At 75.2% G+C, this 57210-nt stretch carries 50 protein-coding genes, 1 pseudogene and 1 riboswitch (2 of these 52 running past the window's edge); of the genes and pseudogenes, 35 read left to right on the top strand and 16 right to left on the bottom strand.

What is annotated here, in order from left to right; translation table 11 throughout:
- Positions 1 to 146: the final stretch of an SPFH domain-containing protein gene (locus AB0J00_RS06875; protein WP_357742110.1), read on the top strand. Its footprint begins 868 nt before the window's first position; 146 of the gene's 1014 nt are visible here — the last part of the coding sequence; its start codon lies beyond the left edge, outside the window; its stop codon occupies positions 144 to 146.
- Entirely contained in the window at positions 143 to 1021 is an 879-nt protein-coding gene (locus AB0J00_RS06870) for a hypothetical protein (RefSeq protein ID WP_357742107.1), read from the top strand. Before AB0J00_RS06875 ends, AB0J00_RS06870 begins: the two co-directional genes overlap by 4 nt.
- On the opposite strand, the gene AB0J00_RS06865 is transcribed toward AB0J00_RS06870, so the two are convergent.
- Positions 1014 to 1598 (bottom strand): class I SAM-dependent methyltransferase, encoded by a 585-nt coding sequence (locus AB0J00_RS06865; protein WP_357742105.1) that lies wholly within the window; start codon positions 1596 to 1598, stop codon positions 1014 to 1016. The two genes, AB0J00_RS06870 and AB0J00_RS06865, sit on opposite strands and share 8 nt — an antisense overlap.
- A gap of 30 nt (positions 1599 to 1628) precedes the next feature.
- Between AB0J00_RS06865 and AB0J00_RS06860 the strand changes: the two genes are divergently transcribed.
- Together AB0J00_RS06860 and AB0J00_RS06855 are read left to right on the top strand one after the other, a co-directional pair.
- The gene (locus AB0J00_RS06860; RefSeq protein WP_357742102.1) at positions 1629 to 2963 is read left to right on the top strand and encodes a DNA polymerase IV; all 1335 of its coding nucleotides are present in this window, start codon (positions 1629 to 1631) and stop codon (positions 2961 to 2963) included.
- 61 nt (positions 2964 to 3024) lie between these two features.
- Positions 3025 to 3975 carry a tetratricopeptide repeat protein gene (locus AB0J00_RS06855; RefSeq protein ID WP_357742099.1) on the top strand — a complete coding sequence of 317 codons (951 nt, stop codon included), beginning with the start codon at positions 3025 to 3027 and terminating at the stop codon, positions 3973 to 3975.
- 5 nt (positions 3976 to 3980) lie between these two features.
- On the opposite strand, the gene AB0J00_RS06850 is transcribed toward AB0J00_RS06855, so the two are convergent.
- From AB0J00_RS06850 to thiM, 4 genes are all read right to left on the bottom strand, one after another.
- Complete coding sequence (locus AB0J00_RS06850; RefSeq protein ID WP_357742096.1) at positions 3981 to 4652, bottom strand: TenA family transcriptional regulator; 672 nt, start codon at positions 4650 to 4652, stop codon at positions 3981 to 3983.
- Positions 4649 to 5473, bottom strand: a complete 825-nt coding sequence (thiD, locus tag AB0J00_RS06845) for a bifunctional hydroxymethylpyrimidine kinase/phosphomethylpyrimidine kinase (RefSeq protein ID WP_357742093.1) — start codon at positions 5471 to 5473, stop codon at positions 4649 to 4651. The genes AB0J00_RS06850 and thiD overlap by 4 nt, the downstream gene beginning before the upstream one ends.
- Positions 5470 to 6114: a thiamine phosphate synthase gene (gene thiE / locus AB0J00_RS06840; RefSeq protein WP_357742090.1), complete on the bottom strand. Its 645-nt coding sequence runs from the start codon at positions 6112 to 6114 to the stop codon at positions 5470 to 5472. Before thiE ends, thiD begins: the two co-directional genes overlap by 4 nt.
- Positions 6114 to 6911 (bottom strand): hydroxyethylthiazole kinase, encoded by a 798-nt coding sequence (gene thiM, locus AB0J00_RS06835; RefSeq protein ID WP_357742087.1) that lies wholly within the window; start codon positions 6909 to 6911, stop codon positions 6114 to 6116. The genes thiE and thiM overlap by 1 nt, the downstream gene beginning before the upstream one ends.
- Positions 6894 to 6987: riboswitch (TPP riboswitch) on the bottom strand. Its footprint overlaps the gene before it by 18 nt.
- Positions 6988 to 7078: 91 nt before the next feature.
- Here thiM and AB0J00_RS06830 point away from each other — a divergent pair.
- The 4 genes from AB0J00_RS06830 (at position 7079) to AB0J00_RS06815 (ending at position 11043) form a co-directional block, all read left to right on the top strand.
- Positions 7079 to 7699, top strand: coding sequence for a hypothetical protein (locus AB0J00_RS06830; RefSeq protein WP_357742084.1), 621 nt, complete (start codon positions 7079 to 7081; stop codon positions 7697 to 7699).
- Positions 7696 to 9087 (top strand): LamG-like jellyroll fold domain-containing protein, encoded by a 1392-nt coding sequence (locus AB0J00_RS06825; RefSeq protein ID WP_357742081.1) that lies wholly within the window; start codon positions 7696 to 7698, stop codon positions 9085 to 9087. Before AB0J00_RS06830 ends, AB0J00_RS06825 begins: the two co-directional genes overlap by 4 nt.
- Positions 9088 to 9163: 76 nt before the next feature.
- Entirely contained in the window at positions 9164 to 10555 is a 1392-nt protein-coding gene (locus AB0J00_RS06820; protein ID WP_357742078.1) for a DUF222 domain-containing protein, read from the top strand.
- Between the two features lie 23 nt (positions 10556 to 10578).
- The gene (locus AB0J00_RS06815; protein ID WP_357742076.1) at positions 10579 to 11043 is read left to right on the top strand and encodes a GNAT family N-acetyltransferase; all 465 of its coding nucleotides are present in this window, start codon (positions 10579 to 10581) and stop codon (positions 11041 to 11043) included.
- Here the strand turns inward: AB0J00_RS06815 and AB0J00_RS06810 are convergent.
- Positions 11040 to 11909 (bottom strand): helix-turn-helix transcriptional regulator, encoded by an 870-nt coding sequence (locus tag AB0J00_RS06810; RefSeq protein ID WP_357742073.1) that lies wholly within the window; start codon positions 11907 to 11909, stop codon positions 11040 to 11042. The two genes, AB0J00_RS06815 and AB0J00_RS06810, sit on opposite strands and share 4 nt — an antisense overlap.
- Positions 11910 to 12013: 104 nt before the next feature.
- Between AB0J00_RS06810 and AB0J00_RS06805 the strand changes: the two genes are divergently transcribed.
- Positions 12014 to 12883 (top strand): aldo/keto reductase family oxidoreductase, encoded by an 870-nt coding sequence (locus AB0J00_RS06805; protein WP_357742070.1) that lies wholly within the window; start codon positions 12014 to 12016, stop codon positions 12881 to 12883.
- Positions 12884 to 12919: 36 nt separating this feature from the next.
- Here AB0J00_RS06805 and AB0J00_RS06800 read toward each other — a convergent pair whose 3' ends face one another.
- Positions 12920 to 14707, bottom strand: coding sequence for a DEAD/DEAH box helicase family protein (locus AB0J00_RS06800; RefSeq protein WP_357742068.1), 1788 nt, complete (start codon positions 14705 to 14707; stop codon positions 12920 to 12922).
- Between the two features lie 89 nt (positions 14708 to 14796).
- On the opposite strand from AB0J00_RS06800, the gene AB0J00_RS06795 reads away from it, so the two are divergent.
- From AB0J00_RS06795 to AB0J00_RS06775, 5 genes are all read left to right on the top strand, one after another.
- Positions 14797 to 15657, top strand: a complete 861-nt coding sequence (locus AB0J00_RS06795) for an alpha/beta fold hydrolase (RefSeq protein WP_357742065.1) — start codon at positions 14797 to 14799, stop codon at positions 15655 to 15657.
- Positions 15654 to 17372 carry a 5,6-dimethylbenzimidazole synthase gene (bluB, locus tag AB0J00_RS06790; protein ID WP_357742062.1) on the top strand — a complete coding sequence of 573 codons (1719 nt, stop codon included), beginning with the start codon at positions 15654 to 15656 and terminating at the stop codon, positions 17370 to 17372. Before AB0J00_RS06795 ends, bluB begins: the two co-directional genes overlap by 4 nt.
- A gap of 97 nt (positions 17373 to 17469) precedes the next feature.
- Positions 17470 to 18306 (top strand): DUF4253 domain-containing protein, encoded by an 837-nt coding sequence (locus AB0J00_RS06785; RefSeq protein WP_357742059.1) that lies wholly within the window; start codon positions 17470 to 17472, stop codon positions 18304 to 18306.
- A 57-nt stretch (positions 18307 to 18363) separates the two neighbouring features.
- Positions 18364 to 19284: an AraC family transcriptional regulator gene (locus tag AB0J00_RS06780; protein WP_357742056.1), complete on the top strand. Its 921-nt coding sequence runs from the start codon at positions 18364 to 18366 to the stop codon at positions 19282 to 19284.
- A complete protein-coding gene (locus AB0J00_RS06775) occupies positions 19281 to 19688 on the top strand; it encodes a VOC family protein (RefSeq protein ID WP_357742054.1) in 408 nt (135 codons plus the stop codon). The genes AB0J00_RS06780 and AB0J00_RS06775 overlap by 4 nt, the downstream gene beginning before the upstream one ends.
- Here the strand turns inward: AB0J00_RS06775 and AB0J00_RS06770 are convergent.
- Entirely contained in the window at positions 19681 to 22956 is a 3276-nt protein-coding gene (locus tag AB0J00_RS06770; protein WP_357742051.1) for a DEAD/DEAH box helicase, read from the bottom strand. The genes AB0J00_RS06775 and AB0J00_RS06770 overlap by 8 nt on opposite strands.
- Positions 22957 to 23055: 99 nt before the next feature.
- Here AB0J00_RS06770 and pgm point away from each other — a divergent pair, with 99 nt between their 5' ends.
- On the top strand, positions 23056 to 24690 hold the full coding sequence (gene pgm, locus AB0J00_RS06765) for a phosphoglucomutase (alpha-D-glucose-1,6-bisphosphate-dependent) (RefSeq protein ID WP_357742048.1): 1635 nt from the start codon (positions 23056 to 23058) through the stop codon (positions 24688 to 24690).
- A 56-nt stretch (positions 24691 to 24746) separates the two neighbouring features.
- On the opposite strand, the gene glpK (AB0J00_RS06760) is transcribed toward pgm, so the two are convergent.
- The 4 genes from glpK (AB0J00_RS06760) to AB0J00_RS06745 all read right to left on the bottom strand — a co-directional run bounded on the left by glpK (AB0J00_RS06760) (position 24747) and on the right by AB0J00_RS06745 (position 29523).
- Positions 24747 to 26267: a glycerol kinase GlpK gene (glpK, locus tag AB0J00_RS06760; protein WP_357742045.1), complete on the bottom strand. Its 1521-nt coding sequence runs from the start codon at positions 26265 to 26267 to the stop codon at positions 24747 to 24749.
- A 95-nt stretch (positions 26268 to 26362) separates the two neighbouring features.
- Entirely contained in the window at positions 26363 to 27181 is an 819-nt protein-coding gene (locus tag AB0J00_RS06755) for an MIP/aquaporin family protein (protein ID WP_357742042.1), read from the bottom strand.
- Positions 27182 to 27239: 58 nt separating this feature from the next.
- A complete protein-coding gene (glpK, locus tag AB0J00_RS06750) occupies positions 27240 to 28748 on the bottom strand; it encodes a glycerol kinase GlpK (RefSeq protein ID WP_357742039.1) in 1509 nt (502 codons plus the stop codon).
- The gene (locus AB0J00_RS06745) at positions 28741 to 29523 is read right to left on the bottom strand and encodes an IclR family transcriptional regulator (RefSeq protein ID WP_357742036.1); all 783 of its coding nucleotides are present in this window, start codon (positions 29521 to 29523) and stop codon (positions 28741 to 28743) included. The genes glpK (AB0J00_RS06750) and AB0J00_RS06745 overlap by 8 nt, the downstream gene beginning before the upstream one ends.
- A 111-nt stretch (positions 29524 to 29634) precedes the next feature.
- On the opposite strand from AB0J00_RS06745, the gene AB0J00_RS06740 reads away from it, so the two are divergent.
- From AB0J00_RS06740 to AB0J00_RS06730, 3 genes are read left to right on the top strand one after another with little or no spacing between them, the layout of a single operon-like run.
- The gene (locus tag AB0J00_RS06740) at positions 29635 to 31362 is read left to right on the top strand and encodes a glycerol-3-phosphate dehydrogenase/oxidase (RefSeq protein ID WP_357742033.1); all 1728 of its coding nucleotides are present in this window, start codon (positions 29635 to 29637) and stop codon (positions 31360 to 31362) included.
- Positions 31363 to 31415: 53 nt separating this feature from the next.
- The gene (locus AB0J00_RS06735; protein WP_357742030.1) at positions 31416 to 32363 is read left to right on the top strand and encodes a hydroxymethylglutaryl-CoA lyase; all 948 of its coding nucleotides are present in this window, start codon (positions 31416 to 31418) and stop codon (positions 32361 to 32363) included.
- A complete protein-coding gene (locus tag AB0J00_RS06730) occupies positions 32353 to 32874 on the top strand; it encodes a flavin reductase family protein (protein WP_357742027.1) in 522 nt (173 codons plus the stop codon). Before AB0J00_RS06735 ends, AB0J00_RS06730 begins: the two co-directional genes overlap by 11 nt.
- 14 nt (positions 32875 to 32888) lie before the next feature.
- Here the strand turns inward: AB0J00_RS06730 and AB0J00_RS06725 are convergent, their stop codons facing one another.
- On the bottom strand, positions 32889 to 35177 hold the full coding sequence (locus AB0J00_RS06725; protein WP_357742024.1) for a SpoIIE family protein phosphatase: 2289 nt from the start codon (positions 35175 to 35177) through the stop codon (positions 32889 to 32891).
- A gap of 212 nt (positions 35178 to 35389) precedes the next feature.
- Here AB0J00_RS06725 and AB0J00_RS06720 point away from each other — a divergent pair, with 212 nt between their 5' ends.
- Entirely contained in the window at positions 35390 to 36214 is an 825-nt protein-coding gene (locus AB0J00_RS06720; protein ID WP_357742021.1) for a hypothetical protein, read from the top strand.
- Here the strand turns inward: AB0J00_RS06720 and AB0J00_RS06715 are convergent.
- From AB0J00_RS06715 to AB0J00_RS06705, 3 genes are read right to left on the bottom strand one after another with little or no spacing between them, the layout of a single operon-like run.
- Entirely contained in the window at positions 36145 to 36651 is a 507-nt protein-coding gene (locus AB0J00_RS06715; RefSeq protein ID WP_357742018.1) for a hypothetical protein, read from the bottom strand. The two genes, AB0J00_RS06720 and AB0J00_RS06715, sit on opposite strands and share 70 nt — an antisense overlap.
- Positions 36644 to 37009, bottom strand: coding sequence for a hypothetical protein (locus AB0J00_RS06710; RefSeq protein WP_357742016.1), 366 nt, complete (start codon positions 37007 to 37009; stop codon positions 36644 to 36646). The genes AB0J00_RS06715 and AB0J00_RS06710 overlap by 8 nt, the downstream gene beginning before the upstream one ends.
- Before the next feature lie 21 nt (positions 37010 to 37030).
- Complete coding sequence (locus AB0J00_RS06705; RefSeq protein WP_357742013.1) at positions 37031 to 38023, bottom strand: aldo/keto reductase; 993 nt, start codon at positions 38021 to 38023, stop codon at positions 37031 to 37033.
- An 80-nt stretch (positions 38024 to 38103) separates the two neighbouring features.
- Here AB0J00_RS06705 and ngg point away from each other — a divergent pair, with 80 nt between their 5' ends.
- From ngg to AB0J00_RS06625, 16 genes and pseudogenes are all read left to right on the top strand, one after another.
- Positions 38104 to 39858 carry an N-acetylglutaminylglutamine synthetase gene (ngg, locus tag AB0J00_RS06700; protein ID WP_357742010.1) on the top strand — a complete coding sequence of 585 codons (1755 nt, stop codon included), beginning with the start codon at positions 38104 to 38106 and terminating at the stop codon, positions 39856 to 39858.
- 53 nt (positions 39859 to 39911) lie between these two features.
- Complete coding sequence (crcB, locus tag AB0J00_RS06695) at positions 39912 to 40286, top strand: fluoride efflux transporter CrcB (RefSeq protein WP_357742007.1); 375 nt, start codon at positions 39912 to 39914, stop codon at positions 40284 to 40286.
- Positions 40283 to 40639, top strand: a complete 357-nt coding sequence (crcB, locus tag AB0J00_RS06690; RefSeq protein WP_357742004.1) for a fluoride efflux transporter CrcB — start codon at positions 40283 to 40285, stop codon at positions 40637 to 40639. Before crcB (AB0J00_RS06695) ends, crcB (AB0J00_RS06690) begins: the two co-directional genes overlap by 4 nt.
- A gap of 46 nt (positions 40640 to 40685) precedes the next feature.
- Positions 40686 to 42077: a trehalose-6-phosphate synthase gene (locus AB0J00_RS06685; RefSeq protein ID WP_357742001.1), complete on the top strand. Its 1392-nt coding sequence runs from the start codon at positions 40686 to 40688 to the stop codon at positions 42075 to 42077.
- Positions 42074 to 42817 carry a trehalose-phosphatase gene (otsB, locus tag AB0J00_RS06680; protein ID WP_357741998.1) on the top strand — a complete coding sequence of 248 codons (744 nt, stop codon included), beginning with the start codon at positions 42074 to 42076 and terminating at the stop codon, positions 42815 to 42817. The genes AB0J00_RS06685 and otsB overlap by 4 nt, the downstream gene beginning before the upstream one ends.
- A 360-nt stretch (positions 42818 to 43177) precedes the next feature.
- Complete coding sequence (locus AB0J00_RS06675) at positions 43178 to 45613, top strand: chemotaxis protein CheA (RefSeq protein ID WP_357741995.1); 2436 nt, start codon at positions 43178 to 43180, stop codon at positions 45611 to 45613.
- Positions 45614 to 45615: 2 nt separating this feature from the next.
- Complete coding sequence (locus AB0J00_RS06670) at positions 45616 to 46062, top strand: chemotaxis protein CheW (protein ID WP_357741992.1); 447 nt, start codon at positions 45616 to 45618, stop codon at positions 46060 to 46062.
- A gap of 104 nt (positions 46063 to 46166) precedes the next feature.
- Positions 46167 to 47771 (top strand): methyl-accepting chemotaxis protein, encoded by a 1605-nt coding sequence (locus AB0J00_RS06665; RefSeq protein WP_357741989.1) that lies wholly within the window; start codon positions 46167 to 46169, stop codon positions 47769 to 47771.
- Positions 47772 to 48072: 301 nt separating this feature from the next.
- Positions 48073 to 48426: pseudogene (locus AB0J00_RS06660) on the top strand (methyl-accepting chemotaxis protein); the annotation flags it as partial.
- A gap of 142 nt (positions 48427 to 48568) precedes the next feature.
- A complete protein-coding gene (locus AB0J00_RS06655) occupies positions 48569 to 50182 on the top strand; it encodes a methyl-accepting chemotaxis protein (protein WP_357741986.1) in 1614 nt (537 codons plus the stop codon).
- Positions 50183 to 50453: 271 nt separating this feature from the next.
- Positions 50454 to 52055 carry a methyl-accepting chemotaxis protein gene (locus tag AB0J00_RS06650; RefSeq protein WP_357741983.1) on the top strand — a complete coding sequence of 534 codons (1602 nt, stop codon included), beginning with the start codon at positions 50454 to 50456 and terminating at the stop codon, positions 52053 to 52055.
- A gap of 50 nt (positions 52056 to 52105) precedes the next feature.
- A complete protein-coding gene (locus AB0J00_RS06645; protein ID WP_357741980.1) occupies positions 52106 to 53737 on the top strand; it encodes a methyl-accepting chemotaxis protein in 1632 nt (543 codons plus the stop codon).
- A 147-nt stretch (positions 53738 to 53884) separates the two neighbouring features.
- Positions 53885 to 54799 (top strand): hypothetical protein, encoded by a 915-nt coding sequence (locus tag AB0J00_RS06640; protein WP_357741977.1) that lies wholly within the window; start codon positions 53885 to 53887, stop codon positions 54797 to 54799.
- Positions 54800 to 54952: 153 nt separating this feature from the next.
- Complete coding sequence (locus tag AB0J00_RS06635) at positions 54953 to 56086, top strand: chemotaxis response regulator protein-glutamate methylesterase (RefSeq protein ID WP_357741974.1); 1134 nt, start codon at positions 54953 to 54955, stop codon at positions 56084 to 56086.
- Positions 56083 to 56907: a CheR family methyltransferase gene (locus AB0J00_RS06630; protein ID WP_357741971.1), complete on the top strand. Its 825-nt coding sequence runs from the start codon at positions 56083 to 56085 to the stop codon at positions 56905 to 56907. The genes AB0J00_RS06635 and AB0J00_RS06630 overlap by 4 nt, the downstream gene beginning before the upstream one ends.
- 2 nt (positions 56908 to 56909) lie before the next feature.
- Positions 56910 to 57210: the 5' portion of a response regulator gene (locus AB0J00_RS06625; RefSeq protein ID WP_357741968.1), read on the top strand. 83 nt of this gene lie beyond the right edge of the window; only the first 301 of its 384 coding nucleotides appear in the window; its start codon is at positions 56910 to 56912; its stop codon lies off the right edge, out of view.

Genomic DNA, 57210 nt, shown 5'->3' with positions numbered 1-57210 from the left:
GGGTGGCGCCGGAGGTGCTCGTCGCGCTGGCGGCGAAGGACCTGGCGGCGAACCTGCCGAAGATCGACAGCCTGGTGCTCACCCCGGACCTGCTCGCGCCGGTGCTCGCGAAGCTCGGGGCGGGCCGGGTCGGGCTCGGTCAGTGACCCTCGCCCCCCGGGTGGTCGTGGTCAGCCGGGCGACGGAGCTGCAGGAGCTCGTCGCCCGGCACGGCACCCGCGGCCAGGCGGAGTTCTTCCTGCGCACCCGCGGCCGGGACCTCGCCGAGGTCGCCGACCGGGACGCCGCCCAGACCCGGGCCCTGCAGCAGGCGGTCGCCGGCATCCCGCTGGACTGGCGCCGCGGCGCGGTGGAGCGGGCCGACCTCCCCCGGTTCCTGTTCGCCCCGGACGACGTCGTCCTGGTGGTCGGCCAGGACGGGCTGGTGGCCAACGTGGCCAAGTACCTGGACGGCCAGCCGGTGATCGGCGTCGACCCCGAGCCCGGCCGCAACCCCGGCGTGCTGGTCCGGCACTCCCCCGGCGAGGTGGCCGCGCTGCTGCGGGACCGGCCGTCGCCCACCGCGCGCACGATGGTCGAGGCCCGCACCGACGACGGCCAGTCGCTGCTGGCGCTCAACGAGGTCTACCTCGGGTCGGCCAGCCACCAGACCGCGCGCTGGCGGCTCGCGGCGCCGGGCGGGCCGGCCGAGCGGCAGGCGTCGTCCGGGCTGATCGTCGCCACCGGCACCGGGGCGACCGGCTGGTGCCGGTCGGTGTGGCTGGAGCGGGGCAGCGCCCTGCCGCTGCCCGGGCCGGCGGACGCCACGCTGGCCTGGTTCGTCCGCGAGGCCTGGCCGTCGCCGGTCACCGGCACCGCGTGCACCGAGGGCCTGCTGGCGGCCGGTGAGCGGGTGGAGCTGACCGTCGAGTCCGACCGCCTGGTGGCCTTCGGCGACGGGCTGGAGAGCGACCACCTCGACCTGTCGTGGGGGCAGCGGGTGACCGTCGGGGCGGCCGCCCGCCGCCTCCAGCTCATCTGAGCACGGCGACCAGGAAGTCCGAGCCGGGCGTGAACGGCCGCACGTCCCAGGTCGACAGCAGCACCTCGCTGCCGAACCCGGCAGCGCGCGCGTCGGTCAGGAACTCCTCGAACGGGTAGCCGCGCCCCGCGCCGAAGCCGAACACCGCGACCCCGTCGTCCGCCAGGTGCCGGCGCAGCCGGCGGAGCACCTCGCCCCGGGTGCTGACGGCGAGGAACGCCATCACGTTGCCGGCGCAGACGATGCCGTCGAACCGGTCGGGCAGGTCGAGCTCGGCGAGGTCGCCCACCAGCCAGCGCGGGCCGGGGTGGTCGGCCTGCGCGGCGGCGATGAGCACCGGGTCGCCGTCCACCCCGACGACGTCGTGCCCTCCGGCGTGCAGCAGCGCACCCACCCGGCCGGGACCGCAGCCGGCGTCCAGCACCCGGCCGCCGCGCGGCAGCAGCGCGTCGACCAGCCGGGCCTCCCCGCCCAGGTCGAAGCCCTCGGCGGCGAGCTTGCGGAACCGCTCGACGTAGCCGGCGGAGTGGTCGGGGTTCTCCTGCGTGATGCGCGCCCACTGGCTCTGTTCCGTCACCCCGCCATCATCCCGGGGCATCATCGGGGTGTGCGGCGTGAACCCAGCATCCTGCACCTGGACCTGGATGCCTTCTTCGCCGCCGTCGAGCAGCGGGACAAGCCGTCGCTGCGCGGGAAACCGGTCGTCGTCGGCGGCACCGGCGGGCGGGGCGTGGTCTCCACCGCCTCCTACGAGGCGCGGGCCTACGGCGCGCGCAGCGCGATGTCCACCGCGGAGGCCCGCCGGCGGTGCCCGCCGGGCACGGCCTTCCTCGGCCCCCGGTTCGCCGCCTACAAGCGGACGTCGGAGCTGGTCATGGCGCTGCTGCGCGAGCTGTCACCGCTGGTCGAGCCGGTGTCGATCGACGAGGCGTACGTCGACCTGGCCGCCGGCGGGCACGACCTGTCCGTCGACGGCGTGACGAAGCTCGCCGAGGAGCTCAAGGCCCGCATCGCCGAGGCCACCGGCGGGGTCACCGGCTCGGTCGGCGTGGGCACGTCGAAGTCGCTGGCCAAGATCGGCTCGGAGCTGGACAAGCCGGACGGGCTGACCGTCGTCCCGGCCGGGTCGGAGCTCGACGTGCTGCACCCGCTGCCGGTGCGCAGCCTGGGCGGGGTGGGCCCGGCGACCGCCGAGCGGCTGGCCCGCATCCAGGTGAAGACCGTCGGCGACCTGCACCGGCTGTCGCTGGTCGACCTCACCACGCTGGTCGGGCAGGCGCACGGCACCGGGCTGTACCGGCTGGCCCGCGCGGACGACGACCGCCCGGTGGTCGCCGACCGGGAGGCGAAGTCGGTGAGCGCCGAGGAGACCTTCGCCGTCGACCTCACCGACCCCGCGCGGCTGGGCGCGGAGATCGACGGGCTGGCCTCCCGGGTGGGCAGCCGGCTGCAGCGGTCGGGGACCTCCGGGCGCACGGTGACCCTCAAGGTCCGCCGGTTCGACTACTCGACGCTCACCCGCTCGCAGACGCTCGCGCACGCCATCGACGAGCCCCGGCAGATCGCCGAGGTGGCCCACCGGCTGCTGGCCGGCGTCGACCGCACCGGCGGGCTGCGGCTGTTGGGCGTCGGCGTCTCCGGGCTGTCGCCGTACGCGCAGGGAGACCTGTTCGCCGAGCCGGAGCCCGTGGTCGACGCGGCCGCCGTCGCCGAGGAGGAGGTGGCCGCGGTGGAGCCGGTGCGGCCGGCGGGAGCCACCTGGTACCCCGGGCAGGACGTCGTCCACGCCGAGCGCGGGCCCGGGTGGGTGTGGGGCAGCGGGCTGGGCCGGGTGACCGTGCGGTTCGAGGGGCCGCTCACCCCGCCGGGCCCGGTGCGCACGCTGGCCGCCGACGACCCCGGGCTGCGCCCGGCCGACCCGCCGGACTGGCTTCTCCCCTGAAGGGGGCGTGCCCCCCTTCCGGAGGGCGTGCGCGGCCGCCGGGGCGGGCAGACTGCTGCCCGTGCCCCGAGACGACGACGCCCCTGAGCTGGGTCCTGACGTCGCCGCCCTGATCGACCGCGGCTGCGACCTCGCCGAGCTCGGCGACCACGAGCAGGCGGTCGTCTGGTTCCGGCGTGCCGCCGCGCACGGGGACCCGGTCGCGCTGTTCGACCTGGGCAACAGCCTCTCGTCGCTGGGCCGCTGGGAGGAGGCCGTCGCCGCCTACGAGCGGGCGGCCGGGGCCGGTGAGGACGACGCCTGGCTCAACCTGGCCGTGGCGCTCCGGCAGCTCGGCCGCTGGACCGACGCCGAGGTCGCGGCCCGCCGGGCGCTGGACGCGGGCGACCGGGGCGGCTGGTACGAGCTGGGCCAGGTGCTGGAGGCGCAGGGCCGGGCGGACGACGCGGAGGCCGAGTTCCGCGCGGCGGCCGGCGCGGGTGATGCGGCCGCGGCGCTGCAGCTGGCGCACAGCGTGCGCGAGTCCGGGCGGCAGCTGGAGGCCTGGCACTGGGTGCAGGTGGCCGCGGACGCCGGGGACGAGGTCGCCGCGGCGACGCTCGCCACCTGGCGGTGGAACGCCACCCACGACCCGGCGCTGGAGCAGCGGCTGCGCGACGGCGCCGAGGTGTACGAGCACGCCCGCACCAGCCTGGCCGACCTGCTCTGCGACACCGGCCGGGTGGCCGAGGCGCGCACCCTGCTGGAGGAGGGCGCGCTGCGCGGGGAGGTGGCCAGCTGGTTGCCGCTGGGCAACCTGTACCGCGACGAGCTGTCCGACGACGTCGCCGCGGCCGCCGCCTACCGGGCCGGCATCGAGGGCGGCGACCTGCACTCCCACCACAACCTCGGCGTCCTGCTGCTGGACGCCGGCGACGTGGACGGCGCGATCGAGCACTTCTCGGTGGCCGCGGCCGGCGGCGACGAGATGGCCGCCCGGGTGCTGCGCGAGGTGCTCGCCGAGGACGACTGAGCGGCTCAGCCCAGCGGCAGCCGCCAGGTCTCCTGCTCGTGCGCCGACCGCCAGAACTCGAGCTCGTAGCGGGTGGCGGTGGCGAACGCGCGGTGCATCGCCGGCACGTCCGCCGGGGACCGCTCGGCGGCGGCGTCGACCAGCGCGCGGGCGCGGCGGGCCGACTCCTGGAAGGCCGGGTCGTCGTAGGTGGCCACCCAGCGGGCGTACGGGTGGTCCGGGGCGCTGCGGGCGGTCGCGGCCAGCCGCACCCCCGTGTCGGCGTAGACCCAGTAGCAGGGCAGCACCGCGGCCGCGGCGACCGCGTAGGGCGCCGTCGCCGCCGCCGCGACCAGGTAGGACACGTAGCCCAGGCAGGACGGCGAGTGCAGCAGCTCCTCGCTCGCCGGCGCGAGCAGCGGCGAGCCGAGCAGGTCCGCGTGCAGCGCCAGCTCGACGGTGCGGGTGACCGCCGCGGACTCCGCCCAGAACGCGGCGGCGTCCGGGTCGGGGGCGCGGGCGGCCAGCAGCGCCAGCGCCTGCGCGTACCCGGCCAGGTAGAGCGCGTCCTGCTCCAGGTAGTGCCGGAAGGCCGCGGGGGCGAGCGTGCCCTCGCCCAGCTCGGTGAGGAACGCCAGCTCCTCGATCGCGGCGCGCAGCCCGGCGGTCGCCGTCCAGGCCTCCTCGGTGAAGGTCACGCGGACCACCAGCCGGCGAAGTGGTGCACCGGGCCGTGCCCGTGCCCGACGCCGAGCGCCGCGCCGGACTCGAGCGCGGCCTGCAGGAAGTCCCGCGCCCGCTCGACCAGCGGCACCCAGTCGACCGGGTTTCCCGTGGAACGTTCCCGGGCGGCGAGCGCCGCGAGCGCCGAGGAGAGCGTGCAGCCGGTGCCGTGCGTGGCGGTCGTCGCGACCCGCGGCCGGCGGGTGGTGGTCACCCCGGCCGCGGTGACCAGCACGTCGACGCTCTCGTCGCCGCCCAGGTGGCCGCCCTTGAGCAGCACCGCGGCGGGGCCGAGCGCCCGCAGCGCCTCGGCCTGCCCGGCCAGCTCGTCGAAGCCGGTCGCCGGCGCGGTGTCCAGCAGCGCCGCGGCCTCGGGCACGTTGGGGGTGATCAGGTCGCTGACCGGCAGCAGCTCGTCGCGGACGGCGGCGATCGCCTCCTCGCTGATCAGCCGGTCGCCGCTGGTGGCCACCATCACCGGGTCGGCGACCACCGGCCCGGCCGGCCGGTCGGTGAGCAGCCGGGCGACCTCGCGGACCACCTCGGCGGTGCCGAGCATGCCGAGCTTGGTGGCGTGCACCGTCACGTCGGCGAGCAGGGTGTGCACCTGCAGGGCGACGAAGTCCGCCGGCACCCCGTGCACGCCGGTGACGCCCTGGGTGTTCTGCGCGGTGAGCGCGGTGAGGACCGCGGTGCCGTAGGTGCCCAGCGCGCTGAAGGTCTTGAGGTCCGCCTGCACACCGGCGCCGCCGCTGGGGTCGCTCCCGGCGATGGTCAGCGCGACGGCCGCACTCACCGGCCGATCGCCTTCCGCAGCAGCCGCGCGGACTCCGCCGGGTCGGCGGCCGCGCAGATGTCGCTGACCACGCAGATCCCGTCGACCCCGGCCGCGGCCACCTCGCCCGCGGTGTCGGCGTGGATGCCGCCGATCGCGACCGTCCGCAGCCCGGCCGCGCGGGCGGCGTCGGCGACGGCCCGCACCCCGGCCGGTCCGAGGGCGGCGCCGGCGTCGGGCTTGGTCGGGGTGGCCCAGACCGGGCCGATGCCGACGAGGTCGACCGTGCCGGCGGGCAGCGCGGTGACGGTCGCCAGCTCGTCGGGTGTGCCTGCGGAGACGCCGATCAGCGCGTCCGGGCCGAGCAGCCGGCGCACCTCGCCGGCGGGCAGGTCGTCCTGGCCCACGTGCACCCCGTCGGCGCCGGCGACCAGCGCGACGTCCACGGCGTCGTTGACGAACAGCGCGACGGTCGGCGGCAACACGTCCTGCACCGCTCGGGTGAGGGCCAGCAGGTCGCGGCGGGAGGCGGTCTTGTCGCGCACCTGGACGGCGGTGACCCCGCCGGCGACCGCGGCGGCGACGACCTCCGGCACCGACCGGGGAGCGGCCAGCGCGGTGTCGGTGACCAGGTAGAGCGTCGGGTCGAACGGCCGGCGCATCAGGACACCTGCGCCCCGGCCAGCGCGGCGGCGTCCACCGCGTCGAGCGCGTCGAGCCAGTGGACGGCGAACGTGCCGGGCCCCTCCGCGCGGGCCGCGGCGCGCTCGGCGGCGACCGCGACGTGGGCGTGCGCGGCCACCGTGCCGGTGAGCGGGTCGCCGGTGGCGGCGACGTAGGCGGCGACCAGCGAGCCGAGCGCGCAGCCGGCGCCGGTGGTGCGGGTGAGCAGCGCGGATCCGCCGCCGACCCGGACGGTGCGGGTCCCGTCGGTGACGACGTCGACCGGGCCGCTGACCGCGACCACGCCGCCGGTGCGGCGGGCGAGCTCGGCGGCGGCGTCCAGCGCGTCCTCGGGGGTGGCCGTGCTGTCGACGCCGCGGCCGCCCGTGCCGGCCCCCGCGGTGGCCAGCACCTCCGAGGCGTTGCCCCGCACGACGGTGGGCCGCAGCCCGACCAGCTCGGCGGCGAGCCCGGTGCGGAAGGTCAGCCCGCCGACGGCGACCGGGTCGAGCACCCACGGGGTGCCGACCTCCCCGGCGACCCGGGCGGCGGCCCGCATCGCCTCGGCGGTCGGCCGGGTGACCGTGCCGACGTTGACCAGCACCGCGGAGGCGACGGCGGCGAACTCGGCGGCCTCGTCCGGGTCGACCACCATCGCGGGGGCGGCGCCCACGGCGAGCAGCGCGTTGGCGGTCAGCGTCTGCACCACCGTGTTGGTGAGGCAGTGCACGAGCGGCGTGCTCCGGAGCAGTGCCGTCCGGGCTGCGGACAGAGAAGTGGCGTCCACCGGTGACATCCCTTCGCCAGTGCGAACTGGAGCAGGTTCGACGGGTGTGATCTCAGTCCCGGGTGGGACACCCCGTGCCGGGGCCGACCGTAACACCGCCACTTCTGGTCACCCTGCGGAGTGATCCGGTCACTCGACGGCTTCATCCAGTCGGGTCGACGCCCGAAGCTCGGAGCATGCGGAGACGACTGCGAGCAGCGACCCGGCGGGTTCCCCCGCGGGCTGCCCGCGTCGGCTCCGCCACGGCCGGCGGCCTCGCGCTGCTCGCGGCCGCGGGACTGGTCTGGCACTCGGCCTACGCCGGGTTCAGCGACGCCTCCGCCGCACGCAACCTGCCCACGGTGACCACCGGCACGATCACGCTGACCGACGACGACGCCGGCGGCAGCCTGTTCACCGTCACCGGCATCAAGCCGGGGGCCTCCGGCAGCCGGTGCATCCAGGTGACCGCGACGGGCTCCGCGCCGGTCGACGTCCGGCCGTACGTCAGCAACGTGACGACCACCAACGGCCTGGCCACCTACCTCTCGGTCACGCTCACCGCCGGAGCCGGCGGCAGCTTCAAGAACTGCAACGGCTTCACCGCGCTCCCCGGGGACGCCGGCGCCGTGTGGACCGCCCCGCTGAGCGCCGCCCCGCGCTCCTGGACGGCGGGGAAGCCGGGCTGGACGACGTCCGGCGCCGGTGCGGAGACCCGCAGCTACCGCGTCGACTGGTCGCTGCCGGCCAGCACGCCGTCGACCGCCCAGGGCGGCTCGGCCGGCGTCACCCTCGTCTGGGAGGCACGGACCCGGTGAGCACCTCCCCGTGGCGGCAGAGCTGGGCCGCCTTCCTCGTCTCCACCACCGCCCGCGCGGCCCTCGGCGTGCTCGCGCTGCTGGTGCTCGCCTCCACCGTCCCCGCGCTGCTGGGCTGGCAGGCCACCGTGGTGATGTCCGGCTCGATGGAGCCGAGCATCTCCCCCGGCGACGTCACCGTCGTCCGGCCGGTCGACAGCGCCGACCTGCACCGCGGCCAGGTGCTGCTCGTCGACGACCCCGACTCCCCCGGCCGGCTGCGGCTGCACCGGCTGGTCGCGGTCGAGGACGGCGGGCTGCAGCTGCGCGGCGACGCCAACGCGGCCGCGGACACCGCCCTCGTGGACCCCTCCGCGGTGCACGGGGTCGGCACGCTGCGGCTGCCCGGCCTGGGCCTGCCGGTGCTGTGGGCGCAGCAGGGCCGGGCGCTGCCGGTGGCCGGCACGGCCGTCGCGCTGGCCGGGCTGGTCGCCGCGGCGCTGCTGTACCGGCGGTCGCCGTCCGCGCCGTCCGGTCCGTCGTCCTCCGGGCCCTCCGGGTCGTCCGGACGGCGGTGGCGGCTGCGCGGCGGGTCCCGGCGCCGGTGGGTCGGCGCCGGCGCTGCGCTGCTCCTGCTGGCGGCCGTCCCGGGCGCCGCGCAGGCCACCTTCACCGCGAGCACCTCCGCCGCGGCGAACACGTTCTCGGCGTTCCGCTACTTCACCTGCGCCGGGGCGGCGTCCACCGCCGACGCCTACTTCCCGATGCAGGAGACCTCCGGCAGCACCGCGGCCAACAGCGGCCCCTACCCCTGGGTGGTCGGCACCTACAGCTCGGTGCGGCTCGGCCAGGTCGGGCCGAACTGCGGCAACGGGGTGAACAAGGCGGTCGCGTTCGACGGCAGCAGCAGCCTGCTCTACACGACGACCTCGCTCACCGACCCCGAGTCGTTCACGATCCAGCTCTGGTTCAGCACGAAGACGAGGACCGGCGGGAAGCTGTGCGGGTTCGGCAACGGCACGTACGGCTCGGCGTCGACCCAGTTCGACCGGCACGTCTACATGACCGACACCGGCAAGCTGGTGTTCGGCGTCTACCCCGGGCAGCCGGCCACCGTGACGTCGCCGAAGAGCTACAACGACGGCGCGTGGCACCTGATGACCGCGACGTTCTCCCCCGGCACCGGCATGCGGCTGTACGTGGACGGCGGCCAGGTCGCCGCTGACCCGTCGGTGACCCAGGCCGAGCAGTACACCGGCTACTGGCGGGTCGGGTACGACACCATCGGCCCGACCTGGCCGAGCGCGCCCACCAGCGAGCACTTCGCCGGCTCCATCGCGCACGCCAGCCTGGCCCAGTACGTGCTCACGCCGGCGCAGATCGCCGACCAGTACGTCGCGCTGAACTGACCGTCGGGCGTTCCCGCGGGAACGCCCGAGGTCGCTGACCTGCGGTTCTGTCAGACCCCCCGGGCAACATCGGTCCATGGGTGCCGCTGTCCTGACTCTCCCCTCCCCGACCGCCCCGACCCCGCCGGAGCGGTCCCTCGCCGACCTGGAGCGGGAGATCACCTCCGGTGCCGTGCGGCTGGCCGCGGCCACGGCCGCCTGGCTCGCGCTGGTGGCGGAGTTCGACCGGCGGGAGGGCTGGGGCGGGGTCGGGGTCCGCTCCTGCGCCCACTGGCTGGCCTGGCGGTGCGGCCTGGCGCCCGGTCCGGCCCGCGAGCACGTGCGGGTCGCCCGCGCGCTCGGCGCGCTGCCGCTGACCGCGGCGGCGTTCGCGGCCGGCCGGTTGTCGTACTCCAAGGTGCGGGCGCTGACCCGGGTCGCGGAGCCCGGCACGGAGGCGGAGCTCGTCGAGCTGGCGGGGCACCTGACCGCCGGCCAGCTCGAGCGGGTCGTGCGCGCCTGGCGACGGACGGAGGTGCAGGACGCGCAGGACGCCGCGGACGAGGCCGAGCGCATCGCGGCCAAGCGGACGTGCGAGTGGTGGTGGGACGCCGACGGCATGCTCTCCGTCCGGCTGCGGCTGGACGCCGAGCAGGGTGCGGCCTTCGTGACCGCCGTCGATTCGCGGGTCGAGCGCGACACCCGCCGGGACCGCGCGGCGGCGAAGCGCGCCGCCGCCCACGCAGCCGATCACGACGGCTGCGCCGGGGGTGAGGCGTTCCCGCGGGAACGCCTCACCGCCCGCCGCTGCGCCGCGCTCGCCGACCTGGTGGTGGACGGCGCCCCGGTCGGCCGGCGGGCCGGCGACCCGCCCCGCCGGGAGGTGGTCGTGCACGTCGACCACCAGGTGCTCACCGACGACGCCGCGGCCGGCCGGGCCCACCTGGCGGGCGGTCCCGCGCTCCGGCCGGCCCAGGTGCGCCGGATGATGTGCGAGGCCGCGCTGACCGTCGTCGTCACCGAGGGCGGGGAACCGCTGGCCCTGGGCCGGCGCCGCCGGCTCGCCAGCGCGGCCCAGCGCCGGGCGCTGCTGGCGCGGGACGGCGGCTGCGCCCGGCCCGGCTGCACGGAGACCAGGATCGAGCGGCTGCACGCCCACCACCTGCGCCGATGGGCGTTCGGTGGGCCCACCGACGTGTCGAACATGGTGCTGCTCTGCGACGCCGACCACGGGCTGGTGCACGACCTGGACCTCACGCTGTCCCGACGGGACGGCGGGCTGGTCGCGCGGACGCCGGAGGGCGCGCGCACCTGGGGGCCTGCCGACCCGGCGTGGGCCGTGGGCGCCGGCGGCGTCCCACCGCTGCTGCCGGCGAGCGCAGGCCGGCTGCCCGACGAGCTGCCCAGCGACGGGGAGCGGATGGAGCTCGGGCACGTGGTGTGGGCCCTGCTGACCCACCGGGACGCGGTCCGCCGGCGGGCCGCCTGACCGCCGCCTGCGACGATGCCCGGGTGAGCACCGAGCCCGTCCTGCGGGAGGCCCGCTTCGCCGAGCTGACGCCCGCCGAGCTGTACGGCATCCTCCGGCTGCGCGTCGACGTCTTCGTCGTCGAGCAGGCCTGCCCGTACCCCGAGCTGGACGGCCGGGACGCCGAGCCGACGACCACCCACCTCTGGGTCGCCGACGACGGCCCGGACGGCGACGGCCGGGTGCTCGCCACGATCCGGGTGCTGCACAACGGCGAGGACCGCGCGATCGGCCGGGTCGCCACCGCTGCCGACGCCCGCAGCCGGGGCCTGTCCGCCCGGCTGGTCCAGCGCGGGATCGAGCTGTGCGAGGGCCGCACCATCGACATCGGCGCCCAGGCGTACCTGGAGCGCTGGTACGAGCGCTTCGGCTTCCGCCGGTCCGGCCCGGACTACGACGAGGACGGCATCCTGCACCTGCCCATGCGGCTGCCCGGCCCGACGAACTAGGCCCGGGCGTCGCCGGCGGGCCGCGCCGCCGGGGCGGGCGCGGTCGCCGGGGCCGGTGCGGCGACCAGCGACCCGAGCAGGGCGAGCTTCTCCTCGTCCCCGGACCCCGGCACCGCGTGGTGGACGCACAGCAGCTGCCCGTCGGTGCCGCTCACCGCCAGCTTCTCGCAGGAGAGCGTCAGCGTGCCGAGCACCGGGTGGGCGAGCCGCAGCGCCGTCCCGACCGGCACCTTCACGTCGTGCCGGGCCCACAGCTGCCGGAACCGCTCGCTGCCCAGCGACAGCTCACCGACCAGGTCGACCACGCGGGGGTCGTCGGCGTCGGTGCCGATGCGCTCGCGGAAACCGGCGACCAGCCGGGCGGTGCCGGCCTCCCAGTCGGGGAACAGCCCCCGCTCGGCCGGGTCGAGGAAGACGTCGCGCAGCCGGTTGCGGCCGACCGCGAAGCGCGGCGACAGCGCCCGGGCCAGCTCGTTGGACGCCAGCACGTCGAACCACCGGCCCTCGACGAACGCGGGCAGCCCCAGCGACCCGAGCAGCTGCAGCACGCCCTCCGGCACCACCTCCCGGCGCGGGGCCCGGCGGCGCCGGCGCGGCTGCGGTGCGATGAGCCCGAGCAGGTAGGCGGTCGCCGTGTCGTCGAGCTGCAGCACCCGCGCCACCGCCTCGAGCACCTGCCCCGACGGGTTGCGGTCGCGGCCCTGCTCCAGCCGGAGGTAGTAGTCGGCGCTGATCCCGGCCAGCAGCGCGACCTCCTCGCGGCGCAGCCCGGGGGTGCGGCGGACGCCGTCCACCCGCAGTCCGACGTCCGCGGGACGCACCAGCTCGCGGCGGGCGCGCAGGAAGTCGCCCAACTGGTTCTCCACAACCGGGAACGGTAGGCCCGGTCGCGGGCGGCGTGCCTGGTCCTGCCACCCCCAGGACCGGCAGGGCTCTCGCTGTGCACGCCCGCGGGGCCGACGGTGGGGTCATGACCACGACCGCGCTCCCCGGCGGGACGCTCCCCCTCGCCGACGACCTCGTCCTCACCCGCACCGGTTACGGCGCCATGCAGCTCGCCGGCCCGCACGTCTTCGGCCCACCCCGCGACCGCGCCGAGGCGATCGCCGTCCTGCGCACCGTCGTCGAGCTGGGCATCACCCACATCGACACCGCGGACTTCTACGGCCCGCACGTCACCAACCAGCTCATCCGCGAGGCGCTGCACCCCTACCCGGCCGAGCTGCGGATCGTCACCAAGGTCGGGGCGGTCCGCGACGGCGAGGGCAACTGGCTCATGCGCCGCTCCCCCGACGAGCTGCGCCGGCAGGTGCACGACAACCTGCGCAACCTCGGCGTCGAGGTCCTCGACGTGGTCAACCTGCGGGTGGGTGCCGTCGACGGCCCGGACGGCGAGCCGGTCGGCGAGCAGTTCGCCGCCTTGGCGGAGCTGCAGCAGCAGGGGCTCATCCGGCACCTGGGGCTGAGCACCGTGACGCTCGAGCAGGTCACCGAGGCGCAGGCCATCGCGCCGGTGGTGTGCGTGCAGAACATGTACAACGTCGCGCACCGGGAGGACGACGCCCTGGTCGACGAGCTCGCCCGGCAGGGCATCGCCTACGTGCCCTACTTCCCGCTCGGCGGGTTCACCCCGCTGCAGTCCGACGCGCTCAACGCGGTCGCCCGCCGGCTGGGGGCCACGCCGCTGGCGGTCGCGCTCGCCTGGCTGCTGCAGCGGTCGCCGAACGTGCTGCTCATCCCCGGGACGTCGTCGGTCGCCCACCTGCGGGAGAACGTCGCCGGCGCGGGCCTGGAGCTGCCCGCCGATGCGGTGGCCGAGCTGGGCGCCATCGCGGGGTGAGGGTCGTCGAGCGGCGGCGGTCCGGTCGGCGGCGGCTCAGTCGGACCCGGTCAACGAGGCGGCCGGCAGCCAGTCGGCGTCCAGCAGCTCCGCGATCTGCTGCAGCGCGGCGGTGTCGCCGCCGGCCGTGGAGCCGGTGACCGCCAGCCGCTCGACCATCACCCGGGCGACGTCCTCCTCGACCGTCTCCGCCGCGAACGCCACCCGCCACGGCGAGACCTGGTGGTCGCGGTGGGTGCGGCCGGTGACCTGGCGGGCGGCGATGCCGGAGAACCGCGGCTGGTGGAACAGCCCGACGCGCGGGGTGGTCGAGGCGGTGCCGCCGCCGGGCAGCAGCTCGCCGGCGTGCAGGCTGATCGAGGCGGTCACGGTGAACACGCACACCGGCGCCTCGCCGCGCTGGAACCGCAACCGCTCGGCCTCGACGTCGAAGCGGTCCCGGCCGTAGATCCCGGCCACCCCGATGCCGCTGTCCAGCAGCGCCTCGCGGATCGGGTCGGCTGCGGTCTCGACGAACTCCACCGAGACGGCCACCTGCCGGTCGGCCTCCACCTGGGCCTTCACCCAGTCGACGGTCGCCGCCGCGCGGATCAGCCCGGCCTTCTGCCGGAACCGCAGCAGCGCCGCGCGGCCCCGGGCGGTCTCCCGCTTGCGCCGCGCCAGCTGCATCTCGGCGCGGAACTCCGACCACTCCGCCTCGTACTGCGCGCGCTCGGCCGGGGTCAGCTCGACCGCCGTCCCGGTGACGCTGACCGGCCCCCACGGCGCCGGGCGGTGCAGGGTGGCCGGCGGATCGGTGTCGGCGAGCCAGGAGCGCAGCCGGGCGAGGTCCGCGCGGCGCTCGTCGGCGTCCTCGGTCCACGTCCAGCCGTACCGGCCGCGTTCCACGTGGAACCCGTGCGCGGCCAGCCGGGGAGGCAGGTCGGACCACTCGCGCAGCGGCTCGCCGTGCAGCGTCGCGAAGTGCGGCGCCAGGTAGGGCAGCTCCAGCGGGGTGTGCGCGGGGGTGGCGGTGGCCAGCAGCACGTACGGCGCGTCCTTGACCCGGCCGGCACCGGAGACGGCCTTCCAGTGCTTCCAGCGCTGGGTCGTGGTGTGCCGGACCATGTGCGCCTCGTCGGCGACCACCACGTCGAACCGGGTGCCGGTGGCCTTCAGCAGCCCGGCGACCTTGCCCAGCCGGTCCCAGGTGGTCACGCACCAGCGCAGACCCAGGTCCCCGTCCGCGGAGCCGCCGAACGCGGCGATCGACCGGGCCCAGTGCGGCACGGTGATCGCCGCCGGCCGGTCGGCGACCACCAGCACCGTCTGCACCGGCCGCAGGTCCGCGATCTGCCGGACGGCGAGGACGGCGGTGCCGGTCTTGCCCACGCCCGGGTCGTCGCCGAGCAGGAACATCCGGCCGCCGGCGGCGGCGTGCGCGGCGATGGCCCGGGCGCCGGTCAGCTGCTCGTCGCGCGGGGTCATCGGCCGGGCCGGCGGCAGCGGGCGGGAGCTCGCGTTCAGCTGGTCCTCGGCGAACCGCTCGAACGTGTACGGCCCGGGGTCGTAGGCGGCCAGCGCCGGCGGCAGCGCAGCGCCGACGTACACGTGCGACGACAGCCCGGCGTGCCAGGTCGCGCCCGGCGCGGGTGCCCGGAACGGCACGGCCAGCACCCACACCCGCTCCCCCGGCCCGGCGGTGGGCAGCCCGGCCGCGGCCGCGGTCGCCCGGGGCGCCGCCGTCCGGGAGGCGGCCTTCCGGGGCGCGGCCTTCCGCGCCGTCGCCGTCCGGGAGGTGGACGACGAGCGGGTCGTGGTGGCACGCCGTCGGCGTCCGGGCACGGGTACTCCTGGGGTCGGCGGGCCGGTCCCGAGCACGGTAGGCGTGGCCACCGACGAACTCCGGCAGCGACATCTGATGGGATCGGGGCATGACCGCTCCCGACCGGCTGGCCGCACGCACCGTGGGCGACGCCGGGCCGCGGGTGGTCTTCGTGCACGGACTCTTCGGCCAGGGCCGCAACTGGTCGACGACCGCCAGGGCGCTGGCCGCCGACGGCCACCGGGTGACCCTGCTGGACCTGCCCAACCACGGGCACTCGCCCTGGACCGACCGGGTCGACTACGTGGACATGGCCGAGCTGGTCGCCGCCGAGCTCGCGTCGTTCGGTGAGCCCGTGACCCTGGTCGGGCACTCGATGGGCGGCAAGGTCGCCATGCAGCTGGCGCTGCGATCCCCGGCCCTGCTGCGCGCGCTGGTCGTCGTCGACATCTCCCCGTCGGAGTACCCGGAGACCGGCGGCCGCACCGAGGACCCCGACGAGGAGGCCTCCCCGTTCGCCGCCTACATCGCCGCCATGAAGGCCATCGACCTCGGCTCGCTGGGCAGCCGCGAGGAGGCGGACGCCGCGCTGCGCACCGTCGTCCCGAGCACCAGCGTGCGGTCGTTCCTGCTGCAGTCCCTCGTCCGGGACGGGGTTCCGGGGCGGGTCGGGTCGGGTGGCGGAGCGGGGTGGCGCTGGCGGCTCAACCTCGACGTGCTCGGGCAGGAGCTCGCCGAGCTGCGCGGCTTCCCGGCACCGCCGCCCGGCGCGCAGTTCGGCGGCCCGGTGCTGTGGATCGCCGGCGCGAACTCGCACTACGTGCTCGACGAGGACCGGCCGCGGATGGCCGAGCTGTTCCCGCTGGTCCGGCTGGTGCGGGTGAAGAACGCCGGGCACTGGGTGCACTCGGAGCAGCCCGAGGTCTTCCTGGAGACGCTGCGACGGTTCCTGCGGCAGGTGGAGACGTGAGCACCTACCCGCGGCCGGTGCCGCTGATCGGCGACCCGACCGCCGCGAGCGAGCGGGCCGCCGACCCGGCCGGCTGGGCCTTCGACCCGGCCGAGCGGGACGCCTTCTACCGGGTGGTGGCCGCGCGCCGCGACGTCCGCCGCTACCGCCCCGACCCGGTGCCCGCCGACGTCCTGGGCCGGGTGCTCACCGCCGCGCACGCCGCGCCCAGCGTCGGGCACAGCCAGCCGTGGCGCTTCGTCGTCGTCACCGACCCCGGCGTCCGCGACCGCGCCGCCGTGCTCACCGACCGCGAGCGGCTGCGGCAGGCCGCGCAGCTCGAGCCGGACGCCGCCCGCCGGCTGCTGGACCTGAAGCTCGAGGGCGTGCGGGACGCGCCGCTGGGCGTCGTCGTCTGCTGCGACCGGCGGACGCCGGCGGCCGGGGTGCTCGGCCGGGCCACCTTCCCGGACGCCGACCTGTGGAGCTGCGCCGCCGCCATCCAGAACCTGTGGCTGGCCGCCCGCGCCGAGGGCCTGGGCATGGGCTGGGTGACCCTGTTCCGCCCCGCGGACCTCGCCGAGCTGCTCGGCCTGCCGGACGGCGTGGTCACCCTCGGCTGGCTGTGCCTGGGCTGGCCCGACGAGCGCCCGCCGTCCCCCGGCCTGGAACGGGCCGGCTGGTCGCGGCGGCTGCCGCTGGCCGACGTGGTCGCCACCGACCACTGGCCGGGCTCGGCTCCCCCGCCCTCGGCGCTGCGCGGACCGGACCAGCCGGACGTCGTCGCGGCCCGGGACGGCGGCGACCGGCTGCTCACCCCGCCCGGCTCGCTGGGTGTGCTGGACGCCGCCGTCGACCGCGCGGCGGCGCTGGGCCGGGGCGACGCCACCGGCGGGGTGCTGGTGCTCGCCGCCGCCGACCACCCGGTGGTCGCGCACGGCGTCTCCGCCTTCGACCCGCGGACCACCCGCGACGTCACGACCGCCGCGGTCGCCGGGAGCGCGGTCGGCGTCACGACCGCGCGCGGCGCGGGGCTGGACGTGGTGGTCGTCGACGCCGGGGTGGCCGGCGGGCCGGTGCCCGGTGCGGTGACCGCCCGGCCGGCCGGGCCGCAGGGCGACCTGGTGCACGCCGCGGCACTGACCGCCGCGGATGCGGCGGCGCTGGTCGCCGCCGGCCGGGAGCTGGGGGCGGCCGCAGCCGGCGCCGGGGTGGTCGCGCTCGGCGAGGTCGGCGTCGGCAACACCACGGTGGCCGCGGCGCTGGCGTGCGCGATGTTGCACGTGGAACCGGCCGCGGTGGTGGGGCTGGGCTCGGGTGCGGACTCGGCGATGCTCGCCCGCAAGAACGAGGTGGTGAACGCGGCGCTGGCCCGCGCCGGCGGGGTCGAGGACCCGCTGACGGCGCTCGCCGAGCTGGGCGGCCCGGAGCTCGCGGTGCTGACCGGGGTGACATTGGGCGCGGCCGAGCAGCGGGCGGTGGTCGTCGTCGACGGGTTCGCAGCGTCCCTGGCCGCGCTGGTCGCCGTGCAGCTGGAGCCCGCCGTCCAGGCGTGCCTGGTGGCCGGGCAGCGCAGCCGCGAGCGCGGCCACGACCTGGTGCTGCAGGCGCTGGGCTGCGAGCCGCTGCTGGACCTGCGGCTGCGCGCCGGTGAGGGCGTCGGCGCCGTGCTCGCCGCCAGCCTGCTGCTGCAGGGTCTCGCCGTACGCCGGACGGCGGCCCGCGTCGACCGCTGAGCTGGACCTGTGGACGGCGTCCCCCGCTGTGGACGACGGCCCACCCGCTCGTCCCGCTCGCTGCTTCCCTCGGGTCCCCCCCCCGAGAGGAACAGTCATGACCTGGTTGATCGACGGCCCCGCGTTCCCCGACCTGACCCTGCGCACCCCGGTGCGCGCTCCGGCGCCGGGCACCCAGCAGGCGCTGGACCTGCTGCCCGGCGTACCGGAGCTCACCGAGGTGCGCGCCCGCTGCGGTGAGGACGGCCTGGAGGACACCGCCCGCGCCTGGACGAGCACCGCACCGCTGCACGACCCGGAGGGCACCTGGCGGAGGTGCGCGCAGGCCTTCGACCGGACCGGCCTGTGGCCGCTGCTCGCCGGCCGGCTCGACGAGCACCCCTACGCCGACGGCGAGCCGATGCCGCCGACGGTGCCGGACGATGCGGCGGCCGTGCTGGGGCAGGCCTGGTGGGGCTGCCAGCTGGTCCGCCCCGACGGCACCCGGCTGCCGCACCCACCGTGGCCGGGGCTCGCGCCGGGCCGCGGCGCGCCCGACGACAGCGGGGTGCTGCTGTCCGCCGAGCACCCTCTGCCGCTGTTCGGCGGCCTGCTGCTGGTGCCCGCCGTGCGCCCGGCCGACGCGGTGGCCCAGCTCGGCTGGTCCGGGGCGTGCAACTGGTCGCTGACCGGCGCAGCGATCGCCGGGGTGCTGCGGTCGTGGGAGGACCGCTTCGGCGCGTACCTGGTGGGCATCGGGTGGGCGACCCTCGAGCTGGTCGTCACCCGGCCTCCGGTCACCGCCCGGCAGTGCGACCTGCTGGCGCACGAGCACTTCGCCTTCTGCCCGGACAACTTCCACCCGCAGACCGGGCCCGATGACCGGCCGATCAGCCACGACGAGTACGCCGCGGGTCTGCGCGCTGCACCCCGCTGGCACTTCTGGTGGGACTGACCCCGCCGGCCGGTGGTGGTCTGGACGTCACCGGCCGGCCGCGCCACGCTGGCCCCCGTGCTGCCGGAGACGGAGTCGCGGTCGGAAAGGGTGGCGGAGTCGGTGCTGCACCACCCGCCGGCCGCGCTGCGGCCGTACGTCGCCGAGGCGGTGGGCTACCGGTACGAGGGGCTCACCCCGACGCTGCACCGCGGCCTCCCCTCCCCGCACCTGACCCTGGTGCTCCCCCTCGACGAGCCGCTGGTGATGGCCGCCCACGCCGATCGGCGGCAAGCACCGGGCGCCTACGACTCCCTGGTGGGCGGACTCCACACCCGGCCGGCGCTGATCGCCACCGGCACGCGCCAGTGCGGCATCCAGCTGTCGCTCACCCCGGCCGGCGCGCGGGCGCTGCTGGGCGTTCCCGCGGGAACGCTCGGCTCCCTCGACGTCCCGCTGGCGGACCTGCTCGGGACGACGTCCACCGAGCTGCTCGAGCGGGTGCGCACCGCCGTCGGCTGGCCGGCCCGCTTCGTCGCGCTGGACCACGTGCTGCTGCGGCTCGTGGACCCCGGTCGTTGCGCGGTCGTCCCGGAGCTCGCCGAGGCCTGGCGGCTGACCACGACCGGCGCCGGCCGGCTCCGGGTCGAGGACGTCGCCGGCCGGGTCGGCTGGTCGGACCGGCACCTGCGCGCCCGCTTCACCGCAGAGTTCGGGCTCACGCCGAAGGCGGCCGCCCGGGTGGCCCGGTTCACCGCCGCCCGGCGCCGGCTGGCCGCAGCGGTCACCCGCGGCGGCGCGCCCGACCTGGCCGGCCTCGCCGCCGCGCACGGCTACACCGACCAGTCGCACCTCAGCCGCGAGTGGCTGGCGCTGGCCGGCCTGCCGCCCCGCCGCTGGCTGGCCGCCGAGCACCAGCTGCTCCGCCCGGACGCCGACGCGCTGCTCCGATTCGTCCAAGACGGCGGGCCCCCGGCCGCGCCAGGATCACCGGCATGACGATCCCGCAGCCCACCGTCTGGCCCGCCTTCCGCGCCCGGGACGCGCACGCCCTGATCCGCTTCCTCGTCGACGTGCTCGGCTTCACCGAGACGCTGGTCGTCCCGGACGGCGACCGGGTGGCGCACGCCGAGCTGGCCTGGCCACCCGGTGGCGGCGTGATGCTGGGCTCCGCCCGCGACGTCGCCGACGACCCGTGGCCGGCCCGGCCCGGCTCGGCCGCCACGTACCTGGTCACCGACGACGTCGACGCCGTCCACGCGCGGGTGGTCGCCGCCGGCGCGGAGGTGCTGCAGGAGCTGCACGACGCCGGGCACGGCCGGGAGTTCACCGTCCGCGACCCGGAGGGCAACCTGTGGAGCGTCGGCACCTACCGGGGCGAGCCGCGCCCCGGCGCTAGCTGAACAGGCCCCGCACGTCGTCGGCGGTCAGCGCTCCGGAGGTGAGCGCGCCGTCGTCGACGACGCGGGAGAACAGCGCCCGCTTCCGGGCCTTGAGCTCCATCACCTTCTCCTCGATCGTGCCGACCGCCACCATCCGGTAGACCATCACCGTCTTGTCCTGGCCGATCCGGTGCGCCCGGTCGACGGCCTGCGCCTCGGCGGCCGGGTTCCACCACGGGTCGAGCACGAAGACGTAGTCGGCCTCGGTGAGGGTCAGCCCGAAGCCGCCGGCCTTGAGGCTGATCAGGAACACCGGAGCGCTGCCGGTGCGGAACTCCTGGATCCGGGCGTCGCGGTCCCGGGTGCGGCCGTCGAGGTACACCCAGTCGATGCCCTCGGCGGTCAGCCGGTCGCGGATGCTGCCCAGGAACCGGGTGAACTGGCTGAAGACCAGCACCCGGTGCCCCTCGGCGACCACCTCGCGCAGGTGCTCCAGGAACGCCTCGGCCTTGCTGGACGGCACGTCGGCGTAGGCGGGGTCGACCAGCGCCGGGTCCAGGCTCAGCTGCCGCAGCAGGGTCAGCGACCGGAAGATCGTCATCCGGTTCTTCGACATGTCCTCGACCAGGCCGAGGACCTTGGCCCGTTCGCGCTGCAGGTGCGTCTGGTACAGCTTCTCGTGCCGCTCCTCGAGCACCACCTCGAGCACCTGCTCCTGCTTCGGCGGCAGATCGGCGGCGACCATCTCCTTGGTCCGGCGCCGCACCAGCGGGCGGATCCGCCGGCGCAGCAGCGCGAGCTTCTCCGCGTCGCCGTCCCGCTCGATCGGGATGCGGTAGGCCTCGGTGAACCGGTTCGGGTCGGGGAACAGCCCCGGCGCGACGATCGACATCAGCGCCCACAGGTCCATCACGCTGTTCTCCAGCGGTGTGCCGGTCAGCGCCAGCTTCACCGGTGCGTCCAGCCGCCGGGCGCACTGGTAGGTCGTCGACTGGTGGTTCTTCACGAACTGCGCCTCGTCGAGCACCAGCGCCCGCCACGGCAGCACCGACCACGAGTCGCCGTCGATCCGGAACAGCGCGTACGAGGTGAGGACAACGTGCGCGCCGGCCACCCGCTCGGCCAGCGGCGTGCCCGCCCGCCGCTCGGTCTCGTCGATCGTCGCGACCCGCAGCCCGGGCGCGAACCGGGCGGCCTCCCGCGCCCAGGTCGGCACCACGCTGGTCGGGGCGACCACCAGCACCGGGGTGCCGTCCAGCTCCCCGGCCTCATGCGCCCGGGCCAGCAGGGCGAGCGTCTGCAGCGTCTTGCCCAGCCCCATGTCGTCGGCCAGCACCCCGCCGAGCGAGTGGTCCCACAGGAACGACAGCCAGCCGAAGCCGTCGAGCTGGTAGGGCCGCAGCTCCGCGGCCAGCCCGGCCGGCGCCGGCGGCGGGTCGGCCTGCTCGAGCTCCAGCAGGCCGCGCACCTCGCGGGTCCAGCGCTCGCTCTGCGCCTCCACCACGCCCAGGCCGAGCAGCTGCTCCCAGAGCCCGATCTGGTACCGGCTGACCTGCGCGGTGCCGTCGCCGGGCACCTCGCGCAGCTCCCGGGCCTCCTCGATCAGCAGCCGCAGCTGCTCGAACTCGGGGCGCTGCAGGGAGAACCAGGTGCCGCTGACCAGCGCCAGCCGGGTGCGCCCGGCGACCAGCGCCTGGAACAGCGTGGCGAACGGGACGTGCTGGCCGTCGAGGGTCACCGTGACGCCCAGGTCGAACCAGTCGGACTCCCCGGTGTCCCGGGCGGTGAAGCTGATCTGCGGCGCCGACGTGCTCTGCCGGTACGCCGTCGGGGTGCCCTCGACCGTGACGTCGACGCCCTGGTCGGCGCGCAGCCCGGGCAGCACCTCCGTGGTGAACTCCATCGCCTCGACGCCGGCCAGCTCCACGTGCCGGGCCAGCCGGCGCTCCGTCGTCCACAGCTCGGGCAGCCCGCCCACGGGGCCGGGGAGCGCCTCGACCAGCTCCTCCTCGGCCGCGGGCTCGCGGCCGTCGCCGGGCGCGGACGGCGCCCCCAGCGGGAACGACCGGTCGGGGCCGTACCGCACCGCCCAGGTGAGGGTGACCGTCGCGTCGCCGGGGAAGCGCACCGTGGCGTGCAGCCGGGGCGGCGCCACCTCGGGCAGCTCGACCGAGCCGTCGACGGAGACGACGGGCACCGCCTGGCGCAGACCGGGGAACCAGTCGCGGCGGAACCGCTCGACGTCCGCGGCCGGGATGGCGATCCGGCCACCGCGGGCCACCAGCCCGGCCAGCGCCGGGGGCACCGGGCGGTCCAGCCGGGCCAGCACCAGCCCGGGACCGCCAGGGCCGGAGGGCTCGACGGTCACCCCGTGCGGCGGCACCCCGAGGAACGACAGCGCCGCGGGGTCGACCGGGCGGCCGTCGACCCGCAGCACCGCGGTCAGCTCGGCGTCCCCGCCGCTGCGCCGCAGGTCGACCGCGACGTCGGCGTCCGCACCGGCGAGCAGCACCGGGCGGTGCGGCCGGTCAGCGGTCATCAGCTGCACGCCGTCGGCGACCGCCTCGGCCAGCAGCCGCCACAGCCCGGGGCCGAACTCGTGCAGGTACACGTCGACCGGGGCGTACGAGTAGTACTGGTTCCGCGCCGCCGAGTGGGTCGCGTGCAGCGCGCGCAGCGCGGCCAGGTGCGCGGGGTCCCAGCCGGCGCGGACGCTGTCGTACTGCAGCTGCCGCCACGAGACGCCGGTGCGGACCCACTGCCCGCGCTTGCCGGGGGTGACCGGCCGCAGCCGGACCAGCTGCTGGCGGGTGCCCGGCGCCCCGATCGACGTGCGCCCCCGGCCCGGACCGGGGTCGACCAGCTCGAACTGCAGCCCCAGCGGCACGGTGGTGGCCGCCCGCTGCTCCGCCGTGGCGGCGACGAGCTCCTCGAGCTCCTGCTCCCAGGTGCGGGTGGGCGCAGCCGGCCGGGGCGGGCCGCCGGGCGCCGCCTCGATCGCGCTGCGCATCGACAGCAGGACGGCGACCGCGTGCTCGCAGTCGTCGCCCACCGGGCACGTGCACGCCCCGGCCCAGCCGATCCGGCCGCCGTCGGTGCGCACCACCGTGGTGCGGAACGGCACCGGGGCGTCGCCCTGCACCAGACCGGTCAGCCGGTGCGCGTCCTCGGCGACCCGCACGTCGAGCACGCTGCGGGCGAGGTACGGCTGGGCCCGCTCCAGCACCTCCGGCCCGACCGCGTCGGCCAGCGCCTCGTCGGTGACCATCTCCCGCCAGTCCCCGAGCACCCGACCAGGCTACGGCGACCCACCGACGGTCCTGCCCGGCTCCGCCGCGCGGGTGAGCCCGGGTCGCGCGGCGCGGCCCGGCGGCGCGAAGATCAGCGCATGAGCGACGCCCGCGCCGGACAGCCCGCCCAGCCGAGTGACCTGGTCGACCTCCCGCACCTGGTCACCGCCTACTACTCGGTGCAGCCCGATCCGGCGGACCCGGCGCAGCAGGTCGTGTTCGGGACGTCGGGCCACCGCGGCTCCGCGCTGGACGGCGCCTTCAACGAGCCGCACATCCTGGCCACGACCCAGGCCATCGTCGAGTACCGCACCCAGCAGGGCTACGACGGCCCGCTGTTCGTCGGCCGCGACACGCACGGCCTGTCCGAGCCGGCCTGGGTGAGCGCCCTGGAGGTGCTCGCCGCGGGCGGCGTCACCGTGCTGGTCGACTCCCGCGACGGCTACACGCCCACGCCCGCGGTCAGCCACGCGATCCTCACCGCCAACCGCGGGAGGACGACCGGGCTCGCCGACGGCATCGTCGTCACCCCGTCGCACAACCCGCCCCGCGACGGCGGCTTCAAGTACAACCCGCCGTCGGGTGGCCCGGCCGACACCGACGCCACCGGCTGGATCGCCCGGCGCGCCAACGAGCTGCTGGCCAACGGCCTGGACGGCGTCAAGCGCATCCCGTTCGCCCGCGCCCGCGCGGCCGCGCAGCCCTACGACTTCCTCGGCACCTACGTCGACGACCTGCCGAACGTCATCGACCTGGCCGCCGTCCGGGACGCCGGGGTGCGGATCGGTGCCGACCCGCTGGGCGGCGCGAGCGTCGCCTACTGGGGCGAGATCGGGGAGCGCCACGGGCTGGACCTCACCGTGGTCAACCCGCTGGTCGACGCCACCTGGCGGTTCATGACGCTGGACTGGGACGGCAAGATCCGGATGGACTGCTCGTCGCCGTCGGCGATGGCCTCGCTGATCGGCAAGCGCGACCAGTTCCAGATCGCCACCGGCAACGACGCGGACGCCGACCGGCACGGCATCGTCACCCCCGACGGCGGGCTGATGAACCCCAACCACTTCCTCGCCGTCGCGATCTCGTACCTGTTCGGCCACCGGCCGGAGTGGGGTGCGGGCACGGCGGTCGGCAAGACGCTGGTGTCGTCGTCCCTCATCGACCGGGTGGTCGCCGACATGGGCCGGACGCTGGTCGAGGTGCCGGTCGGTTTCAAGTGGTTCGTGCCCGGCCTGCTCGACGGCTCGGTCGGGTTCGGCGGCGAGGAGTCGGCCGGGGCGTCGTTCCTCCGCCGCGACGGCGGCGTGTGGACCACCGACAAGGACGGCATCCTGCTCGCCCTGCTGGCGTCGGAGATCCAGGCGGTCACCGGCAGCTCGCCCTCGCAGCTGCATGCGTCACTGACGGAACGGTTCGGCGCCTCGGCCTACGCGCGCATCGACGCCGCGGCGTCCCGCGAGGAGAAGGCCAGGCTCGGCAAGCTCTCCCCCGAGGCGGTCACCGCCACCGAGCTCGCCGGCGAGCCGATCACCGCCAAGCTCACCCGGGCGCCCGGCAACGACGCGGCGATCGGCGGCCTCAAGGTCGTCACCGAGAACGCCTGGTTCGCCGCCCGCCCGTCCGGCACCGAGGACGTCTACAAGGTCTACGCCGAGTCGTTCAAGGGCGCCGACCACCTGGCGCAGGTGCAGGAGGAGGCCAAGGCCGTCGTCGCGGCCGCGCTCGGCTCCTGACGCACGACGAGGGCGGCACCCCCCCCACGGGGAGTGCCGCCCTCGGTCAGGTCAGCTCAGCTGACGTCGTCGTCCACCCAGTCGAAGGACTTGGTGACGGCCTTCTTCCAGTTCCGGTACGTGCGCTCGCGCTCGGCGGAGTCCATGGCGGGCTCCCAGCGCTTGTCCTCGGCCCACTTGGCGGTGAGCTCGTCGAGGTCCGACCAGAAGCCGACGGCCAGGCCGGCGGCGTACGCCGCGCCCAGCGCCGTGGTCTCGGCGATCTCCGGCCGGATCACCGGGACGCCGAGCACGTCGGCCTGGAACTGCATCAGCAGTTCGTTGCCGACCATGCCCCCGTCGACGCGCAGCTCGGTGAGGTCGACCCCCGAGTCGGCGTTCATCGCGTCGAGCACCTCGCGGGTCTGGAAGGCCGTGGCCTCCAGCACCGCGCGGGCCAGGTGGCCCTTGTTGACGAAGCGGGTCAGCCCGACCAGCGCACCGCGGGCGTCGGACCGCCAGTACGGGGCGAACAGGCCGGAGAAGGCCGGCACGAAGTAGGCCCCGCCGTTGTCCTCGACCGTGCGGGCCAGCGACTCGATCTCCGGGGCGTCCTTGATGATGCCCAGGTTGTCCCGCAGCCACTGGACCAGTGACCCGGTGACGGCGATCGAGCCCTCCAGCGCGTACACCGGCTTGGCGTCGCCGAGCTTGAAGCACAGCGTCGTGAGCAGGCCGTTCTTCGACGGGACGGCCTCCTCGCCGGTGTTGAGCAGCATGAAGTTGCCGGTGCCGTAGGTGTTCTTCGCCATGCCCTTGGTGAAGCAGACCTGGCCGAAGGTCGCGGCCTGCTGGTCGCCCAGGGACCCGGCGATCGGGACGTCGGCCAGGAAGCCGGCCTTGCGGCCCCGCCCGTACTCCTCGGAGTTCGACCGGATCTCCGGGAGCATCGACATCGGGATGCCCATCTCCTCGGCGATCTCGGGGATCCAGGAGAGCGTCCGGTAGTCCATGAGCATCGTGCGGGAGGCGTTGGAGACGTCGGTGAGGTGCCTGCCGCCCTCGGTCCCGCCGGTCATGTTCCAGATCAGCCAGGAGTCGATGGTGCCCATCAGCAGGTCACCGCGCTCGGCGGCCTCCCGCGCGCCGTCGACGTTGTCCAGGATCCAGCGCACCTTCGGGCCGGCGAAGTAGGTCGCGAGGGGCAGGCCCACCCGGTCCTTGTAGCGGTCGGCTCCGCCGCCCAGGGCACCGAGCTCCTCGCAGATCTTGCCGGTCCGGGTGTCCTGCCAGACGATCGCGTTGTAGACCGGCCGGCCCGTGGTCTTGTCCCACACCACGGTGGTCTCGCGTTGGTTGGTGATGCCGACGGCGACGATGTCGGCGGTGCTGGCGTTGCCCCGGGCGAGGGCCTGGCCGACGACCTCACGGGTGTTGGCCCAGATCTCCAGCGGGTCGTGCTCGACCCAGCCGGCCCGCGGGAAGATCTGCTCGTGCTCCTTCTGCCCCACCGAGACCACGGCTCCGTCGTGGTCGAACAGCATGCAGCGGGTGCTCGTGGTGCCCTGGTCGATGGCGGCGATGTACTGGGCGGCCATGGGGTCCCTCCTTCGTTGGACGGGTGAGGTGGTGCGGGTCGGCCCGGTCAAGAGTGGCCCGGACCGGCTCGTCGTGGAGTGGATCTGCGTACGGCTCAGAACGAGATGTGCGCGGCGGCGCCGGCCAGGACCGCGCCGGCGAGGGGGCCGGCGACCGGGATCCAGGCGTAGCCCCAGTTGCTGTCGCCCTTCTTGCCCAGCGGCAGGACGGCGTGCGCGATGCGCGGCCCGAGGTCGCGGGCCGGGTTGATGGCGTAGCCCGTGGGGCCGCCGAGGGAGACACCGATGCCGACCACGAGCATCGCGACGGCCAGCGGGCCCAGCTGGCTGGGGGTGTCGCCGAAGCGCAGGATGATGTAGACGAGCACGAACGTCGCGATGACCTCGGTGACCAGGTTGTCGACGGTGCTCTTGATCGCCGGCCCGGTCGAGAAGGTGCCGAGCTTGTCGCCGGCAGGGGTCTCCGGGTCGGCGTAGTGCTTGCGGTAGGCCGCCCAGGCCAGCACGGCTCCGGTGAACGCGCCGAGCAGCTGGGCGACGACGTACACGAGGGTGTTGCCGAAGGTGACCGGCACGCCCGGTGCGTACTCGGCGGCGCCGCTCACCCAGAGGCCGATGGTGACCGCGGGGTTGAGGTGGGCACCGGAGCTGGCACCGGCGTACACGCCGGCGAAGACACCGAGCCCCCAGCCGAACGCGATCACGATCAGTCCGGAGGCGTGGCCGTAGGTCTTGGCCAGGCTGACGTTGGCGACCACGCCGACGCCCAGCAGAATCAGGATGGCGGTACCGAGGAACTCGCTGCCGAAGACGGTCCACAGGCTGACGTGGTCCACGCCGTTGCTCTCCTCATCGTCGGTGATGTGGCCGACGAACGAGCAGGTCAGCCCGTCGTCGGTGACTGGCCCGGGCAACGTATGCGGGCAGTGCTGCGGGTCACAACGACGGCTGTACGACATTGCCGCACGATGATCAGGGGCGCTGGCCCCAGGCGATGCTCAGCCGCACGGCCTTCTCCCACTGCGGGTACTCCGCGTCCAGCTCCGCGACCCGCGCCGGCTGCGGCGACCACTGGGCCGACCGGTGCCAGTTGCGCCGCAGCGCCTCGGTGTCCGACCACACCCCGACGGCCAGGCCGGCCGCGTAGGCCGCGCCCAGCGACACCGTCTCCCCCACCATCGGCCGCACCACCGGGGTGCCCAGGGAGTCGGCGAGGAACTGCATGAGCAGGTTGTTGGTGGTCATCCCGCCGTCGACCCGCAGCGTGTCCAGCGGCAGCCCGGAGTCGGCGTCCATCGCCCGGACGACGTCCCGCGTCTGCCACCCGGTCGCCTCCAGCACCGCCCGCGCCAGGTGGCCCTTGGTGACGTAGCCGGTGAGCCCGGCGACCAGCCCGCGGGCCTGCCCCTCCCAGTGCGGGGCCAGCAGCCCGGCGAACGCCGGCACCACGTAGCAGCCGCCGTTGTCGGCGACCGTGCGCGCCAGCGTCTCCACCTCGGGCGCGGTGGTGATCAGGCCCAGGCTGTCGCGCAGCCACTGCACCAGCGCCCCGGTGACCGCGATCGACCCCTCCAGCGCGTAGTGCACCGGCTCCCCGGCCAGCTGGTAGGCGACCGTGCTGATCAGCCCGTGCGCCGAGCGCACCAGCTCGGTGCCGGTGTTCTGCAGCAGGAAGCTGCCCGTGCCGTAGGTGCACTTGGCCTCGCCGGGCGCGAAGCAGGTCTGGCCGAACAGCGCGGCCTGCTGGTCGCCCAGCGCGCCACCGATCGGCACCGGCACCGGCAGCGCCGTCGCGGTGCCGAGCACCCCGACCGACGGGCGGATCTCCGGCAGCACCGCCGCCGGCACGCCGAAGAAGTCGAGCAGGTCGGGGTCCCAGCGGCAGGTGCGCACGTCCATCAGCAGCGTGCGGCTGGCGTTGGTCACGTCGGTGACGTGCACCCCGCCGTCCGGCCCGCCGGTGAGGTTCCAGACCAGCCAGGTCTCCATCGTCCCGAACAGCAGCTCGCCGCGCTCGGCGCGCTCGCGCGCCCCGGGGACGGCGTCGAGCACCCACCGCAACCGCGGACCGGCGAAGTACCCGGCCAGCTCCAGCCCGGTCCGGTCCCGGACGACGGCCGCCTCGGGCCGGGCCGCGAGCTCCTCGACCAGCGGCCCGGTGCGGGTGTCCTGCCAGACCAGCGCGCGGTGCACCGGCCGGCCGGTGGCCCGGTCCCAGACCACGGTGGTCTCCCGCTGGTTGGCGATGCCCAGCGCCACCACCTCGCCGGGCAGCGCGGCGGCGTCCCGGAGCACCTGCGCGGCGGTGAGCTGGGTGTTGGCCCAGACCTCCTCCGGGTCGTGCTCCACCCAGCCCGGCCGGGGGAAGAACTGGCGGTGCTCCCGCTGCCGGACGGCCACCAGCCGGCCGCCGCGGTCGAAGACGATGGCCCGGGTCGACGTGGTGCCCTGGTCGACCGCCAGCACGTACCGCTCAGCCACGGCGGCCGTCCCCCGGCCGGGGCACCAGCTCGCGGGAGACCGCGGCGGCGGCGTCGACGACCATGCCGACCACCGCGGGCCGGGCGGTGCCCGCCGTGGTGAGCAGCTGGTCGACCGGCCCGGTGACGCCGAGCGCGGCGACCACCAGCCCGCCGGGCCCGCGCACCGGGGCGGCCACCCCGGCGACGCCGGTCAGCCGCTCCTCCCGGGTCTGCGCCCAGCCGCGGCCGCGGACGGCCTCCAGCTCACCGGCCAGCGACACCGGGTCGGTGAGGGTCGACGGGGTGAGGCGCTCCAGCCGCACGTCGGCCGCCGGGCGGGACCGGGCGGAGCGCGAGGCGAGCAGCACCTTGCCCAGCGCGGTGGCGTGGGCGGGCAGCACGAGCCCCACCTCCAGGTCCTGCGGGGAGTCGTCGGGGCAGAAGACGTGGTGGACGACGACCACCTGGAACCCCGCGAGCGTGCCCAGCCGGACGGCGCAGCCGCTGCGGGAGGCCAGCGCGTCGGCCCAGTTGGAGGCGCGGGAGCGCAGCTCGTTGGCGTCCAGGTGGTGCGAGCCCAGGCCGAGCAGCCCGGCGCCGAGGGCGTACCGGCCGGTGCGGGCGTCCTGCTCGACGAAGGCGAGGTCCAGCAGCGTGCGCAGCAGGCCGTGCGTCGTCGTCTTGGCCAGCCCGACCGCGGAGGCCAGCTCGGTCACCCCCATCTGCCCGCCGCTGCCGGCGATCGCGTGCAGGATCGCGGCTGCGCGCTCGAGGGACTGGACGTTGCCGGGCACGAGGGCAGACCGTAGGGCACGGCGTCCGACATGGTCGAACAGGATCCGTCGACGGCCCCCAGCAGTCCGCCTACCGTGGTCCACGTCGCAGTTTCCGCCGGAGGTGTCGGAATGACCGCAGTCCCGCCGCTCGGACCCGAGCAGCGCGCCCGTTCGTGGGCCGAGCTCGCCGAAGGTGAGTTCGACGTGCTCGTCGTCGGAGGCGGGGTGACCGGCGCCGGCGTGGCGCTGGACGCCGTCACCCGCGGCCTGCGCACGGCCCTCGTCGAGGCCCGAGACTTCGCCAGCGGGACGTCGTCCCGCTCCTCGAAGCTCTTCCACGGAGGGCTCCGCTACCTGGAGTCGTTCGAGTTCAACCTGGTGCGCGAGGCGCTGCACGAGCGCGACCTCAGCGTCAACCGGCTCGCGCCGCACCTGGTCAAGCCGGTGCCGTTCCTCTACCCGCTGACCAAGCACTGGGAGCGGCCCTACGTCACCGCGGGCCTGACCCTCTACGACGGGCTGGCCCGGTTCGGGGCGCTGTCGACCCCGATGCCGGCGCAGAAGCACCTGACCCGCACCGGCGCGCGGACGCTGTTCCCCGCGCTCAAGCCGGACGCGCTGGTCGGCGCGGTGCGCTACTACGACGCGCAGGCCGACGACGCGCGGCACACGCTCACCGTCGCCCGCACCGCCGCCCAGTACGGCGCCACGGTGCTCAACTCCGCCGAGGTCGTCTCGTTCGTCCACGCCGGCGGCCGGGTCACCGGCGCCCGGGTGCGCGACGTGGAGACCGGCGCGGAGGTCGAGGTCCGCAGCCAGGTCGTGGTCAACGCCACCGGGGTGTGGACCGACGACATCCAGACCCTGATGGGCGGCCGCGGCCGGTTCCACGTGCGGGCCAGCAAGGGCGTGCACATCGTCGTCCCGCGGGACCGGATCAACGGCGAGGTCGGCCTGATCCTGCGCACCGAGAAGTCGGTGCTGTTCGTGATCCCGTGGGGCAGCCACTGGATCGTCGGCACCACCGACACCGACTGGACGCTGGACAAGGCGCACCCGGCGGCGTCGCGCGCGGACATCGACTACATCCTCGAGCACGTCAACAAGGTGCTCGCGACGCCGATCACCCACGACGACATCACCGGTGTCTACGCGGGCCTGCGCCCGCTGCTGTCCGGGGACAGCGAGATGACCAGCCAGCTCTCCCGCGAGCACGCCGTCGCCCGCCCGGTGCCCGGCGTGATCGCGGTGGCCGGCGGGAAGTACACGACCTACCGGCCGATGGCCGCGGACGCCGTCGACGCGGTGGCCGAGGACGTCACCCGGTCGGTGCCGGGCAGCGTCACCGAGAACATCCCGCTGGCCGGTGCCGAGGGCTACGCGGCGATGGTCAACCAGCTGGGCCGGCTCTCCGAGGAGTGGGGCATCCACCGCTTCCAGGCCGAGCACCTGCTCAACCGGTACGGCTCGCTCACCCCCGAGGTGCTCGCGCTCGCCGCCGACGACCACACGCTGCTCCAGCCGGTGCCCGGCGCCGAGGAGTACCTGATGGTCGAGATGGTCTACGCGGTCACCCACGAGGGCGCCCTGCACCTGGACGACCTGCTCGCCCGGCGCACCCGGATCTCCATCGAGACCCCGCACCGCGGCGTCGAGTCGGCCGAGCCGGTGGCACGGCGGGTCGGCCCGCTGCTGGGCTGGGACGACGACCGGATCACCAACGAGGTGGCCAGCTACACCGCGCGGGTCGAGGCCGAGCGCCGGTCGCAGACGGAGGACAACGACCAGGAGGCGGACGCCGCCCGCGTCGCCGCCCCCGACACCCGTGCCGTCGCGGTGGGTCGCGCCCTCGGCTGAGCACGTCACGCCATGCGCCCCGTTCCACGTGGAACGGGGCGCATGATGCGCGTATGAACGAGTTCGACCTGGTGCTGCCCACCGCCGTCGACGTCCGCGAGGTGGGGCTGCGCGACGGCCTGCAGCTGGAGGACCCGCTGCCGCTCGCCGACAAGCTGGCCATGCTGGAGGCGGTGGTCGCCACCGGCGTGCGCCGGGTCGAGGTGACGTCGTTCGTCTCGCCGAAGGCGGTGCCGGCGTTGGCCGACGCCGACCAGGTGGCCGCCGAGCTGCACCGCTTCGACGGCGTGCACTTCTCCGCGCTGGTCGCCAACGCCCGCGGCGCCGTCCGCGCGGTGGACGCCGGCATCGCGCACCTGGAGTACGTCGTCTCGGCGTCGGACTCGCACAGCCGGGCCAACGCCGGGCGGGACACCTCCGCCGCGCTGGCCGCCGTCGCGGAGATCGCGGCGCTGGCGCACGGCGCCGGCGGCTCGCTGGAGGTGGTCGTCGCGACCGCCTGGGACTGCCCGTTCGAAGGGCGCACCGCGATCCCCCGCACCGTCGACGTCACCCGGGCCGCGGTCACCGCCGGTGCCGACGCGCTGTGCCTGGGCGACACGATCGGCACCACCACGCCGCTGCGCGTCGTCCAGCTGCTCGACGCCGTCCGCCGCACCAGCCCCGGTGTGCCGCTGGGCGTGCACTTCCACGACACCCGCGGCACCGGGCAGGCCAACGCGCTGGTGGCGCTGCAGGCCGGGGTCACCCAGCTGGACTCCTCCGTCGGCGGGCTGGGCGGCTGCCCGTTCGCCCCCGGGGCCAGCGGCAACATCGCCACCGAGGAGCTCGTCTACTGGCTGGTCGACGCCGGTGTGGCCACCGGCATCGACCTGGACGCCGTGCTGGCCGCCGCCGCGGTCACCGAGCGGGCCGTCGGGCACCCGCTCCCCAGCTCGCTGCACCGGGCCGGCGGGCGCAACGTCGCCCGCGGGGTGGTGGAATCGGGGCATGACCGCTGACCCCTCCGCGCGCGCCGACGTCCCGGCCCAGGTGATCGACCCCCGGGCGATGCGGGACGTGCTGGGCCACTTCGCCACCGGCGTGACCGTGGTGACCGCGGCCGGGCCCGACGGCCCGCTCGGGTTCACCTGCCAGTCGTTCAGCTCGCTGTCGCTGGAGCCCGCACTGGTCGCCTTCGCCCCGGCCCGCACGTCGAGCACCTGGCCGAAGGTGCGGGAGGTCGGCACGTTCTGCGTCAACGTGCTGGCCGAGTCGCAGGCGGAGCTGTCGGGGCAGTTCGCCCGCTCGGGCACCGACAAGTACGCCGGGGTCAGCTGGGTACCCAGCCCGCTCGGCTCCCCGGTGCTCGACGACGTGGTGGCCTGGATCGACTGCACGCTCGAGGCCGAGCACGACGGCGGCGACCACACGATCGTCGTCGGCCGGGTGCTCGACCTGGGCGCGGACCCGTCGCGTCCGCCGCTGCTGTTCCACCGCGGCGGCTACGGCCTCCGCCCCGTCGAGGGCTGAGCGGGGCGGGCGCGTCAGGTGAGCTGGACGGCGATGACCGCGATGTCGTCGCGGCGGTCCGGCTCGGGGCCGACGGCGGCCACGCACAGCTCCGCGGGGGTCGCGTCGGCCGGCGCCGCGGCCAGCCGGGTGGCCAGCTGCTCGAGGCCCTGGTCGAGGTCGGCGCCGGGCCGCTCGATGAGCCCGTCGGTGTAGGCAACCACCGTCGAGCCGGCGGGCAGCTCGAACCAGCGGGCCTGCCGCCGCGCCCCGCCGTCGACACCGATCAGCAGGCCGGTCACGTCGTCGAGCACGTCGACCTGCCCGTCGGGGTACCGCACCATCAGCGGCGGGTGCCCGGCGTTGCCGACCTGCAGCCGCCACGGCCCGCCGTCGCGCTCCGGCCGGACCGCCCGGGCGTAGACGAGGGTGGCCATCGGCGCGACGTGCAGGCCCTGCACCAGCCGGTCGACCCGGCCCAGCACCACGCCGGGGTCGCCGTCGTCGGCGTCCCAGATGCAGGCGCGCAGCAGCCCGCGCAGGTGGCCCATGGCGGCCGCGGCGGCGACGTCGTGCCCGACGACGTCGCCGATGGCGATGCCCACCGTGTCGTCGGGCAGCGCCAGCAGCTCGTAGAAGTCGCCGCCGACGTCGGCCGCGGACGAGGCGCTGACGTACTGGGCGGCCGCCGACACCCCGGTGATCTCGGGCAGGTCGGGCAGCAGCGAGCGCTGCAGCGTCTCGGCGACCGTGTGCTCCTGCTGGTACAGGCGCACGTTGTCCATCGCCAGCGCGGCCCGGCGGCACAGGTCGCGGGCCAGCTCGACGTCCTCGGCGTTGAAGCCGCGCTGCTTGCTCTCGGTGACCAGCGACAGCACGCCGAGCGTCCGGCGCCGGGCCACCAGCGGCACGGTGAGCACCGCGCTGGCGCCCAGCTCCGCCACGGCTGCCCGGCCCTCCGAGCTCGGCAGCGCCCGGGCCAGCAGGTCGGGGGTGATGTCCTCCACGAGCAGCGGCTCAGCGCTCTCCAGCGTGCGCCGGATCGGGGCGGCCTCGGGCAGGTCGGCCACCCGGGCGGCGGCGAACCGGCGCAGCGGCTCGGCCAGCCCGCGACGGTGCCGGCCGGCCGTGCCGGTGATCGCCCCGCTGTCGTCGGTCAGGGTGAGGAAGACCCAGTCGGCCAGCAGCGGCACGCACAGCCCGGCCAGCCGATCGAGCAGGTCGCCCATGTCCAGGGTGGCGCTCAGCGTGCTGGTCGCCTCGGCCATCAGCGCCAGCCGGCCCTGCGCCCGCTCGGCGGCGCGCCGAGCCTCCTCGGCGGCGGCGCGGGCCTCCTCGGCGTCCTTGCGGGCCTCCTGCTCGGCGGTGAACGCGGCAGCCCGGTCGGCCTCGACGCGCACGCGCTCGGTGACGTCGGTCTGCACGCCGACGAAGCTGATGAGCTCGTCGTCCCCGTCGAACACCGGGGTGATCGCGAGCTGGTTCCAGAAGGCGGTGCCGTCCTTGCGGTGGTTGAGCAGCGTGGTGGTGATGGGCTGCTGCGCCGTGAGCGCCTCCCGGAGCTCCTGCAGCCGGGCGCGGTCGGTCGACGGGCCCTGCAGGAACCGGCAGTTGCGCCCGACGCTCTCCTCGTAGGAGTACCCGGTGATCCGGGTGAACGACGGGTTGACCCACACCAGCGGGTCGTCGGGCTGCCGCGGGTCGCTGATCGTGAACGCGATGTCGGTGGCGACGACCGCCCGCTCGCGCAGCGCCTGCAGCTGCGTCTCCGGGTCGCCGAGCGCGTGCCCCTCCTCCAGCTGGAGGAAGACGACGAGCGAGAGCTGCTGCTCGCTGTGCTCCTGGCTCAGCGGGAACCCGGTGACCCAGAGCAGCCGCTCCAGGTCGTCCTCGCGGGCCCGCTCCTCGTCCGTGCTGCGGGCGGGGACCAGCCGCACGGCCTCGCCGGTCACCGGCCGCCCGGCGGCGAGCTCGCGCAGCAGGTTGCCCGACCGGGACAGCGGCGCCCCGGTGAGGTCGGTCAGCCCCGCCGCGCCGCTCCACTCCTCCATGGCCACCGGCAGCCGGACGCTGCCGGCCAGCTCGATCGCGGCGCTGTTGGCGTAGGTGACCGTGCCGGTCGCGCGGTCGATGACCAGCACCGCGACGGGCACGTCGGCGAGCACTCCCGGCAGCGCGGCCTGCGCGCCGGTGGTGGAGCGCGTGCCGGACACCGCGGCCTCGGCCGCCCCCACGATCGAGGCCTGCCGGGCCTGCCCGTCGGCGCCGGCCGCCCGTCCGGCGGCGTCGGCGACCGCGGCGGTGGCCTGCGTCGGCACGTCCACGCCCACGGGGTCTGCCGGTCGACCGGCCTCGGGAGCCACGCATGGACTCTAGCGACCCGCCGGCGGCCGGTTGCGCGCGACCGATGGGGCGGGGACGGGAAACCACCCGGTCAGGCGTCAGGGCCGGCTCCGGCGGGTAGTCCGGCGGGGACCGGACGGGGGAACGGCGGGTGCGGCCCGCTCGTCTGTCGAGGACGAGGAAAGGACACGGCATGGGACTCCTGGACCGGCTCTTCGGGCGCCGCCAGCAGCAGTACGGCGACCAGCAGTACGGGGACCAGCAGTACGGCGGCCAGCAGCAGTACGGGGACCAGCAGTACGGCGGCGGCGGGAACGGGTACGGCGCCAACGGGTACGGCGGCGGGTACGGCCAGCCGGCGGCGGGCGGCCGCGGGGGCGCCGGGCAGACCGAGGACGAGCGGGCGATCGAGCGCTACCGCTACCTGCTGCGCACCGCGCCACCGGACAAGGTGGAAGAGGCGCACGCCGAGGCGTTCGGCAAGCTGACGCCGGAGCAGCGGCGCCAGGTGCTCGAGCAGCTGTCGGCGAACGTCCCGGCTTCCGAGCGCCCGCAGGGTGACGACCCGCGCACGCTGGCCCGCACGGCCACCCGCGCCGAGCTGCGCCAGCCCGGCTTCCTGGAGCGCACCTTCGGCGGTGGCGGCGGCCCCGGCTACGGCGGCGGGTACGGCCCCGGCGGCTACGGCCCGGGTGGCTACGGCCCCGGCGGGTACGGGCGCGGCGGCGGCTTCATGGGCGGCGGCGGCATGGGGATGGGCAGCATGATCGGCGGCAGCCTGCTCGGCACCGTCGCCGGCGTGGTCGTCGGTTCCGCGGTCGCCGACGCGCTGTTCGACACCGGCCTCGGCGACGGCGGCCTGTTCGGCGGCGGCGACGAGGAGGCCTACGCGGAGGGCTTCCAGGACGGCGAGCAGGCCGACGGCGGGTACGACGGCGGTGGCGGCGACTACGCCGACGGCGGCGGGGACTTCGGTGGCGGCGACGACTTCGGCGGCGGGGACTTCGGCGAGTTCTGAGGCCCGTCCTGCCGGGGGTGCTCGGCCTGCTCCGCGAGGTGGCGCAGCCACAACAGGCCGAGCACCGGCAGCACCAGCGGGATGAAGCCGTAGCCGGAGCCGTAGCCCGACCAGACGGTCGAGTCGGGGAAGGCCTCGCGGTCGGCCAGCGACAGCGTGCCGACGACGAGCACACCGGCCAGCTCCACGCTGCAGGCGGCCACGGCCGTGCGGCGGCCGGTGCGGCCGCCGCGGGCCAGGCCCGCGGTGGCCACCACGTAGACCACCGCGGCCAGCGCCGACAGCACGTACGCCAGCCGCGCCTCGTCGAACTGCGTCGCGATCTGCACCGCCGCGCGGGCCCCGGCGGCGATCGCGAACACCGCGTACAGCGCGACCAGCACCCGGCCGGGCCCGGCGCTGGTGCCCGGTTCCGCCGGGCGGCCCAGGTCAGCCACCGGTGACCTCCCAGATCTGCTGCAGCCGCCAGATCATCACCGCGACGGTGAACGCGGCGACGGCTACCACGGTGCCGCCCCAGCGGGTCGGTTCGCCCCGGGACCACAGCGTGCCCGCGACGGGCAGCAGCACCACGGTGGCGAGGTAGGCGAGGAAGGTGGCCAGCTCCGCCGGGCGGTGCCCGCCGGCCAGCCCGGCGACCGCGATCGCGGCCTGCACGACCAGCAGCACCTCGAGCAGGCCGGCGCCGGCCAGGTGCAGCGTGCCGGTGCGCCGGCGCAGGCCGGTGCTGAGCAGCCCGAGCAGGGCGAGCACCCCGGCCACGACGCTGATCGCGACGACCAGCGGGGTGCTCACCCTGCCGAGCCTAGTGAGCGGTCAGCGGTGCACCGACGACATGTCCGGGTAGCGGTCGCCGGCGGCCGCGCCGACCGGGGCCACCTCGTCCAGCGCGCGGAGGTCGTCGGCGGTGAGCTCGACGTCGGCGGCCGCCGCGTTCTCCTCCAGGTACGGCACCCGCTTGGTGCCCGGGATCGGCACCACGGCCGGGTTGCCCTCGGCACCGGACCGGGCCATCACCCAGGCCAGCGCGAGCTGGCTCGCGGTCACGCCCTTGCCGTCGGCGATCTCCCGCACCCGGTCGACGAGCTCCAGGTTCCGCCGGAAGTTCTCCCCCTGGAAGCGCGGGTTGTGCCGGCGGAAGTCGGACTCGTCGAGGTCGTCGAGGCTGCGGATCTGCCCGGAGAGGAAGCCGCGGCCGATCGGCGAGTAGGCGACGAACCCGATGCCGAGCTCGGCGCAGGTGGCCAGCACCCCGTCGTCCTCGGGGTCGCGGGTCCACAGCGAGTACTCGGTCTGCACCGCGGTGACCGGCTGGACGGCGTCTGCCCGGCGGATGGTCCCCGGCGCGGCCTCGGAGATGCCGGTGTACCGGACCTTGCCCGCCTCGACCAGCTCCTTCAGCGCGCCCCAGGTGTCCTCGATCGGCACGGTGGGGTCGACGCGGTGCTGGTAGTAGAGGTCGATGACGTCGACGCCGAGCCGCTGCAGCGAGGCGTCGCAGGCCTTCCGCACGTACTCGGGGGTGCCGTTGATGCGGAGGAACGAGCCGTCCTCGCCGCGCTCGTTGCCGAACTTGGTCGCCAGCACCACCTCGTCGCGGCGGCCGGCGATCGCGGCGCCCACCAGCCGCTCGTTGGTGAAGGGGCCGTACATGTCGGCGGTGTCGAGGAAGGTGACGCCCAGGTCGAGCGCCCGGTGGATGGTCCGCTCCGCCTCGGCCTGGTCGCCGGTCCCGTAGAACTCGCTCATCCCCATGCAGCCCAGGCCCTGGGCGGAGACGGTCAGGTCGCGCAGTCGTCGTGTCCGCATGGGTGCGGGGTGCCCCGCGGAGGCGGCCGGGAACCGGTTCCACGTGGAACGCACACGATCGGGGCGGCACGATGGACGGGGTGACCAGCACCCGCCGCGTCGCCGGCCACCACTCCCGTCCCGTGCCCGACCCGCTCACCGGCCGGCCCTGGCGGCCGCCGACCGACCGCGAGCGGCGGCAGATGCGCCGGGACGTGGTGGCCGACCTCGGCTGGGGGCGGCTGGTGTTCGGGCAGACGTTCGGCGACCTGTCCGGCATCGTGGCGGCGCTGCGCGCCGAGGAGTCCGGACGGCGGGACATCTGCGTCTACGCCTGGGACCCGCAGGTGCTGGTGGGCACGGCCCCCGACGAGCTGTTCATCGACCCGTCGTTCGTGCTGCGGCTGCCGCTGCACCGCTACCGCCCCCGCGAGGAGCCGGTGCGCGGGGTGTTCGTCCGCACGGCGACCTCGCTGGCGGAGATGCGCCGGGTCGACGAGCTCTACCGGCGTGCCGGGATGGTGGAGGCGACCCCGGAGACCATGTGGGCCAACCACCGGACCCGTGCCTTCACCCACCTGGTCGCCGAGGACCGGCGGACCGGCGCGGTCGTCGGCACGGTCACCGGCGTCGACCACGCGCTGCTGTTCGGTGACCCGGAGGGCGGTACGAGCCTGTGGTGCCTGGCCGTCGACCCGCAGGACGCGCCACCGGGCACCGGGGAGGCGCTGGTCCGGGTGCTCGCCGAGCGGTACGTCGGCCGGGGCCGGGCCCACCTGGACCTGTCGGTGATGCACGACAACACCGCCGCGCTCGCGCTGTACCGCAAGCTCGGCTTCGAGCGGGTGCCCGCGGTCTGCGTGAAGCGGAAGAACCCGATCAACACCCCGCTCTACGCCGCTCCCCCGGCCGGGCTGGCCGCGCTCAACACCTACGCCCGGGTCATCGCCGACGAGGCGCTGCGCCGCGGGATCCGGGTGGAGGTGACCGACGCGGCGTGGGGCGAGCTGCGGCTGACCCGCGGCGCCCGGTCGGTGCTCACCCGGGAGTCGCTGTCGGAGCTGACCTCCGCGGTCGCGATGAGCCGCTGCGACGACAAGCGGGTCACCCGCCGGATCGTCGAGCGGGCCGGGGTGCGGGTGCCCCGCGGTGCCGTCGTCGACGCGGCCGACCCCAGGCCGGCCCGGGAGCTGCTGGCCGCGTGCGGCGAGGTGGTCGTCAAGCCGGCCCGCGGCGAGCAGGGCCAGGGCATCACCATGGGCGTCCGGGACGACGCCGCGCTGGACGAGGCGGTGGCGCTGGCCGCCCAGCACTGCCCCGACGTGCTGGTGGAGGAGCTGGTGGCCGGCGACGACCTGCGGGTGGTGGTCATCGACCACGAGGTGGTGGCGGCCGCCGTCCGCCGGCCGGCGGAGGTGGTCGGCGACGGCCGGTCCGACGTCGCCGCCCTGGTCCGCGCCACCAGCCGGCGCCGGGAGCGGGCCACCGGCGGCGAGTCGTCGATCCCGCTGGACGCGATGACCGAGCAGGTGGTCGCCGCCGCCGGCCGCAGCCTCACCGACGTGCTGCCCGCCGGGGACCGGCTGCGCGTGCGGCGCACCGCGAACCTGCACACCGGCGGCACGATCGAGGACGTCACCGACCGGCTGCACCCGGAGATCGCCGCCGCCGCGGTGCGGGCCAGCCGGGCGATCGGCATCCCGGTGACCGGCCTCGACTTCCTGGTGCCCGACGTCGAGGGCCCGGACGCGGTGTTCATCGAGGCCAACGAGCGGCCGGGGCTGGCCAACCACGAGCCGCAGCCGACCGTCGCCCGGTTCGTCGACCTGCTGTTCCCGGAGACCCGCCGGGGCTGACGGGCCGCCGGGGTCCGCCGACCGCCGGAGCGGCGCCTGGCAGGCTGGGGACCGTGAAGCCGTACGTCGCCGCCGCGGTCGGCGGCGTCGCCGGGGCGCTGGCCCGCTGGGGCGTGGCCACGGCGCTCCCCCACGCCGCCGGCGCCTGGCCGTGGGCCACCCTGCTGGTCAACCTGACCGGCTGCGCGCTGATCGGCGTGCTGGTGGCGGTGCTGGGCGCGCGGGCGCCCGACCACCCCTGGCTGCGGCCGCTGCTGGTCACGGGGGTGCTCGGCGGCTGGACCACGTACTCGACCTTCGCCGTGGACGCCGTCCGGCTGGCCGACGCCGGGGCCTGGGTGACCGCGGCCGGCTACGTGCTGGCGTCGGTGGTCGGCGGGCTGCTGGCCGTGGTCGCCGGGCTGCGGGCCGCCCGGGCGGTGCTGTGACCGCGCTCTGGGTCGCGCTCGGCGCGCTGGTCGGGGCGCCGCTGCGGCTGCTCGCCGACCGGGTGGCCGTCGCCCGCCGCGGCCGGGGCAGCGTCGTCGGCACGCTCGCGGTCAACGTGGCCGGCAGCGCGGTGCTCGGCGTCCTGCTGGGCCTGCGCGACGTCTCCCCCGCCGTGCTGGCCCTGGTCGGCACCGGGTTCTGCGGCACCCTCACCACCTTCTCCACCTTCGGCCTGGACGTCGTCCGGCTGGTGGAGGAGCGGCGGGTGGCCCGCGCGGTCCCCTACCTGGCCGGGACGCTGGTGCTCGGGCTGGCGGTCGCTGCGGTGGGCTACCTGCTCGCGGGTCAGTAGGGTCGTCGCCAGCACGGAACCCGCACAGGAACCGGAGGACATCCAGGTGGCAGCCGACAGTCCGGTGGTGGTGGTCGCCAACCGGCTGCCCGTCGACCAGGTCACGGGCCCCGACGGCCAGGTGTCGTACCAGCGCAGCCCCGGCGGGCTGGTGACCGCGCTCGAGCCGTTCGTCGCCGGGCGCGGCGGCGCGTGGGTCGGCTGGTCCGGTGCGGCCGGCGACGCCCCCGAGCCCTTCGACTCCGGTGGCATGCACCTGGTGCCCGTGCCGCTGTCGGAGGAGGAGGTCGACCGCTACTACGAGGGGTTCTCCAACGCCTCGCTGTGGCCGCTCTACCACGACGTCGTCGAGAAGCCGGAGTACCACCGCACCTGGTGGGACACCTACGTGCAGGTCAACAAGCGGTTCGCCGACCGGGCCGCCGAGGTGGCCGGTGAGAACGCGATCGTCTGGGTGCACGACTACCAGCTGCAGCTGGTGCCGGCGATGCTGCGCCAGCGGCGGCCCGACCTGACCATCGGCTTCTTCCTGCACATCCCGTTCCCGCCCTACGAGCTGTTCACCCAGCTCCCGTGGCGCGCGGCGATCGTCGAGGGCCTGCTGGGTGCGGACCTGATCGGCTTCCAGCAGCCGACCGCCGCCAGCAACTTCGTCACCCTGGCCCGCCGGCTGCACGACCTGCCGACCAAGGGCAACACGGTGTCCTACGAGGGGCGCACGGTCACCGCGCGGGCGTTCCCCATCTCGATCGACGTCCGCTCGTTCGACGAGCTGGCCAGCTCGCCGGAGGTGCTCGCCCGGGCGAAGGAGATCCGCGAGGAGCTCGGCAACCCGAAGAAGGTCGTGCTCGGCGTCGACCGGCTGGACTACACCAAGGGCATCGCCGTCCGGCTGGAGGCGTTCCAGGAGCTGCTCGAGGACGGCGCGATCGAAGCGCCGGACACCACCTTCGTGCAGGTGGCCACGCCCAGCCGGGAGCGCGTCGAGCACTACGTGACGATGCGGGAGACGATCGAGCAGCAGGTGGGCCACATCAACGGCCTGTACGGCTCGATCGCCGGCTCCGCGGTCCGCTACTTCAACCAGTCCATGCCGCGCGAGGAGCTGGCCGCGATGTACCGGGCGGCCGACGTCATGCTCGTGACGCCGTACCGCGACGGCATGAACCTGGTGGCCAAGGAGTACGTCGCCGCGCGCGGCGACAACGCCGGCGTGCTGGTGCTCAGCGAGTTCGCCGGCGCCGCCGCGGAGCTCAAGCAGGCGCTGCTGGTCAACCCGCACGACATCGCCGGGGTGAAGAACCAGCTGCTGCGCGCGCTGCGGATGGACCCGGCGGAGGCGGCGAAGCGGATGCGCGCGATGCGCCGGCACATCGCCCGGCACGACCTCGACCACTGGGCGAACTCGTTCTTCGAGTCGCTCCGGCAGCAGGCGTGAGCTCCCTGGACGCGGCGCTCGCGGCCGCCCTCGACGGGCTGGCCGGCCGCCGCCCGCTCCTGCTGGCCAGCGACTACGACGGGGTGCTCGCCCGGCTGCGCGACGACCCCTCGACCGCCGTCCCCGAGCCCGGCACCGCCGAGCTGCTCTCCCGGCTGGCCGGCGCCGAGGGGGTCACCGTCGCGCTGGTCAGCGGCCGCGGCGTCGCCGACCTCCAGGCCACCAGCGGCCTGACCGGCCCGTTCCGCTGGATCGGCAGCCACGGCGCGGAGTTCGACGGCCCGCTGGCCGGGGAGCTGCGCGAGGTCCGCGACGAGCTGGTCGCGGTGATGACCCCGCTGGTCGACGCGGTCCCCGGCGCGCGGCTGGAGGTCAAGCCCGCCGCGGTGGCCGTGCACGTGCGCACCGCCGACCCGGCAGCCGGCCGGGCGCTGCTGGAGCGGGCGGCCGCCGCGGCCGGACCGCACCACACCCCCAAGCCGGGCAAGGACGTGCTGGAGCTCGCGGTCACCGACGCGGACAAGGGCTCGGCGCTGCTCCGGCTGCGCGCGGAGCTCGGCGCGGCCGCCGCGGTCTACCTCGGCGACGACGTCACCGACGAGGACGCCTTCCGGGCGCTGCCGGACGGCGACGTGACCGTCAAGGTCGGCGACGGCGGCACCACCGCGCGGTACCGGGTGCCCGACCTGGCCGGCGTGCAGGCACTGCTCGAGCGGCTGGCCGGCGCGCTGGGAGCCTGACCGGCGTTCCGTCGGTGACGGATGTTCTCCCTGGGGCGCCGGCGCCGCTCCCCTCCCCCGGTGGGCGCCGTTCCGGGCCAGGTGGTCAACCCCGCCGGTGCGACTGCCGATGCCGGGGACGGAGCAGCAGGACCCGGCAGCCGGCCGCACGCGGCGGGTGCACGCTCCGGACGCCGATGTCGACAAGGCACCGAATGGCTTCCAGAAGACGGTCACCGACCATTCTGTGCCATTTGTGTCGACATTCCAGAAAATGGCGTCCGAATGGCGTGTTCACCTTGATTGCGTACGACCGTCCGCCGACCATCTCCATTGCCGCCGGGACGGGCCCGACGGCGCACCACAGGGGAAGAGGCAGGCGTGGACGGTCTGGACGACATCGTCGAGGAGTTCCTCGTGGAGAGCCACGAGAACCTCGACCAGCTGGACCAGGACCTGGTGGCCCTGGAGCAGGACCCACGGTCCCGGGAGCGCCTGTCGAGCATCTTCCGGACGATCCACACCATCAAGGGCACCAGCGGGTTCCTCGCGTTCAACCGGCTGGAGGAGGTCGCCCACGTCGGCGAGAACCTGCTCTCCCGGCTGCGGGACGGCGCGCTCGAGCTGAACCCGCACCGCACCGACGCGCTGCTGCGGATGGTCGACTCGATCCGCGACCTGCTGGCCGCCATCGAGGCGACCGGCGGCGAGGGGACGGTCGACGTCGCGAGCACGGTGGCCGTGATCAGCCAGGCGCTGGAGGAGGGCGAGCCCGCCCCGGCACCGGCCGCTGAGGCGCCGGCACCGGCCGCTGAGGCGCCGGCGAAGAAGGCCCCGGCGAAGAAGGCCCCGGCCAAGCGCGCGCCGCGCGCCAAGAAGCCCGTCGTCCCCGCGCCGGCCCCGGTGCCGGCGGCGGAGACGATCCCCGCCCAGGAGCCGGCCGCCGCCGTCCTGGAGGCCGCCGAGGCCGTGGTCGAGGCGGCCGCCGTCGCCGCACCGGTCGCGCGGCCCGCTGCCGCCGAGCCGTCGTCCGGGCTGCCCCCGGAGCCGGGCACCCCCGAGGCGCAGACCCGCCGCGGCGTCGCCGACAGCACCATCCGCGTCGACGTCGACCTGCTCGACAACCTCATGCAGCTGGTCGGTGAGCTGGTGCTCACCCGCAACCAGATCGTGCAGTACGTGGGCCGGCAGAACGACCAGGACCTCGTCCGCGCCTCGCAGCGGCTGAACCTGATCGCCAGCGAGCTGCAGGAGAGCGCGATGAAGACGCGCATGCAGCCGATCGACCACATCTGGAGCAAGCTCCCCCGCGTCGTCCGCGACCTCGGCCTGCAGCTGCAGAAGACCATCCGGCTGGAGATGGAGGGCAAGGACACCGAGCTGGACAAGACCCTCCTCGAGGCGGTCAAGGACCCGCTGACCCACCTGGTCCGCAACTCCGTCGACCACGGCATCGAGAACGCCGCCGGCCGCGCCGCCGCGGGCAAGCCCGCCGAGGGCGTGCTCACGCTGCGCTCCCGGCACGAGAGCGGCCAGGTCGTGGTCGAGGTCGCCGACGACGGCGCCGGCATCGACCCGGCCAAGATCGGCGCGAAGGCGGTCGAGAAGGGCCTCATCACGCCCGAGGCGCTGACCCGGATGGGTCCGCAGGACCTCCTGCAGCTGATCTTCCTGCCCGGCTTCTCCACCGCCGCCGCGGTCACCAACGTCTCCGGCCGCGGGGTCGGCATGGACGTCGTCAAGACCAACATCGAGGCCATCGGCGGCACCATCGAGGTCGAGTCGGTGACCGGCCAGGGCACCTGCATGCGGCTGCGCATCCCGCTGACCCTGGCGATCATCCCGGCGCTCACCATCGAGTGCGCCGGCGACCGCTACGCGATCCCGCAGATCAGCCTGCAGGAGCTCGTGGCGCTGGACGCCGAGAAGGCCGCCGCGGCGGTCGAGGACGTCGGCGGCGCCTCGGTCTACCGGCTGCGCGGGGAGCTGCTCCCCCTGGTGCACCTCTCCGAGGTGCTCGGCCTGCCCAGCGACCGGCACGACGGCCACGTGGTCATCGCGGTGCTGCGGTCGGAGGGCCGGCGGTTCGGCCTGGTCGTCGACCGGGTCATCAACACCGAGGAGATCGTGGTCAAGGCCGTCAGCGGCCAGCTCAAGCAGATCGGCCTCTACTCCGGCGCCACGGTGCTCGGCGACGGCGCGGTCGCGCTGATCCTCGACGTCCAGGCGCTGGCCCGGCGCGCGCTGCGCACCGAGACCACCGAGCGGCAGGAGAGCCGCGTCGCCGCCGCCCAGGCGGCCGCGTCGGCCCAGGAGCGGCAGCGGATGCTGCTGGCCGCGATCGGCGGCGGACGGCGGGTCGCGATCCCGCTGGACACCGTCACCCGCCTCGAGCAGGTGCGCACCGAGACCGTCGAGCGGGTCGGCCAGCGCGAGGTCGTGCAGTACCGCGGCCAGATCCTGCCGATCGTCCGGCTGGACCGGCACCTGGGTGCCTACGGCGACAGCGACCGCGAGGTGCTGGAGGTCATCGTCTACGCCGACCACGGCCGCAGCGTGGCCATCGTGGTCGAGGAGATCCTCGACATCGTCGACGGCGAGGCCGCCGTGCAGAGCGACATCGACGACATGGGCCTGCTGGGCTCGGCCGTCATCGGCGACCGGGTCACCGAGCTGCTCGACGTCCGCGCGGCGATCCTCGCCGCCGACCCGGCGTTCTACTCCGCCCCGGCCCAGTCCAGCGGTCTCCCCTCCCCCACCCGCGAGCCCGCGTTCGACTCCTTCCCGACGCACACCACCACCTTCCAGGAGGTCTGACCATGAGCACCGCTGCCGCGGCCCCGCCCGCCACCAGCCAGCTGGCCACCTTCTGGCTGGACGGCGACCTGTACGGCGTCGAGGTCGAGCACGTCCAGGAGGTGCTGCGCAGCCAGGGGATCACCCGGGTGCCGCTGGCTCCCCCGGCCGTCGCCGGCCTGATCAACCTGCGCGGCCAGGTGGTCACCGCCATCGAGCTGCGCGAGCGGCTCGGCCGCAAGCCCCGGCCCGAGGGCCAGGAGCCGGTCGTGATCGTCATCCGGCTGCACGGCGAGGCGGTGAGCGTGCTGGTCGACAGCATCGCCGACGTCGTCGACGTCGACGTGCGGGACTTCGAGGCCCCGCCGGACACCCTCGACGGCACCGCCCGCGACCTGATCCGGGGCGCCTACAAGCTCTCCGGGCAGCTGCTGCTCGCGCTCGACGTCAACCGCGCCGTCGGCACCTGACACCACCGCTCCTGATCGACCCGCGGCCGGCCGTCCCCCGGCCGGCCGCGGCGCATCTCCAGCACGCGCACCGACCACCTGCCTCCCCTGCCCCGGAGCCCGCCATGCGCACCCCTGCCCTGCACCTGCTCGCCGACCGCCCCGTCGGTGTCAAGATCGGCGCCAGCGTCGCCCTCATCGGCCTCGTCGCCGTCGGCCTCACCGGCCTGGCCACCGCCAAGATGTCCGCCCTCAGCAACCAGCAGCAGGTGCTGTTCGACGAGAGCGTGAGCCCGCTGAACCAGCTGGCCGGCATCCAGCGGTCGTTCCAGGGCGACCGCGCCCGCTACATCACCTACCCGATGGCCGACCCGGCCGGCCGCAAGCAGCTGACCGACGAGCTGGCCGAGCGGCAGGGGGAGCTGCAGGACAAGCTCGCCGCCTACGAGTCGGTGGCCACCAGCCCGTCGAACTTCGACACCCTCTCCGCGGACCTGACCGCCTGGTACAAGGTCGCCACCGGCACCCTGGTGCCCGCTGCCGGCACGGCCCCGACGCCCGCCACGGTGGCCGCCGCCGCGGCTGCCGTCACCGGTCCGCTGCAGGACGCCACGGACACGCTGATGGACCAGATGCAGGCCGAGCAGGACCTCCAGGTGGAGCAGGCCGGCGAGGTGAACGACGCGGGCGCCGCGCAGGCGCACTCCGCGACGGTCCTGCTGTGGACGGTGCTCGCGGTCAGCCTGCTGGTGGCCGGCGCGCTGGCCTGGTGGGTCATCCGGCAGATCACCGGCACCGTCCGCTCGGTGGCCACCGCGGTCGACGCGCTCGCCGACGGCGACCTCTCCGTCGCCCCGCGCGCCACGTCGCGCGACGAGCTGGGCCGGATGGCCGAGGGGCTGGGCCGGGCCGTCGGCAACCTGCGCACCACGATGACCTCCGTGGCCGCCGCCGCCGACGCGGTGGCCAACTCCTCGACCGAGCTGGCGGCGTCGTCCACCCAGATCTCCGCCTCGGCCGAGGAGACCGCCGCGCAGTCCGGTGTGGTCTCGGCCGCGGCCGAGGAGGTCTCCCGCAACGTCGCGACCGTCGCGGCGGGGGCGGACGAGATGGGCTCGGCCATCCGGGAGATCAGCCAGAGCGTCAACGAGGCGACCCGGGTCGCCGCCCAGGCGGTCGCCGAGGCGCAGTCGACCACCACCACCATCGAGCAGCTGGGTGCCTCCAGCCAGGAGATCGGCGCGGTGGTCAAGGCGATCACCTCGATCGCCGAGCAGACGAACCTGCTGGCGCTGAACGCCACCATCGAGGCCGCGCGGGCCGGGGAGGCCGGCAAGGGCTTCGCGGTCGTGGCCAACGAGGTCAAGGAGCTGGCCCAGGAGACGGCGAAGGCGACCGAGGACATCGCGCGGCGGGTCGAGGCCATCCAGGCCGACACCACCCGTGCCGTGGAGGCGATCGGCGGCATCTCCGGCGTCATCGGCCAGATCAACGACTTCCAGCTGACCATCGCCTCCGCGGTGGAGGAGCAGACCGCCACCACCAACGAGATGTCCCGGTCGGTCCAGGAGGCCGCCAGCGGCTCCACCGAGATCGCCGCGAACATCACCGGTGTCTCGACCGCCGCCGGCTCGACCACCCAGGCGCTGTCCCAGACCCAGGGCGCGGTCGACGAGCTGTCCCGGATGGCCGTCGACCTGCGCACCACCGTGGGCCGCTTCAGCTGGTGACCGCGCCCGTGCCGGGCGCGGGAAGTCGACCGAGGGGCAGTTCGAGTACCAGCGCAAGGACCACCTGAGCACCGGCCGACCGCCGAGCGCCGCGCGCTGGTGGCCGACGCGACCGACGACTCCGGGCAGTTCGTGCAGCTGTCGGAGACGGTCCTCGGGCCGCTGGGGCCGGCCCGGGGCACCTCCGGCTCCTACGAGGCGCTGGCCGGCCAGGTGTCGCCGTTCGGCACCCGGGCGCAGGACGACCTCATCGGCGTCAGCGCCGGCTGGCGCTCGGCGTGCTGGTCGCCGGCGAGGTGTGCGGAACGCCGCGACGGTGACCGCGGGTGCCGAGCAGATGGGCGCGTCGATCCGGGAGACCAGCCGGAACGCCGACGAGGCGGCGCGGGCCGGGGAGGCCGGCACGGGCTTCGCGGTGGTCGCCGACGAGGTCGAGGAGCTGGCGCAGGAGACGGCGACGGCGACCGAGGACATCGCCCGCCGGGTGGAGGCGATCGAGGGCGGCACCTCGTCCGCGGTCCACGCGATCGGCCGGACCAGCGGCGTCATCGGGCAGATCGACGACGTACAGCTGACCGTCCCCAGCGCGGTGGAGGAGCAGACCGCGACCACCGACGAGATGTCGCGCTCGGTGCAGGAGACCGCCGGCGGCTCCGAGTCGACATGGCGCCATTCCGGAATGGTCGTCGCGCCATTTTCGGAAATGGCGGGACACGCATTCCAGGAACTGCGGACCGGGCGGTCGGGCCGCCACCATGACCGCACAGAAGAGACCCGATCACGTCAGGAGCACCACCGTGAAGTCAGCGCGTCCGTGGACCCGAGTCCGCGACCTCGGCGTCACCACGAAGATCACGCTGGCCGTGGCGGTCGCCGTGCTCGTCGCCGCCGTCGTCGGGGTGGTGGGCCTCACCTCGCTGTCCGCGACGGCCGACCGCACCGAGGACATGTACGCGCAGAACGTCCGGGGCGCCCAGCTCGCCGACGAGATGCGGTTCCAGTTCCTCAACAACCGGTTCGCCTCGACCAACTCGACCTACTCGGCCGACCCCGCGGCCAAGAAGGACTTCCTGGCCCAGCGGGACGCCGCCCGCCAGGAGCTCAAGGACGCCGCCGCCCGGCTGCTGCGCGAGACCGCGCCGACGGCCGCCGCCCGCTCCGCGCTCACCCAGGCGATGACCGACTACGACGCGTACATCGAGGCCGGCGCCCAGCTGGAGGCGCTCGCCGCGGCGGGCAAGACCAACACGCCCGAGTTCACCCAGTTCCGCGCCACCACGGTCACGCCCGCGGGGGCCAAGGTCGTCGACGACCTGCAGGGGCTCTCGGCCCTGCAGGGGAAGATCGCCCAGCAGAGCGCGACCGACGCCCGGGCCGCATACGGCTCGACCCGGCTGGTCCTGCTGCTGGTGGTCGTCCTCGGCGGCCTGCTGGCCCTGGGGCTGGGTGCCCTCACCGCCCGGGCGATCGCCGGCGCGCTCACCCGGGTCCGGCGCTCGGCCGAGCGCCTCGCCGAGGGCGACCTCACCGCGGCGACCGGGATCGACCAGCGGGACGACGTGGGCCGGATGGCCGCCGCCCTCGACAGCGCCCGGGAGAGCCTGCGGGCGCTGGTGACCTCGGTCGTCGGCTCGGCCGACGCGGTCGCGGCCTCCTCGGAGGAGCTGAGCGCCTCGTCGGCGCAGATCTCGGCGTCGGCGGAGGAGACCTCGGCGCAGTCCGGTGTCGTCTCCTCGGCCGCCGAGGAGGTCTCCCGCAACGTCGCGACCGTGGCCGCGGGGGCCGAGCAGATGGGCGCGTCGATCCGGGAGATCAGCCAGAACGCCAACGAGGCCGCCCGGGTGGCCGCTGCCGCGGTGACCGAGGCGCAGTCGACCACCCAGACGATCACCGCGCTGGGCACCAGCTCGCAGGAGATCGGCGCCGTCGTCAAGACCATCACGAGCATCGCCGAGCAGACGAACCTGCTGGCGCTCAACGCCACCATCGAGGCCGCGCGGGCCGGGGAGGCCGGCAAGGGCTTCGCGGTCGTGGCCAACGAGGTCAAGGAGCTGGCCCAGGAGACCGCGCGGGCGACCGAGGACATCGCCCGCAAGGTGGAGGCCATCCAGGCCGACACCGCCAAGGCCGTCTCCGCCATCGGCGGCATCAGCGAGACGATCGGCTCGATCAACGACTTCCAGCTCACCATCGCCAGCGCGGTGGAGGAGCAGACCGCCACCACCAACGAGATGTCCCGGTCGGTGCAGGAGGCCGCGGGCGGGTCCACCGAGATCGCCACCAACATCACCGGCGTCTCCGCGGCGGCCGGCGCCACCACCCAGGCGATGACGCAGAGCCGGGTGGCGGTCGACGAGCTGTCCCGGATGGCCGCCGAGCTGCGCACCACGGTGGGCCGCTTCACCTACTGACCCGGGCCCTTTCCCGGGCGCTCCTCCCCCACGGCCGCCGCACCTCCGGGTGCGGCGGCCGTGCCATTTCCCGCACCATTCCCCGAGTCGACAAAGAAATGTCCGCGAACGGTCACCGACCTTTTTCGGACGCCGTTCTGCGACACGGCCGGAATTGTGCGACGGGGCGGGTCCCGCGTCGACACACTCCTCGTACGCACCACCGGTCACAGCGGCACCACCGGCTGGAAGTGGTGTCCGCGCACGACGAGCACTCGGAGGAAAACGCACCATGAACACTCGTCCCCGCCGGTGGTGGAACTGGTTCACCGACCGCCCCATCGGGCTGAAGCTGGGCGTCGTCCTGGCCGTCCTGGGCGCCGTCGTCCTGGGCACCAACGGGCTGGCCGTCAGCCGGGTCCACGACCTGCGCGACGCGCAGGAGCAGATCTACGCGGAGAACCTCAAGCCGCTCAACGACCTCGCCGCCGTGCAGCGGGCGTGGGCCGCCTACCGCGCCCGCCTGCTGGAGTACGGCGTCTCTGACGCCGCCCGCCGGCAGGAGCTCAAGGGCGAGATGGACGAGAAGCTGGCCGACGTCGACACCGCGCTGGAGGCCTACACCCCGGCCATCGTCGACCAGGAGTCGATGACCGCCTTCGGCACCGCCCGGGACGCGGTGCAGCAGATCGCCTCCACGGCCCTCTTCCCCACCGCCGACCGTGGGGACACCGCCGCCTTCGCCGCCGTGCTGCGGGACCAGCTCAAGGGCCAGTTCACCGTGGTGGCCGACGGGCTCGAGGCCGAGGGCCAGGCCCAGTCGAAGGTCGCCGCCTCGCGCAACGCCGCCAGCGAGGAGGAGACGAGCAGGACCGTCACCCTGCTGCTGTCGATCGCCGCCGCCTCGATCCTGGTGGCCGGCGCGCTCGGGCTGCTGGTGGTCCGCCGGATCACCAGCACGGTCCGCTCGGTCCAGGCCGCCGTCCAGGCCCTGGCCCGGGGTGACCTCACCGTCACCCCGGAGGCCCGCGACCACGACGAGATCGGCCGGATGGCGACCTCGCTGGCCGAGGCCCAGGAGAGCCTCCGTGCGGTCATGGCCACCGTCGTCTCCTCCTCCGACGCCGTCGCCGCCGCCTCGGAGGAGCTGAGCGCCTCCTCGGCGCAGATCTCGGCGTCCGCGGAGGAGACCTCCGCCCAGTCCGGCGTCGTCTCCTCGGCCGCCGAGGAGGTCAGCCGGCACGTCGCGACCGTCGCGGCGGGGGCGGACGAGATGGGCTCGGCCATCCGGGAGATCAGCCAGAGCGTCAACGAGGCCACCCGGGTCGCCGCCCAGGCGGTCACCGAGGCGCAGGCCACCACGGCCACGATCGAGAAGCTGGGCACCAGCTCGCAGGAGATCGGCGCGGTGGTCAAGACGATCACGAGCATCGCCGAGCAGACCAACCTGCTGGCCCTGAACGCCACCATCGAGGCCGCGCGGGCCGGGGAGGCCGGCAAGGGCTTCGCGGTGGTCGCCAACGAGGTCAAGGAGCTGGCGCAGGAGACCGCGCGGGCCACCGAGGACATCGCGCGGCGGGTCGAGGCCATCCAGGCCGACACGACCCGGGCCATCGAGGCGATCGGCGGCATCTCCGGCGTCATCGGCTCGATCAACGACTTCCAGCTGACCATCGCCAGCGCCGTCGAGGAGCAGACCGCCACCACCAACGAGATGTCGCGCTCGGTGCAGGAGGCCGCGGGCGGCTCCACCGAGATCGCCACCAACATCGTCGGCGTCTCGACCGCGGCCGGTGCCACCACCCAGGCGCTGTCCCAGACCCGGCTGGCCGTCGACGAGCTGTCCCGGATGGCGTCGGACCTCCGCGGCACCGTGGGCCGCTTCTCCTTCTGAGCCCCCGCACTGCTCACCCCGCACCCCACGCACGAGGAGAGAGAACCGACATGTCCGACCTGACCGCACGGAGCACCACGCGGCGCTGGTGGCGGGACCGGGGGATCGGCACCCGGATCGCCGCGCTGGCCGCCGTGGTGATGGCCGGGCTGCTGCTGGTCAGCGGCACCGCCCTGTACTCCCAGCAGCGGTCCAGCGCGATGGACCGGGACATCGACGCCGCCGTCGACGTCCAGCACGACGTGCTCGAGGCCAAGTACCAGCTGCTGTGGGCGACCAACTGGCAGAACATCACCGCGTGGAAGAGCCGCGTGGACGGCGGCGCGACGGCGGCCGACCCGGCCGGTGACAACGTCAAGACCTACCGGGCCGCCGCCGCCGAGTTCGAGAAGCTGTTCACGATCGACCGCAGCCTGCTCAGCGCGAAGGGCCGCGCGAGCCTCGACGTCGTCGAGCAGCAGTGGCCGAAGATGGCGCAGTTCAACGAGCAGATCTTCCAGCTGTGGCAGGCCGGCCGGCTCGACGAGGGCGACGCGGTCTCCACCGGCGACAAGTGGGACATCTACTACGTGCTGGACGGCGGGATGAACGACCTCGTCGCGTCGGTCGACACCCGGGTGCAGCAGCTGCGCAGCGACAGCGACCACCTCGAGCAGGTCACCCGGCTGGCCACCGTGCTGGTGGCGGTCGTCGTCCTGGCGCTCGGCATCGCGCTGTCGTGGTTCATCTCCCGCGGGATCGTCCGCGGCGTGCGCCAGGTGCGCGACGGGCTGCAGGTCATGGCGGCCGGGGACGTCACGGTGCGGGTGCCGGTGACCGGCGACGACGAGGTGGGCCAGATGGCCCGGGCGCTCAACGAGGCCGCCGGCAGCATCGGCCGGACCCTCGCGGGGATCGCGGAGTCGGCGGACGCCGTGGCGGCGTCGTCGGAGGAGCTGTCGGCGTCCTCGGCGCAGATCTCGGCGTCGGCGGAGGAGACCTCGGCGCAGTCCGGCGTCGTGTCCTCGGCGGCGGAGGAGGTGTCGCGGAACGTGGCCACGGTGGCCGCGGGTGCCGAGCAGATGGGTGCCTCGATCCGGGAGATCTCCCAGAACGCCAACGAGGCCGCCCGGGTGGCCGCGGCGGCGGTGACCGAGGCGCAGGACACCACGGCGACGATCGAGAAGCTGGGCACCTCCAGCCAGGAGATCGGCGCCGTCGTCAAGACGATCACGAGCATCGCCGAGCAGACCAACCTGCTGGCGCTGAACGCCACCATCGAGGCGGCCCGGGCCGGGGAGGCCGGCAAGGGCTTCGCGGTGGTCGCCAACGAGGTCAAGGAGCTGGCGCAGGAGACGGCCAAGGCGACCGAGGACATCGCACGGAAGGTGGAGGCCATCCAGGCCGACACCGCGAGGGCGGTGGCGGCGATCGGCGGGATCAGCGAGACGATCGGCAGCATCAACGACTTCCAGCTGACCATCGCCAGCGCGGTGGAGGAGCAGACCGCGACGACGAACGAGATGAGCCGGTCGGTGCAGGAGGCCGCCGGCGGGTCGACGGAGATCGCGCAGAACATCACCGGTGTCTCCACCGCAGCCGGGTCGACCACCCAGGCGCTGGCGCAGACGCAGGCCGCCGTCGACGAGCTGTCCCGGATGTCGACCGACCTGCGCGTGGCGGTGGGCCGGTTCACCTACTGATGCTGACGCTGCGTGAGCAGTGACTGACGGATCGGCGTGAACGCGCGGCCGTCACCCGATCGCGGTCCGCCGCCCGGGTGACGGCCGCGTGGCGCTTCGGAGCCGGTTTCCCCACGATGGGGAGACCACTTCTCCTGGAGGCGACCCGTGCCCTACTCCCTGGTCAGCGCTGCGACGCTGGGCTTCGACCTGGTCCGCCTGCCCGCCGGCGGGCAGGTCGCCGACGTGCTGCTGACCGGCCTGGGCGCCGACGTCCCCACCCTGCAGCGGCTGGCGGCCGCGCACCGCGGCCACGGCCGGTCGGCGCACGAGCGGGCCGCGCTCGCCGTCCGCGCCCGCCGCGCCCACGAGCTGGCCGCCGGCGGCGCGCCCCAGCTGCGCAACGTGCCGGCCGAGCTCACCGACGGCGACGCCCGCGCGGCCCGGCTGGCCACCCTCCTCGAGCAGGGGACCATCGGCAACACCCCGGCGCTGGAGCGCCTCGTCCGGGACGACGTCCTCGGCGCCGAGCACGCCGTGGCCGCGGACCTGCACCCGGCCGTGACCGCGGCCGCCGCCGACGTCCTCTCCGACGCCGCCACCGGCTGGTGGGCGGCCGGGGGCCTGGACCCCGCCGTCCGGCGCGAGCTCACCGAGCCCTACACCGCCGCCACCGCGCTGTTCGCCCCGCCGCGCCCCGACCTCGGCCCCGCGACCGAGGGGGTCGGCGAGGTGCTGACCGCCGTCCGCGGGCTGGACGAGGCCGGTTGCCGCCGGTGGCGGATCGCCGTCGACGCGGTGCGCACCCAGCGCCGGCCGTGGGCCGCGGCGATGCACGGCGCCGCCTGGGCCGCGCACGTCTCCGGTCGCACGCGGGTGCTCGCGGCGGCCCAGCTGCTCGCCGTCCAGGCCTTCGCCGAGAGCGGCCTGACCAGCCGCGACGGCGCCGAGGGCGTGTGGAACGCGATCGCCGGCTGCGTGCAGGGCGTGGCCATGGCCGACCTGCTCGACGCCGAGTCGCTCGCCGTCCTCGGCGAGCCGTGGGCGGTCGTCACCGGCCGGCCGCTGCCGACCGGCCAGTAGCCCCCGCGCACGTCCCGCGGCCGCGCGTCCCTCCACCAGACGCGCGCTTTCCTGGCAACTTCCGCCCGGGAAAGCACTCAAGCACGCCCCACCTGCTGCCGATGAGAGTTGTGCACGGCCCGATGGCCGGCAACAACGGCAGCGGGGGAGCGCGTGGAACCGATCAAGGTCATGGTGGTCGACGACTCGGTCGTCGTCCGCAAGATCGTCACCGACGTCCTCTCCGAGGACCCGGCCATCCAGGTCGTCGGCACAGCCGTGAACGGCAAGGTCGCGCTGGGCAAGCTCGAGCAGCTCAAGCCCGACCTGGTCACCATGGACATCGAGATGCCGGAGATGAACGGCATCGAGGCCGTGCGGGCCATCCGCGCCGGCCAGGGCGGGCGCGAGCGCAGCCGCGTCCCGATCATCATGTTCAGCACGCTCACCGAGCGGGGCGCCTCCGCCACCCTGGACGCGCTGTCCGGCGGGGCGAACGACTACGTCACGAAGCCGGCCAACGTCGGCAGCGTCGCGCAGTCCATGGAGAGCGTCCGCCAGCAGCTCATCCCCAAGATCAAGGCCCTCACCGGCCGGCCGCTCACCTCGAGCGCCCCGGCGCCTGCCCCGGTCGCCCCGCGCCCGCCGGCGCCGCGCACCGTCGCCCGGCAGGAGCCGGCCGTCCTGGTGATCGGCTCCTCCACCGGGGGCCCCGAGGCGCTGGCCAAGGTCCTCCCGGCGCTGCCGGCGAACCTGCCGGTGCCGGTGCTGCTCACCCAGCACATGCCGCCGGTGTTCACCCGGCAGTTCGCCCAGCGGCTGGACCGGCTGTGCCCGCTGACCGTCGTCGAGGCGGTCGCCGGCACCCCGCTGGTCCCCGGCACCGTGCACATCGCCCCCGGTGACTGGCACCTGACGGTCGCCGCCGCCGGGCGCAGCAAGCAGACGCACCTGGACCAGGGCCCGCCGGAGAACTTCTGCCGGCCCGCCGTCGACGTGCTGTTCCGCTCGGCGGTCGCCGCCTACGGCGGGGCGGTGCTCGGCGTCGTCCTCACCGGCATGGGCTCCGACGGCAAGGTCGGCGCCGGCCAGATCCGCGAGGCCGGCGGCACCGTGATCGCCCAGGACCAGGCCACCTCGGTGGTGTGGGGCATGCCGGGCGCGGTCACCCAGGCCGGCTTCGCCGACGAGGTCGTGCCGCTCGACCGGGTCGCCGAGACGATCGTCCGCCACCTGCCCGTCCACCGGCCGACAGCCGGCGTGCTGCCCGGCGTCCGGGCCCGCGTGACCACCGGAGGTCTCCGATGACGCTCACCGCGACGAGCTTCGACTGGGTGCGCCAGCTGGTGCACCGGGAGAGCGCGATCGTCCTCCAGCCCGGCAAGGAGTACCTCGTCGAGGCGCGCCTGCTGCCGATGGCCCAGCAGCTGGGCCTGCCCGGCGTCAGCGAGCTGGTCGAGTCGGTGCGCAGCCGGCCCGACGCCGCCAGCACCCGCCGGATCGTCGAGGCGCTGACCACCAACGAGACCTCCTGGTTCCGCGACGGCGACCCGTTCACCGCGCTGACCGGCACGGTGCTGCCCTCGCTGCTGTCCGCCCGCGGGCCGCACGAGCGGATCAACATCTGGTCGGCCGCCTGCTCCAGCGGGCAGGAGCCGTACACCATCGCGATGCTGCTGGCCGACGCGCTGCCCGACGCCGCCACCCGGGTGTCGATCACCGCGACGGACCTGTCGCGGGAGATGGTCGAGCGCACCCGGGCCGGCCGGTTCAGCCAGCTGGAGATCAACCGCGGCATGCCCGCGGCGATGCTCGTCCGGCACTTCACCCGGGCCGGCAACGAGTGGGAGATCTCGCCGACGCTGCGCCGCATGGTGCAGGCCAGCGAGTGCAACCTCGCGACGCCGTTCCCCCGCCTGGGGCCGTTCGACGTCGTCTACCTGCGCAACGTCCTCATCTACTTCGACCTGGCGACCAAGCAGGGGATCCTGCAGCGCGTCCGCCAGATCATGCGCCCGGACGGCTGGCTGTTCCTGGGCGCTGCCGAGACCACCCTCGGTGTCGACGACAACTGGGAGCGGGTCGTCGTCGGCCGCGGCTCCGCCTACCGCCCGCGGAAGGGGTCCTGACCATGCGAGCGCTCGTGATCGACGACTCCCGCGCCATGAGGCGCATCGTCGGTTCCATCCTGACCGACCTCGGCTTCGAGGTCCGAGAAGCGGGGGACGGACGCCAGGCCCTCGACGTGCTGGAGGAGGGGTACGTCCCCGACCTCTGCTGCATCGACTGGAACATGCCGGTGATGGACGGGCTGCAGTTCGTCTTCGCCGTGCGGGCCAACCCGGCCTACCGGCAGGTGACGCTGATGATGGTCACCACCGAGAGCGAGACCGGCCAGATCGTCAAGGCGCTGGCCGCCGGGGCCCACGAGT

Origin of the sequence: Modestobacter sp. NPDC049651, assembly GCF_040659695.1 — a bacterium.
Classification (GTDB): Bacteria; Actinomycetota; Actinomycetes; order Mycobacteriales; family Geodermatophilaceae; genus Modestobacter.
The sequence above is the reverse complement of the archived record's forward strand: the minus strand, read 5'-3'. Positions and strand labels throughout refer to the sequence as shown.

What these genes read in the sequence shown, in the direction of transcription:
- thiM (WP_357742087.1), bottom strand. Translation starts at nt 6,911, where the DNA reads ATGTCACCGGTGGACGCCACTTCTCTGTCCGCAGCCCGGACGGCACTG.
- AB0J00_RS06805 (WP_357742070.1), top strand. Translation starts at nt 12,014, where the DNA reads ATGACCACGACCGCGCTCCCCGGCGGGACGCTCCCCCTCGCCGACGAC.
- AB0J00_RS06630 (WP_357741971.1), top strand. Translation starts at nt 56,083, where the DNA reads ATGACGCTCACCGCGACGAGCTTCGACTGGGTGCGCCAGCTGGTGCAC.
- glpK (WP_357742045.1), bottom strand. Translation starts at nt 26,267, where the DNA reads ATGGCCGCCCAGTACATCGCCGCCATCGACCAGGGCACCACGAGCACC.
- thiE (WP_357742090.1), bottom strand. Translation starts at nt 6,114, where the DNA reads ATGCGCCGGCCGTTCGACCCGACGCTCTACCTGGTCACCGACACCGCG.
- AB0J00_RS06720 (WP_357742021.1), top strand. Translation starts at nt 35,390, where the DNA reads ATGGGACTCCTGGACCGGCTCTTCGGGCGCCGCCAGCAGCAGTACGGC.
- AB0J00_RS06670 (WP_357741992.1), top strand. Translation starts at nt 45,616, where the DNA reads ATGAGCACCGCTGCCGCGGCCCCGCCCGCCACCAGCCAGCTGGCCACC.
- pgm (WP_357742048.1), top strand. Translation starts at nt 23,056, where the DNA reads ATGAGCGACGCCCGCGCCGGACAGCCCGCCCAGCCGAGTGACCTGGTC.
- AB0J00_RS06785 (WP_357742059.1), top strand. Translation starts at nt 17,470, where the DNA reads ATGACCTGGTTGATCGACGGCCCCGCGTTCCCCGACCTGACCCTGCGC.
- AB0J00_RS06705 (WP_357742013.1), bottom strand. Translation starts at nt 38,023, where the DNA reads ATGCGGACACGACGACTGCGCGACCTGACCGTCTCCGCCCAGGGCCTG.
- AB0J00_RS06665 (WP_357741989.1), top strand. Translation starts at nt 46,167, where the DNA reads ATGCGCACCCCTGCCCTGCACCTGCTCGCCGACCGCCCCGTCGGTGTC.
- AB0J00_RS06645 (WP_357741980.1), top strand. Translation starts at nt 52,106, where the DNA reads ATGTCCGACCTGACCGCACGGAGCACCACGCGGCGCTGGTGGCGGGAC.
- AB0J00_RS06740 (WP_357742033.1), top strand. Translation starts at nt 29,635, where the DNA reads ATGACCGCAGTCCCGCCGCTCGGACCCGAGCAGCGCGCCCGTTCGTGG.
- AB0J00_RS06730 (WP_357742027.1), top strand. Translation starts at nt 32,353, where the DNA reads ATGACCGCTGACCCCTCCGCGCGCGCCGACGTCCCGGCCCAGGTGATC.
- AB0J00_RS06775 (WP_357742054.1), top strand. Translation starts at nt 19,281, where the DNA reads ATGACGATCCCGCAGCCCACCGTCTGGCCCGCCTTCCGCGCCCGGGAC.
- AB0J00_RS06795 (WP_357742065.1), top strand. Translation starts at nt 14,797, where the DNA reads ATGACCGCTCCCGACCGGCTGGCCGCACGCACCGTGGGCGACGCCGGG.
- AB0J00_RS06820 (WP_357742078.1), top strand. Translation starts at nt 9,164, where the DNA reads ATGGGTGCCGCTGTCCTGACTCTCCCCTCCCCGACCGCCCCGACCCCG.
- AB0J00_RS06830 (WP_357742084.1), top strand. Translation starts at nt 7,079, where the DNA reads ATGCGGAGACGACTGCGAGCAGCGACCCGGCGGGTTCCCCCGCGGGCT.
- AB0J00_RS06735 (WP_357742030.1), top strand. Translation starts at nt 31,416, where the DNA reads ATGAACGAGTTCGACCTGGTGCTGCCCACCGCCGTCGACGTCCGCGAG.
- AB0J00_RS06650 (WP_357741983.1), top strand. Translation starts at nt 50,454, where the DNA reads ATGAACACTCGTCCCCGCCGGTGGTGGAACTGGTTCACCGACCGCCCC.